Genomic DNA, 56,207 nt, shown 5'->3' on the forward strand with positions numbered 1-56,207 from the left:
CCTTGGGCGCGCATACCGGAATTGCGCCGCGAGGTGACCAAGAGCGTCGGCTAGCCCACCGTCGGTCCGTTTACCGATTCCTTGAATATTGAGAGGGTGCGCAGGTGACCCATCTCTGGATTGTCGGGACCGTGGATCGGAGGGCGTGTCTCGGAGACGGGCGTGAGATCGGGCGGCAGTTGGCCCGGCGGGGGCGAAATACCCCCGCGGCGACTCATCCCTGCGCGTGACCCTCAGAAACCCGCGGACCCGCCCAATACGAAGCGGAAGTCGGGTTGAAGGCCACGGCGGTGAATGCGGGTTCCGGGGGTGTATCGGCTGCGAGGCGGCTTGGGCATCATGGGCAGTGACCGCTGGCACGGAGTCGCGGGATCGGGGCGCTGGCAAGACATCGCGACGAGAAAGACGGCACCGGCCGGGGACCATGCCCGGTCGATACCGCGGGTCGCCGCGGGGATCGGACCCCGCGCGTAGATGGCCGACACCAGGGTCCCCGCGGCGTCCCGCGTCCCTCGTGCTGGGTTTCCTGGGCCATGCCCCCGGCGCCGCGAGGCGGGTGGGGACGTTGACGCGCGTCTGGAGGCGGAGCCCCATGGCCGGGCTCCTGGCGATGGCGGACTCTTCACGATGAGCGATCGGAAAAAGCCCGGAGATACGGGCGCAGGAGCCCGACGTCTCCTCCGAAACACAAAAAAACGGGACGGCTCGCGCCGTCCCGTCGGTGGGTGTCGTTATCGACCTAAGAAGATCGAGGCCAGTCGCTGGAGCAGGCCCCGCGGTGCGGGCGGAGGCTCACTCTGCCCAGGACCGTCCCCGATCTAATTGGCGGCGAAGGGGTGCTGGGCCGAGTTGCGCTGCTCGGTCACGGTCGCGGCCTTCGGCTCGCCGTTCACGGCGCGCTGGATCGACAGCTTGGTGGCCTCGTAGTTGTACTTCTGGATCTTGGCGTCGTCGGCCGCTTCCCAGTGGATGAACACGCCGACCAGAATGAACAGGTCGTCGGCCTCATCGGCCGGAATGATGCCTTCGGCGACGGCGTCCTGGACGGCCTTGGCGACGCCGTGCTGGGCCGGGCCGAACATCTGGACGGCCTGACGGGCGTCGTTGATGGTGACCTTGTTGAACATCAGGGTGTTGGGCTTGCACGGCAGGTTCGGCGCGATGACCGCGAGCAGGCTGGTGAAGCCGTGCTTGTTGTTCACGAGGCCATTGCAGAAAGCCGTCTCGGCGGGCGAGCCGCGCGGTCCGATGATCAGATCGATGTGAGCGACCTCGTTGCCGTCGCCGACGAGGGCTTCGCCAACCTGAACCTTGGTGATCTTCGCCATTCGGTGTCTCTCCCTGGATTCCGAAATAGGGCCGCGGCGCCGGTCGAGGCCAGCGGCCCGGAAGCCATCCTTGTTATCGGCGCCCGTCCCTCCGGCCGTGCCGGATAGGCCGAGCCGGTTGGGCCGGACAGCGCGCCGGACCCTACAGTGCGGCCCAGCGGCTCACAACCCGCGCAAGGCCCTGAAGGTGGAGAATTTCTTTGGCCGCGGACCCCGAAACCCAGGAACCAAACCGCACTTCACGCCAGGACGGCGCCGGCCGCCGTGAGCGCGTTCCAGAACAGGGTCGCCACGGTGAAATCCGCGCTGGTGCCGGGATTGAGTCCCCGCGCCTTCAGCGATGCGTCGAGGGCCAGCAACGGGTCAACCGGACGGTCGGCAAGATCGATCCCGGAGAGCGCCGTTTCAATCTCTCGACGAACGCCTTCGGCCGCTTCGGCACCCGCCTTGCGGGCGATGTGGCTGTCTGGGACGGAGCGGAGATAGGCCAGATGGATCGCGGTTGTGCACCAGGACGGATCGAGGTTTCGGGCGCGGGCCTCGGCGAGTGCCGGCAGGCCGATGGCGGTGATGTCCGAGAAGCCGGTTCCGTAGGCCCGGGCGATGCGGTCGCGCTCGGCTGCCTCCGCCATGGCGGCACGCAGGGAGCGGGGGGCCTCCGACGCGACATCGTGATTCTTGGCCCGGCCGAGCCCGCCCGGATTGGCGAGCCGGATCGCCGCGAACACGCCTTCGGAATCCGCTGCGTCGAGGTCATCCAGCACTGCGCCGACCCGCCAGCCCCGCTCGGCCGCAACGGCGAGCGGAGCGCAGAGCAGAAGGATCCCGAGATTCGTGTTCTGGGCCACCGCCGCCAGGGTCGCGGCGATTCCCGCCCGGACCCGCTCGCCGACGCCCGTTCCAGCCCGCGCCAGCTCCGGCGCCGAGACATCGGCGCTTGTAACGAAATCAGCCACCACCATGCGATGGCCGGCCGCATAGGCGTGGACGTTGCCGGGCTTTAGCGCGTCGAGTTCCGCCAGGCAGGCAGCGCGGTAGAGCGTGCCGATCAGTCCCGGGTCGAGGCCGCTCATGCCACCACGAGCCGCGGCAGGCTGGCGCCCCGGACGGCGGCCAGAAAGCCCCGCACCACGGCGGCGGCGATGTCGGTCTCGCACACGGTCTGGAGGCCCGACCAGGCCGGCATGGAGTTGACTTCGAGGATCGCGAAGCCGCCCTCTCCATCCTCGACGAGATCGACGCCGGAATAATCGACCCCGACCGCGGCGGCGGCAGCCTCCGCCATCTCGGCGGCGGCCGGCGGCATCGCCCAGGGCAGCGGCCGGCCGCCGCGATGGACGTTGGTGATCCAGCCGTCGCCCTCGCGGATCATGCCGGCGATCGCCCGGCCGTCGCAGACGAACACGCGGTAGTCGCGCCACAACCCGTCCCGACGCGGCACGTAGCGCTGAAGATAATAGACCCGGGCCACCGCCTCCTCGTCGGGCAGATCCTCGGGACGCTCGATGAGGGCCAGCCCCTCCCCCTGGGAGCCGAAGAGCGGCTTGAGCACGAGGGGCGCACCGGGGCTGCCTTCGCGCACCACGATCTCGGCGGCGGCCTCGCGCTTCGAGACCACCCAGGTCTCGGGCGTCGGCAGGCCGGCCCGGGCGATGAGCAGCGAGGTCGCGGCCTTGTCGACCGAGCGCTCGATAGCGGTGGGCGCGTTCCAGACGGTCACGCCCGCCGAGACCAGGGCGTGCAGCACGCCGAGCCGCATGGTGGTCGCCTCGAAGGTGCCGCCCGCGATGGTCCGCAGCAGTACGCCGCCGGGCAGCGCACCGGAAAAGCCCGGGACGCGCAGGGGCTCGCCGCCTCCGGTGGCCACGATCACGTCGGCGAGAGAGAACAGGATCGGCTCGACCCCCTGCGCCCGCAGGGCCGCCAGGAGCCGAGCCTTGTGCCAATTGCCGTTATCTGCGGCGAGGGCGATGCGCATGAATGGAAGACTCTCGATCGCCCTCCCGCTCCGGGGAAGGCTTCGGTCGTTATGGTTTAAAGGCTCTATCGCGGCGGCCCGGCCGCAACACGCGCCTACTCCGATGGAACTCGCCGATTTCGGGTTGCCGGGCGTGGCGCAGGTCCCCTCTCCCGTGCGGGAGGGGGACAGAGTGAGGGATGCGACCTTTCCGGAGAAAGCTGGCCCCTCACCCCAACCCTCTCCCGCTCAAGAGAGGGAGTCTATGCCTCATGTGACCGACGACGGATCGTGTCCCGGCCTCTGACCTTGATGAACCAAAGCCGGAACGTCCTATGTCTCTTACGCGAACGACGCATCCACCAGCGCCGGCTCCAGGCGGCCGCCGCGATAGGTGGCGCCGGTGCGCACCGAGGTGACTATCGCCTCGGCCGGCGAGAACAGGGCGCCGTCGATCTTGTAGAAATCGCCGTTCACCCGCGAGAAGATCTCGGCGAACGGGGCACCGTGGTCGCTCGAAGTGGTGGACGGGATCTGCTCGGCGAGCAGCTTGGCGTCGGCATCGTCGGCATCGACGAAGAGCTGGACCCGGCCACCATAGATGATGGCGTCGTTGGTCCGGCCCATCGCCTTGATGAAATCCGGGTGCGGGGGCGAGAGCGGCGCCGAGCCGATGCCGTCGACGATGGCGTGCAGGTCGAAGCCGACGGTGTGGGCCTTGTGCAGGGCGACTTCCAGCACTCGGGCGACCACCTGGGTCGAGCCGGCGAGGCTCTGGGTGGGGGCGAAGATGAAGGTCAGGTCCTCCGGGCGCAGACCGGAGGCCTCGGCGACCTTGGCGACGACGCTCTCGGGCGGGCCGCCGGCGGCTTCGAGGACCAGGGCGGTCTTGGTAGCTGAATCCCGGTAGCCGAGTTCCTGGTACAGATCCTCGACGGCCGCGACCGCGCGGCCCGGGCCCGAACCGAGGGCGAAGAAGCCGGAATCGCCGCCCTCGTCGGCGAGGCTCCAGCCGGCATACTGGCTGCCCAGGCAGGCGAGCACCGGATCAGCCGCATGGACGATCACGGAATACGGCCAGGCGGCGATCGGGCCGCTCGGCGCGATGGTCACGCTGCCGAGGCCGCCGAGGCAGATCTCGGCGATGCGCCGTCCGGCCTCGATCGAGCCCCGCGCCTGCGCGCCGGCATCGACCATCCGGGCGCCGCCGGTCGCCTGCGAGACCGACAGGCGCAGGGTCGCAGCATCGGCCACGAGCCGCTCGATCAGCGGTGCGGTCAGCGCGTTGACGCTGGGATAGGATTGGCTGGCACTCATCACAGGGCTTCCTCGGGGTGCGTTTTCTGTGCGGCCAGGGCAGCGCGCAGCCGCGCCGTCCGCGTGTTCAGACCGTCGAGCGCCGCCTGCCGGTCGGCCCCAAGGGCAAGCACCGTGCAGAGGGGCGCGTCGCGGCGGACCACCGTGCCGGGGCGCGGGCGGTCGCGCACGTGATCCGGCCAGGGAAAGTCCGGGCCGGGCGCATGCTCACGCTCCGCGTAACAGATCTGCGCGGCGGCCGCATCCGCCGGTTGCGCGCCGAGCGTCGGCATGGCGCAGAGGCTGGCCTCGATATGGGCGGCCAGCAGGGGCGTGCTCCGCCGATCCAGAATATCGAGGGTCGCGCCGGGCCGCGGATTGATCTCGGTGAGCCACCAGCCGGATTCCTCAGCCAGAAAATCGGCGCTCGCGAGCCCGCGCAGACCGGTCGCCGCAGCTATTTTTGCAACGGCTTCTGTGACCGCAGACAAGAGCGTATCGGGGAGAAGCGGGACCTCCCCGGCGCCGGTGGCCAGGGCGCCGCCGTAGCGATAGGGCCGGGTCGGCGACGGCGCGCACCATTGCTCGGTGCAGGCCAGCACTTGGATCGTGCGACCATCGGCCAAAAAATTCAGTGCGTAGGGCCGGCCGGGGGCCCGAACTTGAAAATAATGGCGCTCCGGCGCCAGGCCGAGTATGGCCGACCGGATATGGCCGCCGCCGCTGCCGCCGATCCGCTTGAGCAGCCAGCCGGACGGCTCGGGCGGCAGGTCCGTCGCAATCGCCGGATGCGGGACGCCGAGCCGGGCGCAGAGCGCTGTGAAAGCGAACGGATCCTTGAGCGCCGCGATGGCATCGGTATCGGCGCCGATCAGCCGATGCTTTTCCGCGATCCGGGCGACGAGACCGGGGGCATCCTCGAAGCCGCTGCCCAGGACGACGCCCACCGGCGATCCGGCCGCATCGGCCAGTGCGTCGATGGCCGCGAGCGTCGCGTCGACGGCAATCGGGCTGCCGAAGCGGCCCGGGAGCGGCCGGTAGGCTTCGCTCAGCGCCAGCGTGTCGGAATCGCCGAACAGGTCGGCCACGAAGGGGCGCAGACCCGCCCGCCGGGCCGCCTCGGCGAGGGCGCGCCCGGCCTGGGCGGCGATCAGGATCGCCTCGGCCATGCCGGGATGCGCCGGTGCCGGCTCAGCCGGCGATCTCGACGGCCAGGGTGTAGGCGTCGCGGAAGTCGAGGCAGAGCGGCGTGTCGGAGGCGAGCATCCGGTCGAACAGGCGGCGCTGCGTCTGGTACTTCACGTTGCCCACCGCCAGGGCGCCGATGCCGACGCCCTTGCCGGCCGGCAGGGGCACATCGACGGCGTTGACGTCGATCCCGGCGATGCCGGCCGGCGGCACCGCGTTCACGTCGGAGGCGACCAGAAGCTTGGGAGCGGATTTCAGGTCCTCGGCCGAGAGGATCGGGATGCCGGCGGGACCGGCCGACAGGATCACGTCGGCGTCGCGGATGGCGAGGCGGCGATCCTCGGGCGTGGTGCCGTCGACGGCGCCGACCTCGATGCCGAAGCGCCACTTCATCGTGAAGGCGATCTTGGAGACCCGCTCCTCGCCGTCATGGCCGACCAAGACGGTCTGCGCGCCCTGGAGTGCGCCGATCACCGCGGCCACGTAGGCGACGACGCCGGCGCCGCCGAAGATCACGATGCGCTTGCCGGTCAGGTCGGTGCCGAATTTCTGCCGGAGCGCCCGGGAGACCTGCGCCACCATGGCGGCGCCCGTAGTGAACGAGCCCGCGGGATCGGCGAAGACATGGTTCACGAAGGGCGGCACGAACGCCTTCTTGGCGCGGTCGACCATGTCGAGCGCGTCCTCGGCGTTCTTGCCGCCGATGAAGATGCCGGTGCGGGTTCCGTCGGCCGGCGCCCGTGAAAAAATCGAATCCTGGGTCAGCGAGACCACGTCGGCGAGGCTGACCTCGGTGTAGGTCACCACCGTCTCGAAGCCCGCATCGACGGCCATGTTCACGTCGAACGGGCTCATGTGCCGGAGTGGCGTCAGCATGTGGAGGATCGAGCGGGCCATGACGTTCCATCCCGTGGGGCGCGCGCCAACTTGCGCCTGCCGACCGTCCAAACCCGCTGCGCGTGCCGCGGTCAAGCCCGGGCCGGCCAGTTCAGCCTGCCGTGGTTATTGATGCCCCGGCGTTGCGTCCATGGGCGATCAGGAAGCGAAGCGGCCCGCCGCGGTTGAGGCTGGCTACGAGGGCTTGGGCCTCGGCCTCGCTCGGCATCAGCACGAAGCCGGTCGGCCCCCAGGACGACTGACCGTAGCCGGGCACACCCTGCGCGGCGGCATTGGCGAGCGCCTGCGCCACCGCTGCGCTTGCGTAGCGGCCGCCCTGGTGCGGCGCGAAGTGGTCGCCAATGAGATCCTGGATCCGGGTGATGCCGGCGCCGAAGCCCTGCGGCTCGGCGAGCGCCGCCGCCGGTAGGACCTGCATCAGCACGATCCGACAGATCTCGGCGGCCTGGGCCTCCGGGAAGCGCGGGAGTTCGCGGAACGCCTCGACTTCCCTGGTCCCGTGCACCCCGGCCATGCTCTGATCGAGGACGAGGACGATCCGCCAGGCCTCCGGATAGGCCAGGCGCGCGATCACCGGCGGCGGGCCGCCGTTGGCCCCGCGGCCGCCGTCGACGATCAGGCCGCCCTCCGTGAAGGCGCACAGGCCGACACCCGAACGGTTGCCGCGATCGAGGCTGGAGGAAAATGCCGCCGCCGAGAAAGGCGCCCGATCGAGGCGCGCCATCGCGGCCGCCACGGCCAGTGCGAGCTGAGTCCCGGATCCGAATCCGGCATGCGCCGGAATCGTCCGCTCGACCGCGATGGCGACGGAACCGGCCCCGCCGAGATGGTATGCGGCGGCGCGAGCGTAGCCCCGGACCCGCTCCGCTTCCGCGCCGGAAACGGAGAGATCCGATGACCGGCGGGCGGTCAGCGCCACGGACGGCGCGTCGATGGCGAGGCCGATGCTGCCGAAGCGTCGGCCCAGGCCGCCGTGCAGATCGAGGAATCCGAAATGCAGCCGCGCCGGCGCCTCGACGCGGACGATGCTCGGAGCGGTCGCCTCGTTCCGCTGGGGGACCTCGCCCACGCCCATTCCTTCGAAATCCACCGCCGAACCGGCGCGCTTTTCCCATGCGGCGGCCGACCGAAGCAACGGGATCTTGCCGCCGATTGGCCGAACCAGGATGCGACCCCCCTTGCCGCGGCGGGCGGATGAATGCAAACCTAGGCCAGCGACGGCGCGCCGAGTTGCCGCCCGCCCGGGCCAGTCGGGCGGGCGAGCCATTCCGATCCGGCGGGATTCTCCCTCGGGAGTGAACCCGCCTCGTCCGGTCTTACGGCCGTCGCCCGCTCCGAAGCCAAACAAGAACGTCGCGTGAGGGAGCATGGCAGCCTGGGTGAAGGGTGGCGCGACGGACGCGGGCACCGCCATCGGGGCGGCCGTATCCCTGCTCGCCAAGGCGCGCGCGCCGGTGATCGCCGGCCTCAGCGCCGACGTGGCCGCGATCCGCGCGGCCTATGATCTCGCGGGGCGCATCGGCGCCTCCATCGACACCGCCGGTGCGGTCGGCACCTATGCCGAGCTCGGCGCACTGAGCCGTGTGGGGGCTATCACCTCGACGCCGGCTGAGGCGGTCGGCCGGGCCGATGCGGTGCTCGTCATCGGCGCCGCGCCGTGGCGCACGCCACTTCTGCAGCGCCTGTCGGAGACGAAGCCCACGCGTGGGCGTACTTCCGGATCGGACCGCGCGCTCCTGGCGCTCGGCGCCGGGGCCGATAGCTCGAAGGCAACGTTCTCCCACCCCGCCGAAGACGGCTTGGCGGAGGCGGTCGCGGACTTGCGCGCCTACGGAAAGGGTCATCTCGCCGGTGACACGCCGCAGGCCAAGCTCGTGGCGCATCTCACGGCCGCGCAATACGGCGTGCTGCTGTACGATCCGGCCGAACTCGGCGAGCTCGGCGTCGAGATGCTCCAGGGCTTCGCCATGGAGCTGAACGAGACCACACGCTGCTTCACCCTGGCGATGTCGGGTGCGGATCAGGACCGCGCCGTCGTGCCGGTGGCCGCATGGCTGACCGGGCAGGCGCCGCGCAGCGGGTTCGGCCGGCGCGTGCCGGAACATGATCCGTGGCGCTTCGATGTCGCCCGGCAGGTCGCGGCCGGCGAGGTCGACGCCGTCATCTGGCTCGCCGCACTGCCGGTGGACCGGCCGGACTGGCTGGCTGCCGTGCCGTCCGTGGCGCTGGTCGCCGAGGCCAAGGCGTCCCTCGCCGATGTGGTGATCGCGGTCGGCCGCCCGGGCCGAGACCTTGGCGGCGTGTTGTGGAACGAGCAGCGCGCCGCGCTGACCTACTGGCCGGCCTCCGCGCCTACGGATCTACCGTCCGCCGCGTCGGTGCTGGGGTCCCTTCGGGATCGCTTGGCCGAAGGTCGCGCCGCGTCGAGGAGTGAGCCCGCATGCTGAGCGTGATTCGGGGCGGGCGCGTCGTCGATCCGACCGCGTCCCGCGATGCCGTCGGTGATGTCTGGATCGAGGACGGCCGCATCGTCGATCCGGTAGGCCAGGAGCCCGATCGGGTGATCGACGCTTCCGGCTGCGTCGTGATGGCCGGCGGCGTCGAGGTGCATTCGCATATCGCCGGCGGCAACGTCATCACGTCGCGCCTGCTGCTGCCCGACCTCTATGTCAGCGAGGCGTCGCCCGAGGGCCATCCCTTCGCGCATGCCGGCGGGGCCGCTGGCTGGATCGGCTCGACCTATGCGCGGATGGGCTACACCACCGCGGTCGAGCCGGCGATGCCGCCGACCCACGCGCTGGCGACCCAGCTGGAACTGGCCGACATCCCGTTGCTGGATCGCGGTGCGCTCACCGTGATGGGCAACGACGACCAGCTGCTGCAGCTGCTCCGCGAGCGCCAGGGCGGCAACGCTGTGCGCGATCTCGTGGCGCTCTCCGTCGCCACCTCGCGCGGCCTTGGGGTGAAGTGCATCAATGCCGGCGGCGCCTCGGCATTCAAGGACGGGGCTTTGCGCCTGTCGCTGGACGACGAGATTCCGGTCTACGGGCTCTCGACCCGGCAGATCATGGGCTCACTCCTCGACGCGGTCGAAGAGATCGGCGTCCCCCACCCGCTGCACGTCCATTGCAACAATCTCGGCCTGCCGGGCGCGGACGATTCGTTCGTCGAGACCCTGGAGGCGGCGGAAGGCCGGCGGATCCACTTCGCCCACGCGCAGTTCTACGCCTACGGCGTGACTGAGGGCGGCGGCTTCCGCTCAGCAGCCGAGCGGATCGCCCGGGCGATCGCCGACAATCCGAACGCGACCCTCGATATCGGGCAGGTCGTGTTCGGCCAGACCGTGACGGTGTCGCTCGACATCCTGCGCCAGTTCGCCGGCCGCAAGGGCGCCAACCCGAAGAAGTGGGTGCTCAATGCCGGCGACGCCGAGGGCGGCGGCGTCGTGCCGTTCCTGTACCGGCCGCGCGGTCCGACCAGCTCGCTGCAATGGGCCATCGGCCTCGAGATCATGCTGCTTTCCACCGATCCGGAGCGCACGATCCTGACCACCGACCACCCGAACGGCGGCCCGTTCACCCAGTATCCGCGCATCATCCACCTGCTGATGGACAAGTCCGAGCGCGACCGCGAGATCGCGACCCTGCCGGGAGTTGTCGGCGAGCGGTCCGGTCTGCCGGGCCTGGAGCGGGAATACACCCTCTCGGAGATCGCCCAGCTGACCCGGTCGGGACCGGCCAAGCTTCTGGGCCTCGCCGATCGCGGCCATCTGCGGCCGGGCGCCTGCGCCGACGTCGCAGTCTATCGCGATACGCCAGACCGCACGGCGATGTTCACCGCCGCCAAGCTGGTCCTCAAGGACGGCGTGCCTATCGTCGAGGATGGCGAGGTGGTCGAATGGCGCGCCGGCCGAACCCTGTCGCTCTCGGTCGAGTCCGATCCTGCCATGGCCAAGCGCGCCGACACTTACCTGACGGACCGGTTCGGCGCGGGGCTCGACAGCTTCGCGGTGCCGGATGCGGCCTTCGACGCGGATGCGGACACCTTCGAGGTGGTGCCATGCCGGGTTTGACGCCCGCCATCTTCCCTCCCCCCTCTGCGGGGGAGGGTACCCCGCGCAGCACGGGGGGAGAGGGGCAGCGCGACGTTGCGGGTTTCAGCGCCCAGCGCGACCTTTCCGGAGCCGTCGCTCCCCTCTCCCGACCCCTGCTGACGCAGGGGCCACCCTCCCCCGCAGAGCGGGGAGGGTTACGGCCGTCGCGGAAGTCCCAAAACAATGTCTGAGCTCAGCCTCAACGGCATCCCGATCGTCGACACCTTCGCGGAGGCGTTCGACGTGGCCGGGACCGCCATCGTCGTCACCAACGACACCGCCAAGTGGGCCATGATCGCGGCCACCACCATGACGGGCTTCGCCACGTCGGTGATCGGCTGCGGCGCCGAGGCCGGCATCGATTCCGTGCTGTCGCCCGAGGAGACTCCGGACGGACGGCCCGGCGTGCGCATCCTCCTGTTCGGCTTCGAACCGAACGGGCTCAAGGAGCAGCTGATCAAGCGGGTCGGCCAGTGCATCCTGACCTGCCCGGGCACCGCCTGCTTCGCCGGGGTCGAGGGACCGAACAAGATCAAGCTCGGCGGCGCGATCCGGTATTTCGGCGACGGCTTCGCCATCGCCAAGCGCCTGCCCGACGCCTCCGGCAAAGACCGGCGCTACTGGCGCATCCCGGTCATGGACGGCGAGTTCCTCTGTGAAGATTCGGTCCGGGCCGTGGACGGTGCGGTCGGCGGCGGCAATCTGCTGTTCCTCGGCCGGACCCATGCCGAGACGCTGATCGTCGCCGAGGCGGCCGTCGAGGCCGCCAAGGCGGTGCCCGGCGCGATCCTGCCGTTTCCGGGCGGCATCGTCCGCTCCGGCTCGAAGGTCGGCGGCCGGACCAAGGGCATGATGGCCTCGACCAACGACGCCTATTGCCCGACCCTGAAGGGGCGGGCGGGCTCGGCGCTTCCGGCCGAGTGCGGCGTCGTGCTGGAGATCGTGATCGACGCCCTGACCTCGCAGGGCGTGTCCGATTCAATGCGGGCCGGCCTGCATGCGGCCACCGAGATCGGCGGCAGACACGGGCTGATCGCCGTCACGGCCGGCAATTACGGCGGCAATCTCGGCCGCCACCATTATCATCTGCGCGACCTGCTCGCGCGCGAAGATTCCAAGACGGAGGGCTGAGCCTTGAGCACCCTCACCCTGCGCGCGGCTCCGCCCGAGCGGCTCGACTTCCTGAACATCAACCCGCTTGCGCTCAGCCGGCTCTCGCAGGCAGAAGCCGAGCGCCTAGCGGTCGGGACGACCCGCACCGGCGTGCGTCTCGGCGACTGCTTCTCGGTCGCGCTGGACGGCTCCGATACCCTGACCATCGAAGGCGGCCATGAGCGGCTCGATCGGGTCGGCGCGGCCCTGTCGGAGGGCGCGATCCGCGTCGCCGGCGATGTCGGCCAGCGCCTCGGCGCGGGCATGGCCGGCGGCAGCTTGACCGTGACGGGCCATGCCGGACCCTATGCCGGCGCGGGCGCCACCGGCGGTCTTATCACCATCGACGGCGATGCCGGTGACCATGCCGGCGGTGCAGTCTACGCGGCCAAGGCCGGTCTCGACGGCGCGACGCTGATCATCCGCGGGACGGCCGGTGCCCATCTCGGCGATCGGATGCGGCGCGGAATCCTTCTGGCTGGCCGCGCCGGAGCGTATGCCGGCTCCCGCATGATCGCCGGGACGCTGGCGGCGCTCGCGGTGGGCGACCAACCGGGCTACGGCATGCGCCGGGGCACGCTGTTGCTCGGTTCGCACGGGCGGCTGTCGCCGACCTTCGTGGAGACCGGGACGCACGATCTGGTGTTCCTGAAGCTCCTGTCGAAATCGCTGGCCGGCCTCAGTGCCGAGCATGCCGCGCTGCTCAACCGACCGCTGCGGCGCTATTCCGGCGACCTCGCGACCATCGCCAAGGGTGAGATCTGGGTCGCGTCCTGACGCCGCTCTGGGCAGCGCGGCCGCGCGCGGCATATGCTCTGTCCAAGCCGGCCCGCACGAGGCCGGCAGTCTGGGGAGACGCCCATGCTCCTGCTTCTGTCGATCTGCCTCGTCGCCCAGCCCTCGACCTGCCGCGAGGACCGGATCGAGATGTCCTACGAGGGCTCGAACCCGTTCATCTGCCTGCGCCATTCGCAGAGCGCGCTCGCGACCTGGCAGGCGTCCCATCCGGACTGGCACGTCGAGCGCTGGCGCTGCGCCGCGCGCGGCAGCCTGCCGAAGGATCTGTGAGCGCGGTCCGCGATAGCGAACGAAGGGCCTCGGCGGGGCGCAACAGATGCGCTCGCTGAAGCTTCGTTTCGCGCTGCTGCTCGGCGGCACCGCCATCGTGGTGATGCTGGCGGCCATCGCTGCGCTGGCCTCGATCGCGGCCGCCGAGCGCACCGTCGACCGCACCCTGGAGGCGCAGCGGCGCCTCGAATTGCTGGCCGAGCTGTCCGGCCGCCTGACCCAGTTCGGCTTGGCCGCGGTCGAGACCGTCGGCAATCCTGACGGGCAGCCGGAGGCCATGGCGATCGCGCGCGACAATGCCGATCGGGCGCTCACGACGGTCGATGAAGCGCTGGCCCGGAGCTTCCCGCCGAGCGACGACCCGGCCGACCGCATGCAATACGCCGCGCGGACGCGCCCGATGGCGCAGCTGCGCGCCGCCCGGGTCGTGCTCGACCGGCAGGTGGCCCGGATCAACCGGCAGGTCGAGTCCGATAAGCGCCAGGACGCGATCAAGGGTGCGCTCAACGGCTTCGGAGCGATGACCGGCCAGCCGCTGTCGTTCCTGATCGAGGCCGAGCGGCGTAGCATGGCGCTCGGGTCCGAACAGGCCCGGGCGCTGTCGGCTCGCCTGCGCGTGGCCGCGGCATCCGCGGTGGTCGCGGCCCTGGTGCTGCTGGCGGTGCTCTATCGCGGCGTCACCCGCCCGACCCTGGCCCGGATCGAGGAGGTGCGGCTCGCGGCGAGCGCCATCGGGCACGGCGCCCTCGACACGCGCCTCTCGGTGGCGACCCGGGACGAGCTCGGCCTGCTGATGACCAACGTCAACCGCATGGCCGCGCGGCTCGCCCGCCGCGAATCCCGGGTCGCCGCGGATCGGGCGGCGCTGGAGGATACGGTGGCGGCCCGCACCGCGGATCTGCGCGCCGCCAACGAACGCCTCGAAGCCGTCGACCGCTCGAGGCGACGCTTCTTTGCCGATGTGAGCCACGAATTGCGCACGCCGCTCACCGTCATCCTCGGCGAATGTGATCTGGCGCTGCGCGGCGCCTCCCGGGGCGCCGATCCGGGGCCGATCTTCAGTACGATCCGCAAGCGGGCACAGCGGCTGAAGCTGCGCGTCGAGGATCTGCTGCGCGTGGCCCGCTCGGAATCCGGCGAGATCGAATTCGACCGGCGTCCTCTGGGACTCGCCTCGGTCCTGGCCGAGGCCGTCGACAACATGGCCTCGGAGGCGGCCCGCCGCCGGGTCGGCCTGAGCCTCGAACCCGGCAGCCAGGACGTGGAATGCCTGGCCGACCGGGAATGGATTCGCCAGACCATCGAGAGCCTCGTGGACAACGCCCTGCGCCACGCCAAGGGGCTGAGCCGGGTCGAGGTCGCGCTGTCGGCCGAGCCGGGCGCGCTGGCCCGGATTACCGTGACCGATGACGGGCCGGGCTTCGGCGCCTCCGAGGCCGCGCTGTTCGAGCGCTTCCGACGCGGCGCCGGGCCGAGCCCGGACGAAACCGGATTTGGCATCGGGCTGGCCCTGGCGCGCTGGATCGTCGAGCAGCACGGCGGCACGATCCGCCTCGGTGCCGGCCCGAACGGTCGCGGGGCCCGGGTCAGCCTGGACATGCCGGCGCTCGATCCGGCATGGGAGATCGGCACGGCCGGGAACGCGGCCGGCGGCGCGCGGGTGAGGGAGTCGGCCGCATGACGCGGATCCTGATCGTCGAGGACGATATCGACATTCGGGGCCTGTTGGCCCGAGGCCTGGAAGCCGAGGGATTCGAGGTCGGCACCGCTTCCTGCGTCGACGAGGCGCTGAAGGCCGCGCACGATCCGGCACCGGGCGCAGTGCTTCTCGATATCAATCTGCCCGACGGGTCCGGCCACGATGTCTGCCGGTCGCTCCGCGAGGGCGGGTTCCCGGGGGCGATCCTGTTCCTGTCCGCCCGCGACGAGATTCGCGACCGGGCCGAGGGGCTGGCGCTCGGCGCCGACGACTACATCATCAAGCCCTTCGTGTTCGACGAGCTCGTGGCGCGCCTGCGCACCCACCTCATGCGGCGCGAGCAGGCCGAGGCGCCGCGCTCGCGCATCACCGCCGGTCGGCTGCTGCTCGATCTCGACACCCGCCAAGCGAGTTGCGGTGAGGCCAGCGCGCGGCTGACACCTCGGGAGGCCGACCTCCTTGCCATGCTGATGGAGAGCATCGGCAAGCCGGTCTCCCGGGCCGACATCTTCGACCGGCTCTGGGCGAGCCAGGGCGGCCTCTCGCTCAACGTGGTCGACGTCTATATCGGCTATCTGCGCTCCAAGATGGCCGATTTCGTCCGCTACGGCGGCCCGGGATTGGTCACCGTGCGGGGGAAAGGCTTCATGCTGGAGCTGCGCGGTCCCGACTTCCGTCAATGAGCGACTATACTTAAGTCCAATCCGGTAACATTTCTCGCGCGCATCCAAGCATTTGGGTGGAGTCTCACGAAAAATTTGGGAGGATCCGGCAAGTTAGTGCTTGAAGACCGCAGCTGAATCGCCGATATCGGGGGCGCGCCAGAAACCAGAGCGCCATCAGTGTCTTAGAGGTTTCTTAGGAACCCGTGACGCTCGGTGAGGAACCGCCAAGGAGAAACACCATGAAGTGGGCTGCCCCCGTTGTGTCCGAAATCTGCGTCGGCATGGAAGTGACGAGCTACGAGTCGGCCGAGATCGACACGTTCAACTGAGCGTTTCGCAACTGAGTTTCCAGGGGCCGGGGATCGCGGGAACCGCACCATGCGCGTCGTGATCCTCGGCTCCGCAGCGGGCGGCGGCCTTCCCCAGTGGAATTGCCGCTGCCCCATCTGCTCCCTGGCGCGGTCCGAGCCGGACCGGGTACGCCCTCGGACGCAGTCGAGCATCGCGGTCTCCGCTGACGGGACCGACTGGCTCCTGGTCAATGCTTCGCCAGACATCCGGCAACAGCTCTTCGACAATCCGCAGATGCATCCCCGCGAGGGCCTGCGCCACTCGCCGATCCGGTCCGTGCTCCTGACCAACGGCGACGTCGACCACGTGGCGGGCCTGCTGACCCTGCGCGAGGGCCAGCCCTATACCCTCTACGCCACCCGTGGGATCCTCGATTCGGTCAACGCCAACCGCGTGTTCGACGTGATGGCCGAGGGCGTCGTTACGCGGCAGGCGGTCGCCATGGACCAGCGTTTTGAGCCCCTGCCCGGCCTTTTCGTCACGCTGTTCGCTGTGCCCGGCAAGGTGCCGCTCTGGCTCGAAGACGAGACGATGGAGATCGGCGCTGAGACCGAGACCACCGTCGGTGCCCTGATCGAGGCGAGCGGCCGTCGCCTCGCCTACATCCCCGGATGCGCTCGGGTCACGGACGGGCTCCGCGACCGGATCGCCGGCGTCGACGCGCTGCTGTTCGACGGCACCGTCCTGCACGACGATGACATGATCCGCGCCGGCGTCGGCACCAAGACCGGCTGGCGCATGGGCCACGTCCCGATGCGCGGCGGGAACGGCTCGATCGACGCCCTGGCCGGCACCGCGGTCGGGCGTCGTGTCTTCGTCCATATCAACAACACCAACCCGGTCCTGGTCGAGGGCTCGCCGGAACGGGCCGATGTCGAGGCTGCGGGCTGGACCGTGGCGCATGACGGGCTACGCTTGGCCCTCTGAGACACGTTCGACCGGTGGTTGGGTGCAGACCGCGCCGGCACTATATCGACTCCGAGCCCGGACATTCGCCCCGCCGGAGCCGCGTTCCGAACGATGGTCTCCGGCTGTCGGGACGAGGCTCTCAACGAGGGCGGGATCGGAGTACAGGAAACGCGACCCGAGAACGGATCCCGGAAACGCCATGAACGCAGTCTTCCCCACCCCCGACGCGACCGAGAGCCAGCGGCTTCTCAGCCCGGACGAGCTGGAAGCGGCTTTGCGCGACATCGGCGCCCGCCGGTATCACATCCTGCATCCGTTCCACCGGCTCCTGCACGACGGCAAGCTCTCGAAGGACCAGGTTCGGGCCTGGGCGCTGAACCGCTACTATTACCAGGCGATGATCCCGGTGAAGGACGCCGCCGTCCTCGCCCGGATGACCGACGCGTCGCTGAGGCGAATCTGGCGCCAGCGCATCGTCGATCATGACGGCGACCATCCGGGCGATGGCGGCATCGAGCGCTGGCTGAAGCTGGCCGAGGGCGTCGGCTTCGATCGCGACTACGTGCTCTCGACCCGCGGCATCCTCTCGGCGACGAAGTTCTCCGTCGAGGCCTATGTCCATTTCGTCGCCGAGAAGAGCCTGCTGGAGGCGATCGCCTCGTCGCTCACCGAGATGTTCTCGCCGACCATCATCTCCGAGCGCGTCGCCGGAATGCTGAAGAACTACGATTTCATCACCAAGGACACCTTGGCCTATTTCGACAAGCGCCTGACCCAGGCGCCGCGCGACGCCGATTTCGCCCTCGACTACGTCAAGACGCACGCGACGACGCCGGAGCTGCAGCGCCAGGCGATGGCCGCGCTGACCTTCAAGTGCAACGTGCTCTGGACGCAGCTCGACGCCCTGTACTTCGCCTATGTCGCCCCCGGCCTGATCCCGCCGGATGCGTGGACGCCGGGCACCGGCCTGGTCGCGGAGGCGCCTGGCGCTCCGGCAGCCACCGGCGTCCGCAAGATGGCGGCAGAAGACAAGCCCCGGCTGCCGCGGGGCGTGCGGCTCCGTCACGACGAGACCCGCGGCAAATACGTCCTGCTCGCCCCGGAGCGGACCTTCGACCTCGACGACAACGCCGTGGCGGTGCTCAAGCTGGTGGACGGCGCCCGCAGCGTCGCGGCGATCGCGGACGAGCTGGGTCGGACCTACGCGGCCGACCCGCGTGCGATCGAGGCCGACATCCTCGTGATGCTCGACGGGCTGGCGGAGAAACGGGTCCTGGAGCGATGAACGCACTGACGCCGAACCGGCCGGACGTTCCTGCCCCGGTGGGCCTGCTCGCCGAGCTGACCCATCGCTGTCCGCTGCGCTGCCCCTATTGCTCGAACCCGCTGGAGCTCGACCGCCGGTCCGGCGAGCTCGACACCGCGACGTGGCAGCGCGTCCTCACGGAGGCGTCCGGCCTCGGAATCCTCCATGTGCACCTGTCCGGCGGCGAGCCGACGGCGCGCAACGACATCGTCGAGATCACCAAGACCTGTGCGGACCTCGGCCTCTACTCGAACCTGATCACCTCTGGGGTCGGCGGCGCCCTGGGCAAGCTCCAGGCCCTGTACGATGTCGGGCTCGACCACGTGCAGCTCTCGGTGCAGGGCGTCGACGCTCAGAATGCGGAGAAGATCGGCGGCCTGAAGAACGCGCAGCCTCAGAAATTCGCCTTCGCCGCCAAGGTGGTCGAGCTCGGCCTGCCGCTGACGCTGAATTCCGTGATCCATCGCGGCAACATCCACGAGGTCGAGGGCTTCATCGACCTCGCCGTGACGATGGGCGCCAAGCGTCTCGAAGTGGCGCACACGCAGTATTACGGCTGGGCCTACGTCAACCGCGCCGCCCTGATGCCGGACAAGGCGCAGGTCGATGCCTCGATCCGGATCGTCGAGGCGGCCCGCGAGCGCCTCAAGGGCCAGCTCGTCATCGATCTCGTCGTGCCGGACTATTACGCCAAGTACCCGAAGGCCTGCGCCGGCGGCTGGGGCCGCAAGCTCATGAACGTCACGCCCCAGGGCAAGGTTCTGCCCTGTCACGCGGCCGAGACGATCCCGGGGCTGGAATTCTGGCACGTCACCGACCATTCGCTCGGCGAGATCTGGCGGGACTCGCCGGCCTTCACGGCCTATCGCGGGACCGACTGGATGCAGGAGCCCTGCCGCTCCTGCGATCGGCGCGAGAAGGATTGGGGCGGCTGCCGCTGCCAGGCTCTGGCGCTTGCCGGGGATGCCGCGGCCACCGACCCGGCCTGCTCGCTCTCGCCGCTCCACGCCAAGGTGCGGGCGCTCGCTGTCGAAGAGGCGGCCGAGACGCCGCCGGATTACGTGTATCGGACGATCGGCAGCAACGTCCGGTCGCCGTTCCAGGAGGACGTCAACCCGTGAAGGTTCTTGTCGTGAAGGTTCTTGCCACGACGGCGGTCACGTTGGTGCTGGCCGCCATGCCGGCGCTAGCCGAGGATGCGCCCAAGCCCGCAGCGATCACCCAGGCCAATGCGGCAGCGCCGCCCTCCGCAGCCGATCTGCTGTTCGACCAGCCGCAGATGAAGAACGCGGCCCCCGGTTCGACGATCACGTACGACTATCTGCGCCGGTCTGGCATCGCAGGCGGCCCGTTCGGGCCGCCCCTGTCGGATACGGTCACGCTGAAGCTCGAACCTGGAAAGAGTCCCGAGGCGCGCGACATCAGTGTCGTGATGTTTTCCGGGATGAACCGCGTGCCGGCCGGCCCCTTCGAGGACATGAGCGGCAACCCGGTGGTCTCTCTCTTCCTGGAGAACCATCTGCGCGCGCTGGCGAAGGTGCTGGAGGCGAACCCGCGCTACCTGAAGCTCGCGATCCGCAAGGGCCTGCGCGAGCGCGCGACCGTGACGCCGACGAAGGTCACGGTGGGCGGGCGCGAAGTCGATGGCTGGCGGGTCGAGATGCAGCCCTTCGCCAACGATGCCATGGAACAGCGCATGCGCGGCATGGACAAGATGACCTACACTTTCATCTCCGCCCCGGAGGTTCCCGGCCAGATCGTTTCCATCGAGGCGTCGTCGAAGGATCCGCAAGGTGGCGAATTGCTTGAGGAGAAGCTGAGCTATGATCAGAAAGCTGGCTGAACGCGGCGCACTGGCTGCCCTCGCCCTGACCCTGTCGGGTCTGGCCGGCTGGGCGGCCGAGGAGAACGACTATCCGACCGACGCGCGGGTCGATTACGTCTTCGGCTGCATGGCGGCCAACGGCCAGACCCGGGAGAGCATGCAGCGCTGCTCCTGCTCCCTCGATCAGCTCGCCGCGATCCTGCCCTACGACAAGTACGTCCAGGCGAGCACAGTCCTGTCCATGCGCCAGGGGGTTGGCAACCGCGCGAACGAGTTCAAATCCACCAAGATCTTCGACGACAAGGTCGCGGATCTCCGGCGCGCCCAGGCCGAGGCGGAGATCCGCTGCTATCGCGGATGATGCTGGAAGCATGCTGCCGAAAAGTGAAATCCGGTTTTCCCGAATCAGCATGCTCCAGTGATGACGGCCGGCGTTGCGCCGGCCAGTGGTTTCGATCACACCGGGTCCCGAACCCCTCCTGAGAACGGGACCCGATCCGTGCCCCCCTCCCCCGGCCTGTCCGACTTGCTGCCCGACCTCGGGTCGCGCACGCTGGTCATGGGCATCCTCAACGTCACGCCGGATTCCTTCTCCGACGGCGGCCTGTTCGTCGGCGAGGCTGCGGCCGTGTCGCAGGCGGAGCGTCTGGTGGCCGAGGGGGCCGCGATCCTGGATATCGGCGGCGAATCCACCCGGCCCGGTCATGTTCCAGTCCCTGCTGAGGAGGAGCAGGCCCGCGTTCTGCCGGTGATCCGGGCGCTGGCGCCACGTCTGGCGGTTCCGATCTCCATCGACACCTACAAGGCGTCCACGGCCCGCCTGGCCCTCGAAGCCGGCGCCGGCATCGTCAACGACGTCTGGGGCCTTCAGCGCGAGCCCGACATCGCCTCGGTGGCGGCCGCGCATGGCGCCCCCGTGGTGATCATGCACAACCGCGAGACGATCGACGCGGATCTCGACATCGTCGACGACATGCAAGCCTTCTTCGAGCGCTCCCTCGACATCGCCCGCCGCGCCGGCATCCCGGAGGGCAATATCGTGCTCGATCCCGGCGTGGGCTTCGGCAAGACCTGGTCACAGCATCTGGAAGCGCTGCGGCGCCTGCCCGAGATCCGGGCGCTGGGTTTTCCAGTGCTGGTCGGCGTCTCACGCAAGTCGCTGCTCGGCCGCCTGCACGACCGTGAGACCCGGCCGGCCGATCGGCTCCATGGGTCGCTCGCGGCCCATGCCGTTGCGGCGACCCTCGGGGCCGACATCGTGCGGGTCCACGACGTCGCCGCCCATATCGACGCCCTGCGGGTGGTCGATGCCGTGATGCGGCCGGAGGCCCGATGAGCGCGGACCGGATCGGTGTGGCCCGCATCGCGGTGTTCGGGCGCCACGGCGTGCTGCCCGAGGAGGCGGTGCTTGGCCAGCGCTTCTACATCTCGCTCGACGCCCGGCTCGACCTCGCGCCCGCCGGCCGCTCCGACGATGTCGCGCATACGGTGAGCTACGCGGACCTGACCCGGATCGCCGTCGACATCGCCACCGAACGCCGGTTCAACCTGATCGAAGCCCTGGCCGAGGCGATCGCTGCCGCCATCCTGAACCGTTTCCCGCCCGTCGACGCGATCACGGTCCAGGTCGACAAGCCGAGCGCTCCGGTTCCAGCGATCCTGGACGGGGTCAGCGTCGCGATCACGCGTCAGCGGGAAGAGCGCCCGTGAGAGCCTATCTCGGGATCGGCAGCAATATCGGCGACATGACCGCGATGCTCGACCGCGCGGTTGCGGGGCTTGCCGCGACGCCCGGTATCACCGTGGTCGCCCGGTCGGCCGACTATCGCACGCCGCCCTGGGGCAAGACCGACCAGCCCTGGTTCCTCAACGGCGCGGTCGCCGTGGATACGGATCTCGATCCGCATGGGCTGCTCGATGCGTGCCTCTCCGTCGAGCACACGCTCGGGCGGATCCGCGAGGAGCGGTGGGGGCCCCGGGTCATCGACATCGACGTGCTGGCTTATGAAGGGGCGGCCGTGGACGACGACCGCTTGGTATTGCCACACCGCCACGTGCGCGAGCGCGCCTTCGTGCTGGTGCCCCTGGCCGAGATCGCGCCGGACCTCGTCATCGGCGGCGAGCGCGTGGCCGACGCATTGGCGAAGCTCGACCCGGCCGGCATCGAGCGTGTCTGAAACGGTCCGGTTTCAAAAGGTCGCCGACCTTTTGCGGCTCTAGGGCGGAGCCCTGTCGTGGGGCTTCGCCCGATGTATCAGGCCTCCGCCCCCGAACCCCGCCAAAGGGCTGAGCCCTTTGGAAACCCGTTGTTTCAGCGCTCGCTCGGTTCTGCGAGCTTGTTCTCCTCGTCGTCGAGGAGGGGCACGTCGTAGTCGCGCAGCACCGTGTCGATATCGGCCTTGCGCTTGCGCAGCACCGTGTTGAGCGAACGCTTCCAGTCGTTCTCGCCCAGCCGCACGCCCATGGCGATCCGGTAGGCCATCGGCGGACGCGCCGGCTCCTTGAGCAAGGGGATAACCGTCATCGGCGTCCCGGATTGCTTGGCGAGCCAGCCGGCGGCAGGCCCCCACAGCACGGCGGCGTCGATCTCCTTGGCGGCAAGCGCCCCGATGATCTCGGCGCCGACCGTCTGGTACTTGCGCGACGGATCGAGCTGGTAGGGCGCATAGGCCTTCATGGTCGAGACCAGACCGAGATCGCCCATCCGGTTCACCGGCGGGGTCCCCGCGATCACCCCGATGGCCTTGCCCTTGAGCCGCGGGTCGTCGAGGGCGGTGATGCCGTCGAGCTCGCCCGTGCGGGTCACCAGCACGTAGGAGGAGCGGTAATAGGGGTTCGTGGTCTGGACCAGATCGCTGCCGAAGGCCTGACCGATGATCAGGTCGCACAGGCCGGTGCCCAGCGTGTTGCGCACGAAGCCCGGGCCCTGGGTGAGCCAGTAATACCGGAGCTTGACCTTCAGCTCGTCGGCGATGATCGCCGCGATCTTGTTCTCGAAGCCGTCATCCTTACGCTCGGAAAACGGCATGTTGCCGGGATCGCCGCAGACCCGCAGCACATCGGTGGTCACCGTGTCCGGCAGATGCTGCGCGGCAGCCCCCTGCGCCAACGTCATCGACAGGGCGCAGAGGGCGAAAGTCCGGAGCAAGGGCGCCATCAGCTGCCCATGCACTCCTTCTCGGCCTTCTTGGCGGCCTCGGGCTTGTCCTCGTGCTCGGAGGGACGGACGCGGCCGACCGCGCCCGAGGCACGCGCCTTGAGGTAGGTGTAGAGGTCGTCCGAGTAGCACATGACGTTCTTGTTGTCGCCAAACGCAGGCATGACCTTCTGCTCGGACGCGCTCACGTCCTGCTTGCCACCCACCAGGATGCCGATGAACTCCTCGTACGAGAGGGTCTTCAGCGAGTCCTTCAGGGCCGGCGCGTAGGTCGAGCCCATGCCGTCGGGGCCGTGGCAGACGTGGCACTCCGCGTGATAGCGGCGGTAGCCCGAGTAGGTGTACCAGTCGAGCTTCTTGCCGTCATCGGTGACGTGGAAGGTCGGATGGCCGTTGGCATCGATATACTTGCCGTCATCGACCTTAACGGCAGCGTTCTGCTTGAGCAGTTTCGGGTCCTGCTCGGCGGTCTTGTCGTTCGCGTTCAGCGAATTGGCGAGCGCCGGATCGGCAGGCTTGGCATCCTCAGCATGTACGGCAACCGCGGACACGGTCGCTAGGGCGAGGGCGGCCAGGAACGGCCGCGTGACGATGTTGCTGAGGTTATGCAACGCGTAAGTCTCCCTGGAGCGAGGCCCTTCGTCTCGCGTCGAGCCGCAGCCTCTTACGACAGATTCTAATCACAAGGATGCCGGCGCGGAAACCCGCGCCGGCACCATTTCGACACCTAAACCCTGCGGCCGATTAGTTCGGCAGAGCGAAGACGGTCAGCTGACCGCCGAGGTTGGTGTACTGCGACAGGGCCGCATAACCACCCACCGCGCCGAGGCCGGCGTTCGGGTCGGTCAGGCCGGCCGCGAGGCCGATGCCGGCCCAGCCACCGACGCCCGACAGGACGCCCACGTACTGCTTGCCCTTGAGCTGGTAGGTCATCACGTTGCCGATGATGCCCGACGGCGTCTTGAACTTGAACAGCTCCTTGCCGGTCTTGTCGTCGACAGCCTTCAGGTAGCCTTCGAGCGTTCCGTAGAACACCACGTCGCCGGCGGTGGCGAGAGCACCGGACCACACCGAGAACTGCTCGGCGTCGGACCACTTGATCTTACCGTTGACGCCGTCCCAGGCGATGAAGTTGCCCATGCCGCCGTGCGAGTTCGGGGCCGGGTACATCGACAGGGTCGCACCGACATAGGGCTGGCCCGGGGTGTAGGTCACCCGGAACGGCTCGTAGTCCATGCAGACGTGGTTGGTGGGCACGTAGAACAGCTGCGTCTTGGGCGAGTAGGCCGCCGGCTGCTGATCCTTGGTCCCCAGCGCCGCCGGGCAGATACCCTTGGAGTTGGTATCCTCACCGTTCTGCTCGGTCGAGTACTTCGACACGACCAGCGGCCGGCCGTAGGTCTTCGAGCCCTTGTCCATGTCGACCTTGGTCGCCCAGTTGACGGCCGGATCGAACTTTTCGGCGACCAGGAGAGCGCCGGTCTCGCGGTTCAGGGTGTAGCCGAAGCCGTTACGGTCGAAGTGGGTCAGGAGCGGCTGCTCCTTGCCGTCGATCTTCTGATCCGTGAGGATCATCTCGTTGATGCCGTCGTAATCCCACTCGTCGTGCGGGGTCATCTGGTAGACCCACTTGGCGACGCCGGTATCCGGGTTACGCGCCCAGACGGTCATCGACCAGCGGTTGTCGCCCGGACGCTGCTTGGGGTTCCAGGTCGAGGGGTTGCCCGAGCCGTAATACATCAGGTCGAGCTTGGGATCGTAGGAGAACCAGCCCCAGGTGCAGCCGCCGCCGGTCTTCCACTGATCGCCTTCCCAGGTCTTCAGCGACGAATCCTTGCCGACCGGCTTGCCGAGATAGGTGGTCTTCTCGGGGTCGATCAGCATCTGATCGTCCGGGCCCTCGGAGTAGCCGCGCCACACCTTCTTGCCGGTCTTCAGGTCGTAGGCGGTGACGTGGCACTGCACGCCGAACTCGCCGCCCGAGATGCCGACGATGACCTTGTCCTTCACGGGCAGAACCGTGGCGGTGTTGGTCTCGCCCTTCTTCGGGTCGCCGTTGACCACCGACCAGTTCACCTTGCCGGTCTTGGCGTCGAGCGACACGAGGGTGGTGTCGGCCTGGTGCAGCAGGATGGCGCCGTCGGCATAGGCGAGGCCGCGGTTGACCGTGTCACAGCACATGACCGGGATCACGGACGGATCCTGCTTCGGCTCGTACTTCCAGACGATCTTGGCCTCGTGGTCGAGGTCGAGGGCGTACACGATGTTCGGGAACGGCGTGTGCACGTACATCATGTTGCCGATCACGAGCGGCGAGCCCTCGTGGCCGCGCAGCACGCCGGTCGAGAAGGTCCAGGCGACCTGGAGGTTCTTCACGTTCGACGCGTTGATCTGGTCGAGCTTGGAATAACGGGTATTGGCGTAGTCGACCGTCTGAAGCGCTTGTTCCGCCGGATTGGCGATGCTCTTCAGAACGCTTTCGTTGGCCAGGGCCGGCGCGGCGGCTACCGCGACACCTGCGCCGAGCGCGAGGAGATGTACCGCTCTCATGGGTTCCTCCAACAAGTCTTAAGAGCCATTCAGACGCGCTGAGAGAGTGGCGTCGCTCGGACTCCGACCTGACTGTTTGCGACAGGGATGGACGCTTCGGTAGCGGGCCTAGCGGACTTGAGGAGATCAAAAGATCCCGTAGCCAGGAGCCGCCATCCCTGAGGCGGCCCCCTCGAAACCGAAGCTTGCCCGGACCTTAAGAGATTTTTGAGCGCCGTCAACTCGCTGTTCTCGAGGCTTGAACACACGGTGAAAGCTTCTTTTCACATGACAAACGACACTGGAATGTCATTGCTCCGCAAAAGGAATGGTGCGGTGCACAAGCGCGGCCGGAGGTGTTTCGCGTGAACTCGTGCGAGCTCGCGGGTTTTCCATGCAAGACTTGCAAGCCCACAGAGTATCGCCGCTTCCATTATGCTTCTGCTGCGTGGATCGACCTGGGCATGTGCGAATCCGCCGCTTGATTCGACGGCTCGCGGGCGTGCGGTGCGGAATGGCTGCGCGGGCGAAAACCGGGCGTCTTTACCGGTTGTATGCTGTGCGCCCTCTCGCCGCATGGGTTGTGATCGGTCCGTGCCGGGCGATCTGTGCCGATGCCTCGCGAGGCTGTGATGACCGAATCGTCCGGGCAGCCGATGTCGTATCGACGTCGGTCCGCCGTCCTGTCTGCGACGCATGGCGCCGGCGCGATGATCAGAAATCCGAAGGATTTCGATAAATGACTCTGATCAGTCCCCGGCGCCGCAGGCGCGGCCGAGATGAGAACTTGATGGGTTGAGCATCCCTGCAAGTCTCCAGCGCTCGCGATGCAGGTCCGGAGCCTACAGGATGTCGGGCTCTTATAAGACTCCGATGGCGCCGGTGCTCTCGAATTCGGCGGTGTCGCCGACCAGGTCCGTCAGGGAGATGTCGAGGCGTCGGCCGGTCTTGAGACGGAGTTGCGCGTCCGGCTCCAGCCAGATCGGCCGCAGCCCGGCATGGCTGCCGTGGAGATCACCATAGGCGAAGAGCCCACCCTGCCGGCGCTCGACCACGACGCGGTAGCGGACGCGTACGGCGCCGCACCCTTCGGCCGTGACGAGGCCGCGTCCGGTCAGCGTCGTCAGGATCTCGTTCGGCTCGAACATACGCGGGACGCGGTGGCAGGATTAAGTGGCAATCACTCTTGCCACTTAATCCTGCCACCGCGACGTGTCACGCCTGCACGACCGTGCGGCTTCCGGATCCGTCCGCGTCGTCGGCCGCGAAACCCGCCGCCGCCGTCCCGGCGAAATGACCGATCTGGTATCCCCGGCGAGGCCTGGGGCGCGCTACTGGACTGCGTCCGGCCTGTCCGTCGCCGTCGCGGGCTCCAGGTCCCGAACCACGATGCGCCCGTTCTCCACCGAGAGCGCCAGGCGGCCCTGCTTCAGGGCCAGCGCCTTGTCGCCGAACAGGGTCCGTCGCCAGCCCTGCAGCGCCGGGACCTCGGCGGTGTCGTCATCCGCGATCGCTTCGAGGTCATCGACCGTGGCGATGATCTTGGGCGCGACGGCCTCGGATTCGCAGACCGCCTTCAGCAGCACCTTGAGCAGTTCCACGATGGCGCCGTTGCCGCCGCTCCGGCGCATCCGCTCGGGCATGCGGATGTCGCCGGTGTCCCGGATCAGGCCGCGCTCCACGGCGGCCAGGATGTCGGCGCCCGTGCGCGAGCGCTCGAACCCGGCGGGGATCGTCCGCAGCCGGCCCAGCGCCTCGGCGTTGCGCGGTGCCGCCGAGGCGACATCGATCACCGCCTCGTCCTTGAGGACGCGCCCGCGCGGGACGTTGCGGGCCTGCGCCTCGCTCTCTCGCCAGGCGGCCACCTCCATCAGCACGGCGATCTCCCGGGGCTTGCGCATCCGCCCGGACAGCCGCCGCCAGGCCTGGGCTGGCTCGGCCCGGTAGGTCTCCGGCGAGGTGAGGACCGCCATCTCCTCGTCGAGCCAGGCGCCGCGATCCGTGCGCAGCAGCTCGGCGACCAGCACCTCGTAGACCTTCACGAGATGGGTGACATCCGAGAGCGCGTAGCTGAGCTGGGCCTCCGAGAGCGGGCGCCGCGACCAGTCCGTGAAGCGCGAGGACTTGTCGATCTTGGCCTTGGCCACGTCGTTGACCAGCTGCTCGTACGACACCGAGTCGCCGTAGCCGCAGACCATGGCGGCGACCTGGGTGTCGAAGAACGGCTGCGGCAGGATCCCGCCCATCAGCCAGATGATCTCGAGGTCCTGGCGGGCGGAGTGGAACACCTTCACGGTCCGCTCGTCCGCCATCAGGTCGATGAACGGCTGCAGGTCGATCCCCGTCGCCAGGGGATCGACCAGGACACCGGTGCCGTCCGGCGCCGCGATCTGGATCAGGCACAGCTTCGGGTAATACGTCGTCTCGCGCATGAACTCCGTGTCGACGGTCACGAAGGGTTGCTCGGCGAGGCGGGCGCAGATGTCGTGCAGCGCGGCGGTGGTCGTGATCAGGTCCATGAATCCGGCTATACGCAACCACCGCGGTTATGGGGAGCCGCCGACGCGAAGGTCCCCATGTTTCACAAGGTCGGTTTCGCCCCGGGGTCGCGCGCCCGGGTCCGTCGGCGGATCCGCAGCGCGTCGGCCCGGCGCTGAGCCTCGGCGCGCTTGAGCAGGCGGTCGAGGATGCCGGTCTCGATGCGCTCGCCTGTGGCCGCGTCGGTGAGACGGCGGATCCGGTCGACCCGGAAACCGCGATAGCCGCCCCGGCGCCCGTCGATACCCCCGAGCAGCGTCCGTCCGGGCCCGAGCTTCAGTTCGCGGGCCGACAGGGAACGGTTGCTCCAAACGCCGGTCGCGTCCTCGTAGACGAGGTCGAAATGGCCATCGAGGGGCAGCGTCCGCCACGCACCGGCCGGGCTTTCGACGGGTCGGGCGGAGCCGCCCATGGAAACGGAAAACGCGTTCTGACTCATGGACATCATATGGGAATCGGCTGGTCCGGCCGGTAGATCCGCGGCCTGGCTCGGCACCGGATTCCGGCGTCTTCTGCTTGACTTGGGGGGCCTCGCGTGAATGGTGCCGGCCTTCCCAGAGAAGAAGCCCGTCATGCACCGTTACCGTTCCCACACCTGCGGGGCGCTCCGCCCGTCCGATGTCGGACAGACCGTCCGGCTCTCCGGCTGGTGCCACCGCATCCGTGATCACGGCGGCGTGCTGTTCATCGACCTGCGCGACCATTACGGGCTCACGCAATGCGTGGTCGATTCCGACTCGCCGGCCTTCAAGGCGGCGGAGGTCGCCCGTTCGGAATGGGTGGTGCGGATCGACGGCCGCGTCCGGACCCGGCCCGCCGGCACCGAGAATGCCGAGCTGCCGACCGGAGCGGTCGAGGTCTATATCGACGACCTCGAAGTGCTCGGCCCGGCCGGCGAATTGCCGCTGCCGGTCTTCGGCGACCTGGAATACCCGGAGGAGACGCGGCTGCGCTACCGCTTCCTCGACCTGCGCCGGGACAAACTCCACGCCAACATCATGAAGCGCGGGGCGATCATCGATGCGCTCCGCCGCCGGATGCGCGACGGCGGCTTCTTCGAGTTCCAGACGCCGATCCTGACCGCGTCCTCGCCGGAAGGCGCGCGCGACTATCTGGTGCCGTCGCGAGTCCATCCCGGCAAGTTCTACGCGCTCCCGCAGGCGCCGCAGCAGTTCAAGCAGCTGACGATGATCGCGGGCTTCGACCGCTACTTCCAGATCGCCCCCTGCTTCCGTGACGAGGACGCCCGGGCCGACCGGTCGCCGGGTGAGTTCTACCAGCTCGATATCGAGATGAGCTTCGTCACCCAGGAGGACGTGTTCCAGGCGGTGGAGCCGGTCCTGCGCGGGGTGTTCGAAGAGTTCGCCGAGGGCAAGCGTGTCACCTCGGCGTTCCCGCGAATTACTTTCGCGGATTCGATGCTCAAATTCGGCGTGGACAAGCCGGACCTGCGCAATCCCCTCATTATCGCCGACGTCACCGATGAATTTGCCCGGGACGACGTGGCGTTCAAGGCGTTCAAGGGCGTGATCGCGGCCGGCGGCGTGGTCCGGGCGATCCCGGCGACGGGGGCGGCCGCGCAGCCGCGCTCGTTCTTCGACAAGCTCAACGACTGGGCCCGCTCCGAGGGCGCGCCCGGGCTCGGCTACGTGGTGTTCGAGGACGATGGCGGCCAGCTCACCGGCAAGGGGCCGATCGCCAAGTTCATCCCGGCCGAAGTCCAGGCCCTGATCGCGCAGAAGACCGGCGCGAAGGCCGGCGACGCGGTATTCTTCTCCGCCGGCACCGAGGCCAAGGCGGCGGCGCTCGCCGGCAAGGCCCGGATCCGGATCGGCGACGAGCTGGGCCTGTGCGACAAGGACCAGTACGCGTTCTGCTGGATCACCGACTTCCCGATGTACGAGTGGAGCGAGGAGGAGAAGCGGGTCGATTTCTCGCACAACCCGTTCTCGATGCCGAACATCGACCGCGAGGATTTTTTGAAGTTCGACCTCGATGCGCTGGCATCCGAGGACGAGAGCGGCCCGGTCACCAAGACAATCTTGGGTATCAAGGCGTTCCAGTACGACATCGTCTGCAACGGCATCGAGCTGTCGTCGGGCGCGATCCGGAACCATCGCCCCGACGTGATGGAGAAGGCCTTCGCCATCGCGGGCTACGGCCGCGAGGTGCTGGAGCAGAAGTTCGGCGGCATGCTCAACGCCCTGCGCATGGGCGCCCCGCCGCACGGCGGCATCGCCCCGGGAGTCGACCGCATCGTCATGCTCCTGTGCAACGAGCCGAACATCCGCGAGGTGGTGCTGTTCCCGATGAACCAGCGCGCCGAGGATCTGATGATGGGCGCCCCCTCCGAGGCGACGCCCAAGCAGCTGCGCGAGCTGCATATCCGCCTGAACCTGCCCGAGAAGAAGGCGTAAGGCCCGGACGGGCCGACCCGCGATGGTCGGCCTCGTCGCGATCGTCGTCGCCCACGACAGCGCCGAGGTGCTGCCGGCCTGCCTCGCGGCATTGGCCGGCCAGCACGTACCGGCGATCGTTGTCGACAACGCAAGCCGCGATGCCTCCGTCGCTGTCGCCGAGGCAGCCGGCGCACGGGTGATCCGCAACCCCCGCAACGAGGGCTACGGACGCGCCAACAATCGCGGTGTCGCCGCGGCCGAGACGGCGGAGCGGGTCCTCATCGTCAACCCGGACGTGGTCCTGTGGCCCGGCGCCGTCGACGCCCTGCTGGCCGCCGCCCGTGCCTGGCCGGATGCGGGCCTGCTGGCGCCGCGCCTGATCGAGCCGGACGGCCGGTTCTTCTACCAGGCGCGCTCGCTGCTCGCGCCGTATCTCGCCAATCCGAGCGGCCGCCTGGCGCTGCCCGGGGGCGATGCCTGCGCACCGTTCCTGTCCGGAGCGTGCTTAATGATCGCGCGCGCCCTGTTCCTCGACCTCGGCGGCTTCGACCAAAACATCTTCCTGTTCTACGAGGACGACGACCTGTGCCGGCGCGTCGCCGAGACCGGCCGCGCCCTGGTCCATGTCCACGGCGCCGAGGTGCTGCACGGCCGCGGCCGGTCCTCGGCGCCGGAGCGGGGCCGTGTGTTCCGCACGCGCTGGCATCAGGCGTGGTCGCGGGCCTATGTCAGCCGCAAATACGGCCTGCCCGATCCGAGCCCCGCGACCCTGACGACCAACCTGCCGAAGGCGCTGCTCTCGGCCCTGGTCCTGCGCCGGGCCGGCGTCGAGCGCTACGGCGGCTCGGCGGCCGGCGCCCTCGCCTTCCTGCGCGGCCGGACCGCGCTCGCCCGCGAGGAGCTGCCCGGATGAGCGCCCCGACCATCGCCGAAGCCCTCGGCAGCGGACGCAACGGCTTCACCGGTCTGCGGCTGGCCCTGGCCGTGGCCGTGGTGGTGTCCCACGCCTTCAGCGTCGCCACCGGCGCCGCCGGGGACGAGCCCCTGGCCCGGCTGACCGGCTACACCCTCGGCGAGCACGCGGTGAACGGCTTCTTCGCCGTGTCGGGCTTCCTCGTGACCATGAGCTGCGACCGGCGCGGCATCCGCGACTACGCCATCGCCCGGACGTTGCGGATCCTGCCGGGGCTCGTGGCCGCGACCCTCGTGGTGTCCCTCGGCCTGGGCGCGGTTCTGACCCAGCTACCGGTCGCCGAGTATTGGCGCGATCCGGGCCTGTGGTCGTTCATCCGCGGGACGCTGACGACCTTCAAAAGCAACGCCGCCCTCCCCGGGGTGTTCGCGGACAACCCGTACCGGGCGCCTCTCGGCACCGTCTGGACGCTGAAATACGAGGTGCTGTGCTATCTCGGCGTCCTCGCCGCGGCCGTGTGCGGTCTGCTCCGGCGGCGCTGGTCGGCCCTGGCGATCGTCGCGGGGCTCGCACTGGCGCTTGTCATTCTGGGCGGCCTGCGGGGTTCCGACCTGCCCAAGGGCACCGAGACTGCCCTGCGCCTGCCCCTGATCTTCGCGGTGGGTGCGGGCCTCTATCTCTGGCGCGCGCACCTGCGGGTCTCGGGGGGGGCCCTCGCCTGCCTCGCCTTCGGGGCCTTTGTCCTGGCGCGGACACCGGTTTATCCGGCCCTGCTGTTCCTGGTGGAGGCCTACGGTGTGGTCTGGCTCGCCCTCGGACCCCTGGCGCGGGGGCTGTTCGATCCGCCCGCGGACCTGTCCTACGGGATCTATCTCTATGGCTGGCCGGTGCAGCAGTCCCTGCACGCCCTGTGGCCGGAATTCTCCGGGGTCGCGCTGCTCGCCCCGTCCCTCGCGTTGACCCTGCCGGTGGCGGCCCTGTCGTGGTACGGGATCGAGCGGCCGGCCCTGGCGCTGAAGGCGCGGGCGCTCGGGCGGCGGCGCCTCGGCACGATCGAGCCGGCGGGACCATGACGGATCCCGACAGGCTGCTCCCGCCAGCCGCTGCCTTAGCGTCGGCGGCAAGGCTGCTGGAGGCCCAGGGCTTCACGATCGTCGCCCGGAACGAGCGCGGCGACAGCCTCTACCTCGCGCGTCCGGGCCATGACGCGACCCTTCGCCTGTCCAACCATGCGCGCCGGCCGCGGCAGCGGCGGAGCCATCCGGAGGTCGTGACGAGCCTCGTGGTGGCGACGCCGAAGCGGCCGAGCCAACTCAAGGTAATGATCGCGGCGGCGCTGCGGGATTTTGCGGCTCGCGCGTCCAAAGCTGCGGACATGCAACCGCCGACTCAAGAATAGGAAAATGTTGACAAAGCGTGCCGCCCGGGATAGGTTTTTTGTCCGGGCGGAGGTAGGGCGGATGTCACGACTGACCAACGATCGTCATGCTCAGGACGTCGCTGCCCTCCGCGCCGAGCTCGCTGGCCTCGCCGTCGGCGTCAAGCTGATCCGGCTTGAGCGCGTTTTGAGCCGCAAGTACCGCCCCGACCAGCCGCGCGCGCCAGCCGGGCAGTCCGATGGCGGCCGCTGGGTTTCGGAGGGCACAGACGGCGCTTCCGAGGCTCAATCGCAAACAGAAGACGCTGTGCTGGAAGATGGATCACGGGTTCTTTCGATCCGGATCCGAGCCAAACCGCATACGGACTGGGACGAGCAGCACACGGTCACCGGACCGGACGGGACACGCACGGTCTTCGAGACTTCCGGTCTCACGCAGACGATCCGCGATGGCGACAGCGGCGAGATCCTGGCTCGCAGCCGACTCACCCAGGATGGGGCCGAACCGGAGGCCTTCGTCCAACTGGCCCGAAGCCGGCCGCGCCCCTTCGACGATTTGGCCCGGCGATTCGCGAGAACGCTCGAGGCCGCGGGATCGCTCTTCTCGGTTTTGTCCGGGCAGAACACTAAGAATCGCAAGGCGATATTCGTCGCCCCCGCGAGCGAGTACATCCCGGGGGATGCTTACGACAATCGAGCCATGTGGGTCGGTGCCGTGGGGCAGACCGAGCTTGATCAGCTATGTCCGCGTAATCGGGAGGTACAGGCCATTGCGGATTCGGTAGCGGCCGACGTACGCGCCTCTGGCAATTACATGGATGAGCAGGATTTCGGGAATAAAGTCCACGTCAGGATTGCAGATATAATCCGGGCCATGAAAGATCCAAATTTCGATGCTGAAATATCATACGACCCCATTACCGGCGACAAAGTGATATACGGTACTAAAGGATCACTTCGTCTGGATACGTTGGAGCATCCAAAGCCATCCACGGTTTGTGTGTATGATCATAAGACCGGTAGAGGCTACCTGAGGTCGAGGCGAGCAGTCGATTTGGTCAGCGCCGCTCAAAAGCGTTATCCTGATGCTACAAGATTCATTGCCATTGAAATCAGGGCGGGCCAATGACAAACGCCCGCCAAGTTCGCGAAATCTTCAAGCCTTTCGCCAAGCATGATGAAAACTGGAAGGAGATGCGTCTACGTTTTCTGCTGAGAATGCCCGTGCGCCACATATCGTGCGGTATCTTTATAGAAAGAATTTCGAATCCTGACAGTTTTTGGCCCAGCTTGGTTGCCAATGCGTTATTTTACTCGAATTTTCGCAACGAAATAAGAATCGGAACTTATTCCGAGCCTCTTTCGAGAACAAGCCCGTCTTCGACAGCATGTTGGCTGTGGTCTGATCCGACCGCGATTCGCGATGCGATAGAAGTAATCAGAACTTATGCGCTGCCGAAACTGAATTTGTACGGCACAATCGAGGGGTACAGCAGCTTACTCGATGGTAGTCAGCGCTTCTACAGCGAGCCCCTGGAGGACCGCATGATCGTCCACATTGCGGCCGGCAATCTCGATGCCGCCCGAACGATTTGGCACCAGCAGCAGTCGCTGCGCGCCGGAAAATTGTTCCCGCCCGGATCGCGCGCGCATCGCTGGCAGGCGCAACTCGCCGCCGTGGCGGAACCGCTCATGGCCGGCGATCGTCCGGCGCTCGCCAAGATCCTGCACGCATGGGAGGCGGCCAACGTCCGGGGAACGGAACTCGAGCCCTATTGGGAGCCCACGTCCTTCCCGCTGGAGCGATGAGCCCGCCAGAATCTCATTCCGCGTCCGCCGCGTCGCGCAGATAGGGCTCCACCGAGCCCTTCAGCTTCACCGTCATCGGGTTGCCGGCCCGGTCCAGGGTCTTGCCCGCCGAGAGGCGCACCCAGCCCTCGCTCACGCAATACTCCTCGACATTGGTCTTCTCGACGCCCTTGAAGCGGATGCCGATGCCGCGCTCCAGCAGGGCCGCGTCGTAATACGGGCTGTTCGGGTTGACCGAGAGGCGGTCGGGCAGCGCAGGGTCGGACATGGTCGGGCTCCGGGTTCGGGGCGAGGATGGGCCGCGGATTACGCAATCCCCTGCGCGCCTGCAACGCTGCCCGCGGCCGCGATCAAGCCGGCCACGTCGCCGCTCTGCAGCAGCGGCACGAGCCGCGTCACCGTCGCGTGCGGCAGGTCCCACCACGCCGCTGCCACAAGAGCCTCCACGGTCGACGGGTCGAAGCGGTGCCGCACCACCCGCGCCGGGTTGCCCGCCACCACCGCGTAGGGCGGCACGTCGCGGGTCACCACCGCCCGGGCCGCCACCACGGCCCCGTGCCCGATCGTGACGCCCGACAGGATCATGCAGCCCGATCCCAGCCAGACATCGTGCCCGATCACCACGTCGCCCCGCGACGCGTGGTAATCCTTCGGCGCACGCGCGTCCGGGAACAGCCCGCGCATCGCCGCGAATGGATAGGTCGAGGCCCAGTCGAGCCGGTGGTCGCCGCCGAGCAGGATCTCGACCTTGTCGGCGATGGAACAATAGCGGCCGATCGTCAGGCGACGGCCGCTCTCCGGGAAGCGGACTTTTGGACGCCCGTACGAATAAGAGCCTATGGAGAATCCGTAGGCTCTCGTCAGCGCGGCGAGGTGGATCCGGGTCTCGTTGTGCGGGTTGCGCCTCCCGCGCAGCCGGTGCAACAGACCCCTCACGATGGGATCCGGCGCGGTGTGCGACCGCGTCGACTCCGGGAAAGCGGGCGAGCTGGAAGGTGAGCGATGGCCGATAACATGTCCGAGGACCTCAAGGCCGGGGCGCTCGTCTACCACCGCCTGCCGCAACCCGGGAAGCTGGAGATCCAGGCGACCAAGCCGCTGGGCAACCAGCGCGACCTGGCGCTCGCCTACACGCCGGGCGTCGGCGTCGCCTGCATGGCGATTTACGACGATCCGCAGCAGGCCGCCGAGCTGACGATCCGCCAGAACCTGGTGGCGGTGCTCACCAACGGCACTGCGGTGCTGGGACTGGGCAATATCGGCCCGCTCGCCTCGAAGCCCGTGATGGAGGGCAAGGCGGTCCTGTTCAAGAAATTCGCCGGGATCGACGTGTTCGACATCGAGGTCGACCAGAATGACGTGTCCAAGCTCGTCGACGTGGTCTGCGCCCTCGAGCCGACCTTCGGCGGCATCAACCTCGAGGACATCAAGGCGCCCGAATGCTTCGAGGTCGAGGAGCAGTGCCGGGCGCGGATGAACATCCCGGTCTTCCACGACGACCAGCACGGCACCGCGATCATCGTGGCCGCCGCCGTGCTCAACGCCCTCGAACTCGCCGGCAAGACCCTCTCGGACGTCCGCATCGTCACCTCCGGGGCCGGCGCGGCGGCGCTCGCCTGCCTCAACCTGCTCGTGTCGCTGGGCGCGACCCGAGAGAACATCACGCTGACCGACATCAAAGGCGTGGTCTACAAGGGCCGCCCCGAGCTGATGGACCGCTGGAAGGACATCTACGCCCAGGAGACCGAGGCGCGCACGCTCGCCGAGGTGATCCCGGGGGCGGACGTGTTCATCGGCCTCTCGGCCGGCGGGGTGCTGAAGCCCGAGCTCCTGGAGAAGATGGCGGACAAACCGCTGATCATGGCGCTGGCCAATCCCTACCCGGAGATCATGCCGGATCTCGCCCAGGCGAAGCGCCCCGACGCGATGATCTGCACCGGGCGCTCGGACTTCCCGAACCAGGTCAACAACGTCCTGTGCTTCCCCTACATCTTCCGCGGCGCGCTCGATGTCGGCGCCACCAGCATCAACGAGGCGATGAAGCTCGCCGCCGTGAAGGCGATCGCGGCGCTGGCGCGCGAGACCCCCTCCGACGTGGTCGCCCGCGCCTATGACGGCGAGGCCCGGCCGTTCGGCCCGGAATCGCTGATCCCGAGCCCGTTCGACCCGCGCCTGATCGTGCGCATCGCCCCGGCGGTCGCCAAGGCCGCGATGGAGTCCGGCGTGGCCGGCCGGCCGCTCGCGGATTTCACCGCCTATGTCGAGAGCCTCGACCGGTTCGTGCACCGGTCCGGCCTGATCATGAAGCCGCTGTTCTCCAAGGCGAAGGCCGCCCCGAAGCGCGTGATCTACGCCGAGGGCGAGGACGAGCGGGTGCTGCGCGCCGTCCAGGCGATCGTGGAGGACAAGGTCGCGCTGCCGATCCTGGTCGGCCGGCCGCGGGTGGTCGAGTCCCGGCTCAAGCGCTTCGGCCTCTCGATCCAGCAGGGCCGCGACTTCGAGCTGATCGACCCCGAGGACGATCCCCGCTACCGCGCCTACGTCCAGACCTACCTGGACGTCGCCGGCCGGCGCGGCATTACCCCGGATGCGGCCCGCACCCTGGTGCGCACCAACAACACCGTGATCGGCGCCATCGCGGTCCGCCGCGGCGAGGCCGACGCCCTGATCTGCGGCCTGGAGGGCCGGTTCGAGACCCGGCTGCGGATCATCCGCGACGTGATCGGGCTCGCCCCCGGCATCACGCAATGCGCCGCCATGAGTTTGGTCGTGACCACCGAGGGCGCCTACTTCCTGGCCGACACCCACGTCCGCCAGAACCCCACGGCGGAAGAGATTGCCGAGGTCGCCCAGGCCTGCGCCGGCCATGTCAGCCGCTTCGGCATGACGCCCAAGATCGCGCTGCTCAGCCACTCGGATTTCGGCCAGTCGGATTCACCCTCGGCGATGAAGATGCGGGAGGCTTTGGCGCTGCTGCAGGCCCGCGATCCGGAGCTGATGGTCGATGGCGAGATGCAGGCGGATTCGGCCCTCTCCGAGCTGGTCCGCGACCGGGTGCTGCCGGGCTCGCGCCTCAAGGGCGCGGCCAACGTGCTGATCTTCCCGAATCTCGACGCGGCCAACATCGCGTTCCAGTTCGCCAAGGTGCTGGCGGATGCGCTTCCCGTGGGGCCGCTGCTGATCGGCCCGGCCAAGCCCGCGCACATCCTGACGCCCTCGGTCACCGCCCGCGGCATCGTCAACGTCACTGCCGCCGCCGTGGTCGAGGCCCAATCCGAGCCGGCGCCCCTGCCCGGTCGCGAGGCGGGCGCGGGCATGATCTCGGAGTGAGGTCATCGCGCCGATCCCGGCGGCTTTCGCTGCCGGGATCGCTTCGAGCGATCGTTCCTCAGGCCGCCCGGACGGTGTCGAGGAAGCGAGCTACCTCCGTGGTGAGGTGTTCGGACTGGCGCGACAGGTCCGTGGCTGCGCCGAGCACCTGGCCCGCGGCCTTGCCGGTCTCTTCCGCGGCGCTGGCCACACCGGTGATGTTGCTGGTCACCTCGCTGGTGCCGGCGGCCGCCTGCCCGACATTGCGGACGATCTCCTGGGTGGCGGCGCCCTGCTGCTCCACCGCCGCGGCGATGCTCGTGGCCACGCCGTTGATCTCCTGGATGCGGGCGGTGATCGAGCCGATCGCCGTCACCGCCTGACCGGTGGAGGCTTGCACCCGGGCGATCTGGCCTGAGATCTCTTCCGTCGCCTTGGCGGTCTGCTCGGCGAGCGCCTTCACCTCCGAGGCCACCACCGCGAAGCCGCGACCCGCTTCGCCGGCACGCGCCGCTTCGATGGTCGCGTTGAGCGCCAGCAGGTTGGTCTGGCCGGCGATCGACGAAATCAGCCCGACCACGTCGCCGATCCGGGCCACGGCGCTGCTCAGTTCCTGCACCAGCGCGCCGGTCTGCCCGGCCTCGGCGACCGCTCCCTGCGCGAGATTGGCGGATCCATCGACCTGCCGGCCGATCTCCTGGACGGAGGAGCCGAGCTGTTCGGAGGCGGCGGCCACGGTGTTGACGTTGCTGGCGGCTTCCTCTGCGGCAGTGGCCACCGTGGTCGATTGGCTGGCGGTCTGGGTCGCCGTGGCGGTCAGGGTCTGGGCAGTGGCCTGCAGCTCGGCGGCCGAGGATGAGACCTGGCCGATGATGCCGCCGACCGCCTGCTCGAAGGCCTCCGCCAACTGCCGCATACCGGCCTTGCGCTGCGCCTCGGCCGCCAGACGCGCCTGCGTCGCTTCGGCTTCGAGCTGCCGGTTGCGGATCAGGTTGTCCTTGAACACCTGCACGGCCGCCGCCACGGGTCCGAACTCGTTCCGATACACCCCGACCGGGGCTTCGACGGACGCGTCGCCGTCAGCCAAGATCCGCATCGTCGCCGAAATCGTCCGGATCGGCAGCAGCACCCCGCCGAAGACGACGATCAGGCCGAGGCTGACGAGCAGGATGACCGCCACCAACGCGGCGACGTTGCGGATCAGGGTGCCGCGCGCCTCCTCGGCCAGGAGTTCGGCGCGCGCGATCATCTCGTCGAGAGACCCGTAGGCGAGATCGACGATGGCCGCCTGTGCGCCGGTGTTGCGTTGCCGATACTCCTGGAACGTGACGCTCGGCGTCGTCCGCCGGCTCAGTGCATCGAACACGGCTTCGGAAATCTCCGCCGCCGAACCCTCGAAATTCTCGGTGCTCGCCTTGCGGAAGGCGGCCCGGACCTTGTCGGAGACATGGGTCGCTGCTTCGGTGGTGCCGGCCCAGGCGGTCTGCGACTTCGCACGCTCCTCTCGGCGGCGGCCACCGTCTCGGGAAGGGTCCAGGAGGCTCCTGCCGCCAGGGATGCCTGCACCCGGAGGGCGACGTTCCCGATCGCGACCCGTGTCGCCCAGGCCGCACGCTTCAGGGCCAGATAGCGTTGCAAAACCGCGTCCGAACGGGTGATGGCGCCGTCGACGGCGTCCGCCGTGGCGGTCAGCGCGTCCAGGAATTCCTGGAAGGCTGCGAGCGTCGCGGGCAGGAGCGTCGCGTCGCGCTGCGCTTTCGGGAGGCGCAGGGCCGCGTCGATGCGGGGGCGCAGCGCGGTGAGCGCGTCGTGTGCCGCGTTGAGCCGTGCGGCCGTTGCCGTGACCTCCGGGACATCCTGTTCACGCAGCAGGACTTGCACCCGGTAGAAGCTTTCGGCCATCGCCTGCCGGTTCTTCGCGATCGCCGACAGCGTGTCCGGTCCGGCCGGTTCCTGACTGCCCAGGGCCAGGGTCGAACCGCGCTCGATCCGCACCGGCAGGATCGTCTTGAGCAAGCGCCGGCTCGCATGCGCCAGGGTGACGGCTCGATCGGCTTGTCCTGCCTGCTCGCGCGCGTTGATCAGCGCGGTCGTCGTATAGGTTAGCAACATCAACGCCAATGCGCCGATCAGCAAGCACAGAAGAGTTTTGATCGAGACGCGTCCAAGCCAGCGCATGGCCAAACTCCCGTGGCCACTTGCGGCCGCTGCGAGTTTTGATACCTGAAGCTGGACTTTAACGCATCCGTTTTTATCGCAATCGGGCCAGTGATATTGCCGAGTTTCTGTAAATAAAAACTGTATTATTGATTTAACTGATAGTTGTTTATTAAGCGGCTAACTGGTTTTAGAGGTTGATCGACGATTATCTGATCTAAAAAACAGGCTTTTAATTTTAAACATGTTTACGGCGAGCGTGGTCGGGTCGAAATCGCAATGTCGCATGGAGCAACCGATCTTCGTTTCCGGCCTGATGCATGTGGCGGGTGCCCTGAGTGCGAGACCGCGCCAAGCGCCGGACTGGCGACGCAGTTCTGCGGCCCGGCGCCTGGCCTCATGCCGCACCGGGATGGGGGCGTTGCGTCGTCGGCGCCAGCGTTCCGGGAGAATGCGCGTACCCGCCTCCCGGACATGCGCGGAGCTCCGCGGACGACGCAATCTCGGATGCACGCTGACTTCGCGGGTCGACGCAGCCGGATAGCTCCGGGTCCAGTCTGGAGATGCCGAACGCTCCGGTGGCGCGATCCACGCCCCGATTGAGGCCGCGCACAGATCCGACTGACGCGCCGGTCGACCCCGGCCGCCGAAAAAGATCAGTCGGCGGCGCCGGCGATCTCGACCCGTCCGTCGAGCCCGACCACGCGGCCGAGACCGCGGACCCGGTTCAGCAGCCGATCGCTGGCGAGGGCGGCCCAATCCTGCGGCATGCGCAGGGTGACGCGGCCGTCCTCGACGACGAGGGGCGCGCGGGTGAGCGCGCCGTCCATGCCGGCCGAGATCGGGAACGCCACCCGCAGCAATGCGCCGAGGAGGCGCGCCCGCTCGAACAAGCGTGGTCCGGCGATGGTCCTCAGGATCGGGTTGGCCTTTTCGGGGGCCACGCCGCTATGGCGCAGCGACACCGACAGGGCGAGATAGGCGCGCCCGGGGTGATCCACCCCCACGAAGGCGGCGTTCTGGATCGCCGCGATGCTCTGCTCGTCGCGGTAATCGGGGTGCGCGCGCCAGCCGACATCCGAGAGGAGGCATCCCGCATGGCGTAGGCGGCGTTCGTCCGCGGTCTCCGGGCCGTCCAGCGTCGCCACGAACCGGTCCGTCCAGGCGATCAACTCCTCGCCATGGAGCGGCGCGCGCGCGCGCAGGGCGTTGAATTCGGCGGCCGATGCGAGAAGCGGATCGACAAGGCGTGTGTCGCGGTCGAGCTGCTCGAACAGCAGCCCCTCCCGCACTCCCGAGGCCGAGATGGCGACCTCCCGCGGGCGCCCGACCCGGATGATCTCTTCGAGGACCACGGCGCCGTAAGCCAGCAGCGGGCGCCGTGCCTCGGAGATCGCATCCACATCCGGGAGCTGGCCGACCTCCGTCTGCTCGACGATCTGGAGGAAGCTCATCTCGTCGGTGGGCTCGACCGCGTAGCCGTGCATCACGTGGACGGGATAGCCGCGCGCGGCCTGGTGCAGCCGTGCGAGCGCGCGCCAGGTGCCGCCGACCGCATAGAAGGTCCGGCCGCGCAGGGTCTCGAGCTGCGGCTCCGCCTTGCGCATGTGCTCGCGCACGATCTTGGCGGCCTTCTTGATCGATCCGCCGGACAGGTCCTGCAGGGCCAGCCCGCCGAGCGGCATGGTCACGCCCTGGCCGACCACGGTGCCGCGCACATCCACCAGTTCGAGGGAGCCGCCGCCCATGTCGCCGACCACGCCGTTCGGCGCGTGGAAACCCGAGATCACGCCCAAGGCGGACAGCTCCGCTTCCCGGCGACCCGAGAGGAGCTGGATCTCCTGGCCGCAGGCGGCTTCCGCGGCGCGCAGGAAATCCGGGCCGTTCTCGGCGTCCCGGGCCGCCGCGGTTGCCAGCACGAACACGCGGCCGACCCGCATCGTCTCGCACAGCACGCGAAACCGCCCCAGGGCGGTGAGCGCGCGGTTGACCGCATCCTCGTTGAGCCGGCCGGTGGTCAGGACGTTGCGGCCCAGACCGCACAGCACCTTCTCGTTGTAGAGCGGCGTCGGCGCGCGGCTCAGGCCGTCATAGGCGACGAGCCGGACCGAGTTCGAGCCGATATCGATGATCGCCACCGGCGGCCGCAGATCGCGCGAAGGTCTATCCGCGGAATGCGCGAGGGTGAGGTTGGCGCGAGGGCTGCCCAAACGTCCGAGTCCTTGATGGAGCGCAGCGAGCCGGACCGGCTGGCCGCGGGTGCAATCCAGAGCCGTGTTCGCCGATGTCGCGATCGAGACGGGCTCCACGTCAATGATGCGAAGGGCTTGCGGCCGAACCGATATCCTTGGCGGCGGTGATTGCTCTAAGCCCAATCGCACCGGCAGCGCAACGTTTCGTCTCTTCGGCCGTCCGGCCGAGCGTAGAGTCCGCGTGCAGAATTGCACAACCTGCTTGCGAAACCTGTCGAGTCTTCTGCGCATGCGTCGGGGCACTTAACCACGCTGCGCCCGGCGGCTCAGAGCACGCGGGCTCGACTTCTTCGAGGCCTTGCCGCGGCCGGAAAGACTCGGGTTCGTCATAAAGTACTTGTGCGCGTTGAACGGCTCCTCACCCTCCGAGGGTTGAATTCGCTCGCAACCACCGGAGGCGAGCAGCCGCCAGCTCTGGCGGTTGTCCAAGAGGTTGGCCAGCATGATCTGGTCGAGCACCTGCTGGTGCACCGTCGGGTTTGTGATCGGCAGCAGCGCTTCGACCCGGCGGTCGAGGTTGCGGCTCATCAGGTCGGCCGATGAGATGTAGATGGTGGCCTTCGGATGCGGCAGCCCGACGCCGTTGCCGAAGGCGTAGATCCGCCCATGCTCCAGGAAGCGCCCGACGATCGACTTGACCCGGATCGTTTCCGACAGGCCCGGGATGCCCGGGCGCAGGCAGCAGATGCCGCGCACCACGCAATCGATCTGCACTCCCGCGGAGGACGCATCGTACAGCGCGTCGATGATCTGCGCGTCGACCAGCGAGTTGCACTTGATCCAGATCGCCGCCGGCCGCCCCGCCTTGGCGTGGGCGATTTCGGCCTCGATATTCTCCAGCAGGCGGTTCTTCAGGGTCAGCGGCGAGACCGACATCCGCTCCAGCTCAGCGGGCTCGGCATAGCCGGTGATGAAGTTGAAGATCCGCGACACGTCCCGGGCGATCGCAGGGTCCGCCGTGAAGAAGGACAGGTCGGTGTAAACGCGCGCCGTGATCGGGTGGTAGTTGCCGGTGCCGACATGGCAGTAGGTGACGAGCTTGTCGCCCTCGCGCCGGACCACCAGCGACAGCTTGGCGTGAGTCTTCAGCTCGACGAAGCCGAACACCACCTGCGCGCCGGCCTTCTCCAGGTTGCGCGCCCAGCGGATATTGGCCTCCTCGTCGAACCGCGCCTTCAGCTCGACCAGGGCGGTGACCGACTTGCCGAGCTCGGCCGCCTCGGCCAGCGCCGCGACGATCGGCGAGTTCGACGAGGTGCGATAGAGCGTCTGCTTGATCGCCACGACGTTCGGGTCCCGGGCGGCTTGCGCCAGGAACTGCACCACCGAGTCGAACGACTCGTAGGGATGGTGGACGATGAAGTCCTTCTGCCGGATCGCGGCGAACACGTCGCCGCCGCTCTCGCGGATGCGCTCGGGGAAGCGCGGATTGTACGGCTTGAACTTCAGGTCCGGCCGGTCGATTCCGACGATCTGGGACAGCTCGTTGAGGGCGAGCATGCCCTCGATCAGGAAGATCGCGTCCGCGGAAATCTCCAGCTCGTCGGCCACGAAGCTGCGGAGATCCTCCGACATCCCCGATTCGACTTCGAGGCGGATCACGACGCCCCGGCGGCGCTGCTTGAGGGCGGTCTCGAAATGCAGGACGAGGTCCTCGGCTTCCTCCTCGATCTCCAGATCCGAATCGCGCACGACGCGGAACGCGCCGCTGCCCTTGACCAGGTAGCCCGGGAACAGCCGCCCGGTGAACATGCCGATCACCTGCTCGATCGAGATCAGGCGCGCGGCGTTGGCGCTCTCGCTCGCGGGCAGGCGCACGAATCGGTCGATGACGCCTGGGACGCGGATCAGGGCGCGCAGCAGCCGGCCGTCGCGCGGCCGCACCAGCGCCAGCGCGATGGTGGTGCCGAGATTGGGGATGAACGGGAACGGGTGTGCCGGATCGATCGCCAGCGGCGTCAACACCGGCGAGACGTGGTTGAGGAAATACTCCTCCAGCCAGGCGGCCTGCTCACTGGTGAGGGCGGCGGGCTCGACGATCTCGATCTCGGAGGCTTGCAGCTCCTCGCGCAGCTGGCGCCAACGGGCCTGCTGGTCGGCGGCCAGCCGAGCCACCTCGATGCCGATCCGGTTCAGCTGCTCGGACGGCGTCAGCCCGTCCTGGGACGGGAGCGTCAGCCCGGCCCGGACCTGATCGATCAGGCCGGCCACGCGGACCATGAAGAACTCGTCGAGATTGTTCGCCGAGATCGACAGGAAGCGCAGGCGCTCCAGCAGCGGATGGTTCGGGTTGGACGCCTCTTCCAAAACCCGGCGGTTGAACTGCAGCCAGGACAGCTCGCGGTTCACGAACCGCTCGGGGGAATGGCGCAGCGAGCGGCCGGCCTCGACCACGGGCTCGCGGGCGGCACCTGACGGCTGCTCTGCCGGCGCGGTCGGCACGGCGGGCCACTCGTCGGCGGTGTCGACCGGGGTCGGCGTCGTCTCCGCGACCGCGCCGGTGACGTCGGCCGTCGCGCTCGCGGCAGCCGTGCTCTTGGCAGCCGAATTCTTGAAGGCCGTATCCTTGGCGCCGGGCCTCCGGCCAGTCGCTTTCGGCGGCGTCGGGCTCTCGACGGCCGCGGTCGAGTCCTGGGCCGGGGGGCTGGCAGCAGCCGCGCGCTTGACGGGGGCACGCCGGACGGCGGGGCGGCGCGGGGCCGGATCGGTCGCGGCGGGCCGACGGGGCTCCGCGGCCTCGTCGGCAGCGTCGCGGTCCATGGGCTTCTGCGTCGATTCCATTCCGATTCCTGTCCTTGCCGGTGCCGGCGCGTCTAGCATTCTACACCCGTAGCTTTCACGACGCTTTCGTGACGGCCGCCGGTTTCGTCTTTTACGCGTCCGTCTCGCTCTCGTCGTCGAAGCCCAGGCGTCGTAGCACGGCCAGCGCCAGAGGGCGGCTGATCCGCCGTCCGCGCCCGAGCGCGTCCCGGTCCAGCTCGGCCACAAGGTCCCGGGCGCGTCCGAGGGAGCGGTCGATCCGCAGCGCCAGCGCCTCGATCACGCTGAGATCCACCACCAATTGCCGGTCGACGAACAGCTTGACCAGCACGGCGCGCATCAGCGCGTCGTCCGGCGCCTCGATGGCGATGCTGGGCGCGAGTCGCAGCCGCGAGCGCAGGTCCGGCGTCGCCAAACCCAGCGCGTCGATCCCGGCGGCGCTGGTCAGCAGGACCGGACAGGCCAGTTCGCGGGCGCGATTGAGCAGGTGGAACAGCGCTGCCTCGTCCCGGCCCGCCTCCCGGTCGATATCCTCGACGACCAGAGCCCCGTTCGACACGAGGTGCTGGACCGTGTCCGCCCCGACCTCGGCCGCCGTCACCGTCCAGGCATGGGCGCGCTCGGCCCAGATCGCCGCGAGGTGGCTCTTACCGCTGCCGGAAGGGCCGGTGAGCACGAGCACGCTGTCGGGCCAGTCGGGCCAGGCCTCGACGAGCGCGTAGGCCGCCTCGTTCGCCGGGCCGACCAGAAAATCCTCGCGGCCGTAGCGGGGATCGAGCGGCAGATCGAAGGCCAGCTGCCTCGGTGGTGCGTTCTCGCGCATGGGTTGCTCGGTTGGGGCGCTCAGGACGAATGCGCACCGTGGCGGTCAAGGCCCGGCCCGACGACGGCCCGCGCGCGCATGATGGCGCCTCCTGATGCGGCATAGCACGCCCCGTCCCGGAGGGCATCGGCTCTGCGCCGATCAAGGCGCGCGGCTGCCGACTCGCGCGGCGCGCTGGAAGCCGCTAGAGCGAACCCGATGATGACCGGGACGACGCTGGCATGACGGCCAAGGATGGACAGGGACTGACCTACGCGCAGGCGGGCGTCGATATCGACGCCGGCAACGCCATGGTCGAGACGATCAGGCCGTTGGTGCGCTCGACGCGGCGGCCGGGGGCGGATGCCGAGATCGGCGGCTTCGGCGGCCTCTTCGATCTGAAGGCCGCGGGATTCCGCGATCCGATCCTGGTCGCGGCCAACGACGGCGTCGGCACCAAGGTCAAGATCGCGATCGAGACCGGCCGGCACGACACGATCGGCATCGACCTGGTGGCGATGTGCGTCAACGACCTCGTGGTCCAGGGCGCCGAGCCGCTGTTCTTTCTGGATTATTACGCCACCGGCAAGCTGGTGCCCGGCGTCGGCGCCGACATCGTGCGCGGCATCGCCGAGGGCTGCCGGCAGGCCGGCTGCGCGCTGATCGGGGGCGAAACCGCCGAGATGCCGGGCCTCTACGACGGCTCCGATTACGACCTCGCCGGGTTCTCGGTGGGCGCGGCCGAGCGCGGCACGCTGCTGCCCAAGCCCGGCATCAGCCCTGGGGACGTGGTGCTCGGACTGCCCTCCTCCGGGGTCCATTCCAACGGCTTCTCGCTGGTCCGCCGGATCGTCGCCAAGACCGGCCTCGGCTGGGGCGCCCCGGCCCCGTTCGATCCGTCGCGCAGCCTCGGCGACGCCCTATTGGAGCCGACCCGGATCTACGTGAAGCCGCTGCTGGCCGCGCTGGAGGCCACCGATGGCATCCGCGCGCTGGCCCACATCACCGGCGGCGGCTTCCCCGACAACCTGCCCCGGGTCCTGCCGGATGATATCGGCATCGCCATCGATCTCGATGCGATCACCCCGCCTGCGGTGTTCGGCTGGCTCGCCCGCGAGGGCGGCGTCGCCGAGGCGGAGATGCTGCGCACCTTCAATTGCGGCATCGGCATGATCGTGATCGCTGCGGCGGACGTGGTCGACGACGTCGACGAGGCCCTGACCCGGGCGGGCGAGGCACCGGTGCGTCTCGGCCGGATCACCCCGCGCGGGCCCGAACCGGTGACCTTCCGCGGACGCCTCGCGCTCTGATGGCGACCCCGCGAAAGACCCGCGTCGCGGTCCTGATCTCGGGGCGCGGCTCGAACATGGTCGCGCTGATCGAGGCCGCGAAGGATCCGACTTACCCGGCCGAGATCGTCCTGGTCTTGTCGAACCGGCCCGACGCTGCCGGCCTGGCACGGGCGGCCGAGGCCGGGATACCGGCCCGGGCCATCGATCACACGACATTCACGGACCGCGCCAGCTTCGACTCCGTTCTCGACGCCGAGTTGCGGGCCGCCGACATCGACCTCGTGTGCCTCGCGGGCTTCATGCGGATTTTCACGCCGAGTTTCGTGGCCGGCTGGGCGGGGCGGATGCTCAACATCCATCCCTCGCTGCTGCCCCTGTTCAAGGGCACCCGCACGCACAAGCAGGCGCTCGACGCCGGCGTGCGGCTCCACGGCTGCACGGTCCATTTCGTGGTGCCGGAACTCGACGCCGGGCCGATCGTGGCCCAGGCCGCGATCCCGGTGCGTCAGGGCGACGATCCCGACAGCTTGGCCGATCGGGTGATCGTCCAGGAGCGCCGGCTCTACCCGGCGGTGCTGGCGCTGGTCGCCAGCGGTCGCGCCCGGCTTGAGGACGGCCGCGTCGTTATCGCCGAGTCCGCGCCGGACGGCGCGCTCCTCAGTCTGTAAGGGGATCCCGAAGGGACAAGTCCCTTCGGCAGGGTCCGGGGCGGCGCCCCGGATGTTAGACCGGCCGCTGCAGCTTGCAGCTGTCCAGCGCCGACAGCGCCTTGGCGCGGGCGGAATCGTTGAAATAGCCCGTGGCCCGGTAGGCCTCGATCTCGGATTCGTCCAGGCTGCGCAGGGTCTGCTTGGCGTAGCAACCGCAGGGGCGCTCCAGGGAGGCCTCGGGGGCACTGGTCAGGCGGGCCTGGACGATCGTGCAGGCGTGGCGCACCCGGCCTTCGAGATTGGCCTTGGTGGCGGTCTTGAGCGCCGGATCCGGCTCGTACTGCTGGAACGGGGCCGGGGATCCGCCCGCGAGGGCGGCGGTCGCGCCGATCGCGATCAGGCCGGTCGCGATCAGCAGGGGCAGGCGGCGCATCGTCATGGTCTTGGCGGTCCAGGGCTGAGGTTGAGTAACCTTGACCGTTGGTCGCCTTCGGGCTGCGATCCGTCAATGACGGGCCGGCCACACCGGGCGGCATTTGCCGTGCCGCCGGGTGCGCCGCGTCAGGATGGCGAGCCGGTGTGCCCGACCCGCCACCCCGGTTCCCGCCTCAGGCGGCGATATCGGAATCCTTGAAGAACTGCGCGATCTCGATCTTGGCGTTCTCGGCGCTGTCCGAGCCGTGCACGGTGTTCTCGCCGACCGACTCCGCGAACCGCTTGCGGATCGTGCCCTCTGCAGCCTGAGCCGGGTTGGTGGCGCCCATGACTTCACGGTACTTGGCCACCGCGTTCTCGCCCTCGAGCACCTGCACCACCACCGGGCCGGAGGTCATGAAGCTGACGAGCTCGCCGAAGAACGGCCGCTCCTTGTGGACCTCGTAGAACGTCTCGGCCTGCTCCTGGGTCAGGCGGATGCGGCGCTGGCCGACGATGCGCAGGCCCGCCTCCTCGATCACCGCGTTCACGGCGCCGGTCAGGTTGCGCCGGGTGGCATCGGGCTTGAGGATCGAGAAGGTGCGCTCGGTGGCCATGGTCTGTCCGGTCTGTCTGTGGAAAAGGCGGCGGGTGCGCCCCGGGCTGACGGGCGCATCTCAGACGCGAAAATTTCGCTTCCGCGGCAGGCTTATAGCGGGCGCCCTACCGGGCCTCAAGCGGCCTCGACGCTGGGATGGAACAAGCGTGGCCGTGGCGCTGCCGCAACACCGCCGAAAAATCGCCTGATTGCGACGGCTCTCTCGCCTCAAGCCGACTTCGTCCACCTCTCAGGCGCCCTCGGTGCCCTAAATTCGGAGACGAACCATGCGCCTCGCCCTCAGCGCCGCCCTCCTCCTCGCCGGCCTCTCGGCCGCCGCCGCCGATACCGGGAAGGATCCGTCCGGTACCTGGCTCACCGGCGACGGCCGCGCCAAGATCCGGATCGACCGCTGCGGCCCCGGTCAGAAGCTCGTCTGCGGCAAGGTCGTCTGGCTGAAGGCGCCGACCGCCGAGAACGGCGCAGCCAAGACCGACCTGAAGAACCCCGATCCGAAGAAGCGCAGCCGCCCCGTGATCGGCCTGCAGCTCATCGACGGCCTGAAGCCGGACGACGAGAAGTTCACGGGTGAACTCTACAACATCGAGGAGGGCAAGGTTTACACCGTGAGCCTCGAGCGCGAGAGCGAGGCCGAACTCAGCGTCTCGGGCTGCATGCTCAAGGTTCTGTGCGGCTCCCAGACCTGGACTCGCGTGCCGGACGTGAACCAGCAGGCGGCCAACAAGAACTGAGGCTCAGATCGCCGCGAGGCCGCGCTGCACGGCCGGCCTCGCCAGGACGGTCTCGAGCCAGCGCGACACGTTCGGCAGGGCGGCAATATCGACGCCCTGCTTGAAGTTGAGCTTGGCCCAGGTCAGCGTCGAGATGTCGGCGATGGAATAGTCGCCCGCGAGATAGTCGCGGCCCTCGAGGCGCCGTTCCAGGACGCCGTAGAGGCGATTGGCCTCGGTGGTGAAGCGCTCGATGGCGTAGGGCACCTTCTCGGGTGCGTAGATCTTGAAATGGTGGGTCTGGCCGAGCATCGGGCCGAATCCGGCCACCTGCCAGAACAGCCACTCGTCCACGGCGACCCGGGCGCGCTCGTCCGTCGGGTAGAACTGGCCGGTCTTGCGCCCGAGATATTGCAGGATGGCGCCGGACTCGAACACCGTGATCGGCTGCCCGCCCGGCCCGTCCGGGTCGACGATCGCCGGGATCTTGTTATTCGGTGAGACAACCAGGAAGTCGGGCGCGAATTGCTCGTTCTTGCCGATGTTCACCGGGACCACCCGGTACGGCAAACCGCACTCTTCGAGCATCACTGGAATCTTCCAGCCGTTCGGCGTGCTCCAGGTATGGACGTCGATCGGCCGCCCGGACACCGCTGCCATCGTGATCTGCTCCTCGACCGATCGCACGACGGCGCGGCGATCCCCGCCGATCTCGGACAATCCCGGCAGTGAAGACGATTTCCCGGCCGCGCTCAAGGGCGCCGTGCGTGCACGGCTCACGTTTCGGAGAGGGCGGCCATCACCTGTTGGCGAAAGCCGGCACGCTCTTGCCTGCCGCGTGGGTGCGCGGTGAGATCGCGGCCCGGAACCGTTGCGATTCCGGGGGGATTCTCGATGTTCGACCGTCTTGTGCGGATCGCGGTGCTCGCCGCTCCGCTTCTCGTGGCCCAGCCGCTCCTGGCCAAGGACACGCCTGCGAAAGCGCCGGCCGCGAGCGAGGCGCCAGCCGCCGCGCCGGCTGCGCCCGCCGCGAAGATTCCGAGCCCCGGGCAGAGCGCCGCGCGGGAGCGGCAGAAGACGTGCGGTGCGGAGTGGCGCGGGCTGACCGACGCACAGAAGACCGCGCAGGGACCTAAATGGCCGCAATTCTGGAGCAGCTGCAATAAGCGCTTGAAGGGCGGCGATAAAGCCTGATTTCCAGGCGAACCGCCGCGCTTCTCGTTCGTTTCCGATTTTGGAAGAGGCTTGGGCGGGAACCGGCGCGGAGATGATGGATCGGCGGGTGTCCTGGTCGTTGGCGGCTCGCGTGCGACATGGCTGAGGCTTCGGCCGCCGCGGGCTCAGCTCGGCCTGTCGCCTCGATCACCGACCGCCTGATCGGCTTCCTCGACGCTTGGGTGCCGAAGCCCGCGGCCTGGGCGTTCGCCCTGCGGATCTGGATCGCCATGATGCTGGCGCTCGCCGCCGCGTTCTGGCTGCAGCTCGACAGCGCCTCGTCGGCGGCGACCTGCGTGGCGATCCTGGCCCAGCCGAAGCGCGGGCAGGCGATCTCGAAGGCCGTCTACCGCTTGCTCGGAACGCTGATCGGCGCCGTGGTGTCGATCGTGTTCATGTCCCTGTTCGGCCAGGACCGGGTCCTGCTGCTGGTCTCGTTCACGGTCTGGATGGGCCTGTGCGTGTTCACCGCGCAGTACCTTCAGGACACCCGCGCCTACGGAGCGATGCTGTCGGGCTACACGGTGGCGATCATCGCGCTGGGCCAGATCGACCAGCCGCAGGGCACCTTCGACGCCGCGGTCTCCCGCGTGGCCGTGATCGTGCTCGGCATCCTCGTCATCACCTTCATCAACGACGCCCTCGCCTCTCCGAGCACGTGGCGGTCGCTGCTACCCCAGCTCGGCAAGGCCTGGGACGACACCCGGGCGTATGCGCGCGAGACCCTCGACAAGGGCGATCTCGGCGCCTCCCGCACCGCCGCGCTGATCCGCACCATCGCGCCGATGCGGGCCGATGCCAGCGCGATCGCCGGCGAACTCGACGACGGGCCCTGGCGGGCGGCGGGCGCGCGCAGCTGCATCGCGGCGCTCTACGTCCTGGCGGCGGCGATTCGCGCGGTCGCAGTGGCCGCTGCCTGCCTGCGAACACGCAGCGCCGCGGTCGAGGAAGCGCTCCGGATCTGCGGCCGTGTCGCGGACGATCCCGACTCGGATACCCTCGAGCGGGACGATGAACGCCTGCGCGACCTCGTCGACGCCGCGATCCGGGACGGCAAGCGGCCCCTCGACGAGGTCGTGGTGCTTCAGCGCGCCCTCGACGTGGTCTGCGCGGCGACCTTCGCGCAGGATGGGATCCGGGCCGTGGCCGATGGCCATCAACCCCTGCGCGACACATCCCTGCCGACCCAACGGGATTTCCCGGTCGCCCTGCGCGGGGCCCTGCGGGTGGCGATCGGCTTCGCCATCACGGCAGGCGCCTTCGTGGCGCTCGGCCTGCCGCAGGCGTCCTTCGCGCTGGTTCAGGTCGCCGCCACCGCGGCTCTGTCCTCGGTGACGCCGGATCCGAAAAAGTTCGCCAACGGCGTGGTGATCGGGATGACCCTGGCGGCGACCTTCGCGGGTATTGCCCGCTTCGTGTTCCTCGACGGGGTCCAAGGCTTCCCTATGCTGGCCATCGTGATGGCGCCGGTGATCTTCCTCGGCTGCTTCCTGTCGCTCAATCCGAAGACCTTCGGAATCGGCTTCATCCTGATCGTGTTCTTCCCGGTGCTGCTCGGCCCCTCCAACCCGCAGAGCTACGACGCGCAGACCTTCCTGCTGAACGCCTTCCTGGTGGTTGTCGCCGCCATCATCCTGTCGATCGTGGTGCGCCTCGTCCTACCGGTCACCCCCGCGCGGCAACGTGTCTATGCGCTCGATTCCGCTCAGCGCGCCCTGGCCGATGCGCTGGTCGGTGAAGGCGGCGACGCGACGACCCGCACCAGCCTGAACGCCGACCGCCTGTTTCAGTTTGCGGGCTACAGTTCCGGCAGCGGGGCTGTGCGCCGGGCCAGCCTCTCGCATGCCTTCGCGCTGGCCCGGCTCGAAGCCGCAGCCGCGCGCGCCCATGCCGAGTTGCGCCGGCTCTGGCCGGTCGAGCCGCTGCGGGAAGCGATCCGGCAGGGCCGGTCCGCGTTGGCCGCGGGCGATGACCGCGCCCTCGAGACCGGGGCCCGGGACTTGATCCGGGTGGCCTCGCGGCAGGACCGGATCGTGCGGCTCACCACGGCGCGGGCCGCGAGCGATCTGGTGACGGCGGCGCGAACCATCGCGCGTCATCGGCGGTTCCTTCGCCGACTCGACGTCGCGCTATTCTAACGCAGGATTTGGTTCGGGCCGGCATGTACCAGGACATCCATATCGGCGGGGTGTTGATCTCCTCCTTCGTCGCCTATGCGCTCGCCGCTTTCGTGATCCTCCTCGGACTGCGCCGGGTTTTCGCCTACATCCGCTTCAGCCGCTACGTCGCCAACGCGCCGCTCGCCGAGGCCGGAATTTACGTTTGCGTCCTCGCCCTCCTGATCGCGTTCATCTAGATGCCCGCCACCACCGCAGACGAGGACGATCCCAAGGCCGCTTCCCGCGAGGAGGCCGCCAATCGAACCGATCCGCCACCGCTGACCGCACGCCGAAGCCGCGCGGCGAAGATCTTCCGCTTGGCCGCCACCGGGGTGATCCTGCTCGTCGCCTTCGTGGCGGCGGCGTTCGTCTGGGAATTCTACGTCGCGGCGCCCTGGACCCGGGACGGCAGCGTCCGCGTCCAGGTCGCCAACATCGCCCCGCAGGTCTCCGGACAGATCGTCTCGGTGCGCGTCCAGGATAACCAGTCCGTCCACAAGGGCGATCTGCTCTACGTGATCGACCCGGTCGATTTCGAGGTTGCGGTCACCTCGGCGGATGCCGAGGTGAAGAACCGCGAGGCCGACCTTCAGGTGAAGAACGCGCAATCCGCCCGGCGGCAAGCGCTCACAACCGTATCGACCTCGGTGGAGGAAAAGCAGCAATACGCCGGAACCGCCAAGATCGCGGCGGCGGCCTTGGAGAGCGCGCAGGCGCAGCTGCGGCAGGCCCAGGTCAACCTCGAACGGACCCAGGTGAAGTCCACGGTCAACGGCCGGGTGACCAACCTGCTGATGCGGGTCGGCGACTATGCCCGCACCGGCACCTCGAACATCAGCGTCGTCGATACCGATTCGTTCTGGATCGACGGCTATTTCGAGGAGACCAAGATGGCCAACATTCATGTCGGCGACGCCGCCGACATCAAGCTGATGGGCTACGCTCCGCATCTCACCGGGTCGGTCGAGAGCATCACCCTCGGCATCTCGACAGCCAATGCCGCGGCGAGCACACAGGGCCTGCCGGACGTGAACCCAGTCTACACCTGGGTGCGGCTGGCCCAGCGCGTCCCGGTGCGCGTCCGTATCGACCACAAGCCCGACGACGTGCCGCTGGTGGCCGGCATGACCGCGACCGTGGTGGTGGGCGACGGGCGGGCGCCGATGCCGACGTGGTTCATGGATTTGCGCAACCGAGTCTCGGGGCTGACGAACAGCACCGCCGGCACGCAGGAAGCGGAGCGGCACTGAGACCGAGCCGGTCCGGGACGTTGCCGGGACTTGCCGCGTTGGCGCTGCCCGGCGCCGAGAAACGCGCCGCCGAGGAGACGGCCGTGTTCCGGACCGTATCTTGCGCAGCCGCCCCGTCCTTCGCGGACGGGCCCGTCCCTGGCGGCCCCCGAGAAGGTCTACAGCGTCGACCTGCGCGGCGACACGGACGAATCCTTCGCAATCGGCATCCGGTTTCTGGTCGAGAACAACATCGGTGCCAGCAAGTAAAGCGTGGCCGATCCGGACGCACACGATACGAATTGTTGCGACGCCGTGCGGATCGTCACAAGTCTTTGCGCCGGCGATACCGCGGTGCGGTGCTGCCGGGCGAGATCAGAGAAAAGCGAGCGTGGCCGGAATTTCCGTGTTGACGCGACTCCGAAGCCGGCGCAGTCTTCGGATGTGTTCAGCGACAGCGGACACGGACCGGATCAATACCGGGCATGTCGAAGATGTGCTGGTCCTGATCGGTCTTTCGAAGCTGGAGGAGACAGGGATGACTCCACCGCAGCGTGACGCCGCTTAGACGGTTTTGGGACAGGTTCGGCCCGGGATCCAGCGGCAGCAAACGAACAACCGGACGGAAGCGGCCCCAGGGGCGCAGAAGCGGCCACGCGATGGCCCGTCTTCGAATGCGCGAAAGGCCCCGCTTTGCACCGCTTCCGCCGCGGTTTCTTCTTTCAGGACCTGATCGACCATCACCCGCCCGGCAAGGCCGCGGCGGGCTCTCGTCGTGTTGCGATCCGAGCGCGGCTCAGGCGATCCCGAGCTTGTCCTTGAGCAGCGCGTTGACCGCTGCCGGGTTCGCCTTGCCGCCGGTCGCCTTCATGGTCTGGCCGACGAACCAGCCGAGCAGGGTCGGCTTCTCCTTGGCCTGGGCGACCTTGTCGGGGTTGGCCGCGATGATCTGGTCGATGGCAGCCTCGATGGCACCGGTATCGGTGACCTGCTTCATGCCGCGGCTCTCGACCAGGGCGCGCGGGTCGCCGCCCTCGGTCCAGACGATCTCGAACAGGTCCTTGGCGATCTTGCCGGAGATCACGCCCTCGCCGATCAGGTCGACGATCGCCCCGAGCTGGTCGGCCGAGACTGGCGTCGATTCGATCGAGAGGCCCTCCTTGTTCAGGCGGCCGAACAGCTCGTTGATCACCCAGTTGGCCGCGGCCTTGCCGTCCCGGCCCTTGGCCACCGCCTCGTAGTAATCGGCCGAGGCCCGCTCCGCCACGAGGACGCCGGCATCGTAGGGCGAGAGACCATAATCCTTGACGAACCGGGCCTTCTTGGCGTCCGGCAGCTCCGGCAGGCCGGCCGCCAGGGCGTCGACATAGGCCTGGTCGAATTCGAGCGGCAGCAGGTCGGGATCGGGGAAGTAGCGGTAATCGTGCGCCTCTTCCTTCGAGCGCATCGAGCGGGTCTCGCCCTTGCCCGGGTCGAACAGGCGCGTCTCCTGGTCGATCGAGCCGCCATCTTCCAGGATCGCGATCTGGCGGCGCGCCTCGGTCTCGATCGCCTGGCCGATGAAGCGGATCGAGTTGACGTTCTTGATCTCGCAGCGGGTGCCCAGCGGCTCGCCGGGGCGGCGCACGGAGACGTTCACGTCGGCCCGCAGCGAGCCCTTCTCCATGTCGCCGTCGCAGGTGCCGAGATAGCGCAGGATCGTGCGCAGCTTGGTGACGTAGGCCTTGGCTTCCTCCGACGAGCGCAGGTCCGGCCGGGAGACGATCTCCATCAGCGCCACGCCCGAGCGGTTGAGGTCGACGAAGCTCTTGGTCGGATCCTGGTCATGCAGCGACTTGCCGGCATCCTGCTCCAGGTGCAGGCGCTCGATGCCGACCGTGATCGACGTGCCGTCGAGCATGTCGACCAGCACCTCGCCCTCGCCGACGATCGGGTCCTTGTACTGCGAGATCTGGTAGCCCTGCGGCAGGTCCGGGTAGAAATAATTCTTCCGGTCGAACACCGAGCGCCGGTTGATCCGGGCCTTGAGGCCGAGCCCGGTCCGCACCGCCTGGGCGATGCATTCCTGGTTGATCACCGGCAGCATGCCGGGCATCGCGGCGTCGACCAGCGAGACGTGGTCGTTCGGCTCGGCCCCGAACTCGGTCGAGGCGCCGGAGAACAGCTTGGCCCGGCTGGAAAC

Annotated in this window: 52 protein-coding genes and 1 pseudogene (1 of these 53 running past the window's edge); 30 read left to right on the forward strand and 23 right to left on the reverse strand. The window is 68.6% G+C overall.

Annotation, left to right across the window (positions count from 1 at the left end):
* Positions 1-818 precede the first annotated feature (818 nt).
* From fae to MKL11_RS20025, 7 genes are all read right to left on the reverse strand, one after another.
* Positions 819-1,328: a 5,6,7,8-tetrahydromethanopterin hydro-lyase gene (gene fae / locus MKL11_RS19995; RefSeq protein ID WP_243946719.1), complete on the reverse strand. Its 510-nt coding sequence runs from the start codon at positions 1,326-1,328 to the stop codon at positions 819-821.
* A 239-nt stretch (positions 1,329-1,567) separates the two neighbouring features.
* Entirely contained in the window at positions 1,568-2,401 is an 834-nt protein-coding gene (locus tag MKL11_RS20000) for a triphosphoribosyl-dephospho-CoA synthase (RefSeq protein ID WP_243946721.1), read from the reverse strand.
* Positions 2,398-3,306, reverse strand: a complete 909-nt coding sequence (locus tag MKL11_RS20005; protein WP_243946723.1) for a RimK family alpha-L-glutamate ligase — start codon at positions 3,304-3,306, stop codon at positions 2,398-2,400. The genes MKL11_RS20000 and MKL11_RS20005 overlap by 4 nt, the downstream gene beginning before the upstream one ends.
* Positions 3,307-3,627: 321 nt before the next feature.
* The gene (gene mch, locus MKL11_RS20010) at positions 3,628-4,602 is read right to left on the reverse strand and encodes a methenyltetrahydromethanopterin cyclohydrolase (protein WP_243946725.1); all 975 of its coding nucleotides are present in this window, start codon (positions 4,600-4,602) and stop codon (positions 3,628-3,630) included.
* Positions 4,602-5,750 carry an ATP-grasp domain-containing protein gene (locus MKL11_RS20015; RefSeq protein ID WP_243946727.1) on the reverse strand — a complete coding sequence of 383 codons (1,149 nt, stop codon included), beginning with the start codon at positions 5,748-5,750 and terminating at the stop codon, positions 4,602-4,604. The genes mch and MKL11_RS20015 overlap by 1 nt, the downstream gene beginning before the upstream one ends.
* 22 nt (positions 5,751-5,772) lie before the next feature.
* Positions 5,773-6,666, reverse strand: coding sequence for an NAD(P)-dependent methylenetetrahydromethanopterin dehydrogenase (locus MKL11_RS20020; RefSeq protein WP_243946729.1), 894 nt, complete (start codon positions 6,664-6,666; stop codon positions 5,773-5,775).
* Between the two features lie 91 nt (positions 6,667-6,757).
* Complete coding sequence (locus tag MKL11_RS20025; RefSeq protein WP_409565883.1) at positions 6,758-7,735, reverse strand: beta-ribofuranosylaminobenzene 5'-phosphate synthase family protein; 978 nt, start codon at positions 7,733-7,735, stop codon at positions 6,758-6,760.
* 298 nt (positions 7,736-8,033) lie between these two features.
* On the opposite strand from MKL11_RS20025, the gene MKL11_RS20030 reads away from it, so the two are divergent.
* The 16 genes from MKL11_RS20030 to folK all read left to right on the forward strand — a co-directional run bounded on the left by MKL11_RS20030 (position 8,034) and on the right by folK (position 21,911).
* On the forward strand, positions 8,034-9,113 hold the full coding sequence (locus MKL11_RS20030; RefSeq protein WP_243946733.1) for a formyltransferase: 1,080 nt from the start codon (positions 8,034-8,036) through the stop codon (positions 9,111-9,113).
* A complete protein-coding gene (locus tag MKL11_RS20035) occupies positions 9,107-10,738 on the forward strand; it encodes a formylmethanofuran dehydrogenase subunit A (protein WP_243946735.1) in 1,632 nt (543 codons plus the stop codon). The genes MKL11_RS20030 and MKL11_RS20035 overlap by 7 nt, the downstream gene beginning before the upstream one ends.
* Before the next feature lie 204 nt (positions 10,739-10,942).
* Complete coding sequence (gene fhcD / locus MKL11_RS20040) at positions 10,943-11,890, forward strand: formylmethanofuran--tetrahydromethanopterin N-formyltransferase (RefSeq protein ID WP_243946738.1); 948 nt, start codon at positions 10,943-10,945, stop codon at positions 11,888-11,890.
* A gap of 3 nt (positions 11,891-11,893) precedes the next feature.
* Positions 11,894-12,688 carry a formylmethanofuran dehydrogenase subunit C gene (locus MKL11_RS20045; RefSeq protein WP_243946739.1) on the forward strand — a complete coding sequence of 265 codons (795 nt, stop codon included), beginning with the start codon at positions 11,894-11,896 and terminating at the stop codon, positions 12,686-12,688.
* 84 nt (positions 12,689-12,772) lie between these two features.
* Positions 12,773-12,979 (forward strand): hypothetical protein, encoded by a 207-nt coding sequence (locus tag MKL11_RS20050; RefSeq protein ID WP_243946741.1) that lies wholly within the window; start codon positions 12,773-12,775, stop codon positions 12,977-12,979.
* A gap of 46 nt (positions 12,980-13,025) precedes the next feature.
* Positions 13,026-14,660: a sensor histidine kinase gene (locus MKL11_RS20055; protein ID WP_243946743.1), complete on the forward strand. Its 1,635-nt coding sequence runs from the start codon at positions 13,026-13,028 to the stop codon at positions 14,658-14,660.
* Positions 14,657-15,361, forward strand: a complete 705-nt coding sequence (locus MKL11_RS20060; RefSeq protein ID WP_243946745.1) for a response regulator transcription factor — start codon at positions 14,657-14,659, stop codon at positions 15,359-15,361. The genes MKL11_RS20055 and MKL11_RS20060 overlap by 4 nt, the downstream gene beginning before the upstream one ends.
* A gap of 221 nt (positions 15,362-15,582) precedes the next feature.
* Positions 15,583-15,672 carry a pyrroloquinoline quinone precursor peptide PqqA gene (gene pqqA, locus MKL11_RS20065; protein ID WP_007564431.1) on the forward strand — a complete coding sequence of 30 codons (90 nt, stop codon included), beginning with the start codon at positions 15,583-15,585 and terminating at the stop codon, positions 15,670-15,672.
* A gap of 49 nt (positions 15,673-15,721) precedes the next feature.
* Positions 15,722-16,621, forward strand: coding sequence for a pyrroloquinoline quinone biosynthesis protein PqqB (pqqB, locus tag MKL11_RS20070; RefSeq protein WP_243946747.1), 900 nt, complete (start codon positions 15,722-15,724; stop codon positions 16,619-16,621).
* A 181-nt stretch (positions 16,622-16,802) separates the two neighbouring features.
* Positions 16,803-17,888, forward strand: coding sequence for a pyrroloquinoline-quinone synthase PqqC (gene pqqC, locus MKL11_RS20075; RefSeq protein ID WP_243946749.1), 1,086 nt, complete (start codon positions 16,803-16,805; stop codon positions 17,886-17,888).
* Positions 17,885-19,030, forward strand: coding sequence for a pyrroloquinoline quinone biosynthesis protein PqqE (gene pqqE, locus MKL11_RS20080; protein WP_243946751.1), 1,146 nt, complete (start codon positions 17,885-17,887; stop codon positions 19,028-19,030). Before pqqC ends, pqqE begins: the two co-directional genes overlap by 4 nt.
* Positions 19,031-19,086: 56 nt before the next feature.
* Positions 19,087-19,752, forward strand: a complete 666-nt coding sequence (locus MKL11_RS20085) for a hypothetical protein (protein ID WP_243946908.1) — start codon at positions 19,087-19,089, stop codon at positions 19,750-19,752.
* Positions 19,733-20,095 (forward strand): hypothetical protein, encoded by a 363-nt coding sequence (locus MKL11_RS20090; RefSeq protein WP_243946753.1) that lies wholly within the window; start codon positions 19,733-19,735, stop codon positions 20,093-20,095. Before MKL11_RS20085 ends, MKL11_RS20090 begins: the two co-directional genes overlap by 20 nt.
* Positions 20,096-20,233: 138 nt before the next feature.
* On the forward strand, positions 20,234-21,070 hold the full coding sequence (folP, locus tag MKL11_RS20095) for a dihydropteroate synthase (RefSeq protein ID WP_243946755.1): 837 nt from the start codon (positions 20,234-20,236) through the stop codon (positions 21,068-21,070).
* Positions 21,067-21,444, forward strand: coding sequence for a dihydroneopterin aldolase (folB, locus tag MKL11_RS20100; protein WP_243946757.1), 378 nt, complete (start codon positions 21,067-21,069; stop codon positions 21,442-21,444). The genes folP and folB overlap by 4 nt, the downstream gene beginning before the upstream one ends.
* A complete protein-coding gene (folK, locus tag MKL11_RS20105; protein ID WP_313900766.1) occupies positions 21,441-21,911 on the forward strand; it encodes a 2-amino-4-hydroxy-6-hydroxymethyldihydropteridine diphosphokinase in 471 nt (156 codons plus the stop codon). Before folB ends, folK begins: the two co-directional genes overlap by 4 nt.
* 134 nt (positions 21,912-22,045) lie before the next feature.
* Here folK and xoxJ read toward each other — a convergent pair whose 3' ends face one another.
* From xoxJ to MKL11_RS20135, 6 genes are all read right to left on the reverse strand, one after another.
* Positions 22,046-22,891, reverse strand: coding sequence for a rare earth element methanol dehydrogenase accessory protein XoxJ (xoxJ, locus tag MKL11_RS20110; protein WP_243946759.1), 846 nt, complete (start codon positions 22,889-22,891; stop codon positions 22,046-22,048).
* Positions 22,891-23,502 carry a c-type cytochrome, methanol metabolism-related gene (locus MKL11_RS20115; protein ID WP_279600607.1) on the reverse strand — a complete coding sequence of 204 codons (612 nt, stop codon included), beginning with the start codon at positions 23,500-23,502 and terminating at the stop codon, positions 22,891-22,893. Before MKL11_RS20115 ends, xoxJ begins: the two co-directional genes overlap by 1 nt.
* A 133-nt stretch (positions 23,503-23,635) precedes the next feature.
* The gene (gene xoxF1, locus MKL11_RS20120; RefSeq protein WP_243946761.1) at positions 23,636-25,441 is read right to left on the reverse strand and encodes a lanthanide-dependent methanol dehydrogenase XoxF1; all 1,806 of its coding nucleotides are present in this window, start codon (positions 25,439-25,441) and stop codon (positions 23,636-23,638) included.
* Between the two features lie 839 nt (positions 25,442-26,280).
* The gene (locus MKL11_RS20125) at positions 26,281-26,568 is read right to left on the reverse strand and encodes a hypothetical protein (protein WP_243946763.1); all 288 of its coding nucleotides are present in this window, start codon (positions 26,566-26,568) and stop codon (positions 26,281-26,283) included.
* Positions 26,569-26,751: 183 nt separating this feature from the next.
* A complete protein-coding gene (rnd, locus tag MKL11_RS20130; protein WP_243946766.1) occupies positions 26,752-27,939 on the reverse strand; it encodes a ribonuclease D in 1,188 nt (395 codons plus the stop codon).
* Positions 27,940-28,001: 62 nt separating this feature from the next.
* Positions 28,002-28,397, reverse strand: coding sequence for a hypothetical protein (locus MKL11_RS20135; protein WP_243946767.1), 396 nt, complete (start codon positions 28,395-28,397; stop codon positions 28,002-28,004).
* Positions 28,398-28,530: 133 nt separating this feature from the next.
* Here MKL11_RS20135 and aspS point away from each other — a divergent pair, with 133 nt between their 5' ends.
* From aspS to MKL11_RS20165, 6 genes are all read left to right on the forward strand, one after another.
* Complete coding sequence (gene aspS, locus MKL11_RS20140) at positions 28,531-30,375, forward strand: aspartate--tRNA ligase (RefSeq protein ID WP_243946769.1); 1,845 nt, start codon at positions 28,531-28,533, stop codon at positions 30,373-30,375.
* Between the two features lie 22 nt (positions 30,376-30,397).
* Entirely contained in the window at positions 30,398-31,270 is an 873-nt protein-coding gene (locus MKL11_RS20145) for a glycosyltransferase family 2 protein (protein WP_243946771.1), read from the forward strand.
* A complete protein-coding gene (locus MKL11_RS20150) occupies positions 31,267-32,343 on the forward strand; it encodes an acyltransferase family protein (RefSeq protein WP_243946773.1) in 1,077 nt (358 codons plus the stop codon). The genes MKL11_RS20145 and MKL11_RS20150 overlap by 4 nt, the downstream gene beginning before the upstream one ends.
* The gene (locus MKL11_RS20155; protein WP_243946775.1) at positions 32,340-32,669 is read left to right on the forward strand and encodes a hypothetical protein; all 330 of its coding nucleotides are present in this window, start codon (positions 32,340-32,342) and stop codon (positions 32,667-32,669) included. The genes MKL11_RS20150 and MKL11_RS20155 overlap by 4 nt, the downstream gene beginning before the upstream one ends.
* 61 nt (positions 32,670-32,730) lie before the next feature.
* The gene (locus MKL11_RS20160; RefSeq protein WP_243946777.1) at positions 32,731-33,777 is read left to right on the forward strand and encodes a hypothetical protein; all 1,047 of its coding nucleotides are present in this window, start codon (positions 32,731-32,733) and stop codon (positions 33,775-33,777) included.
* Positions 33,774-34,457, forward strand: a complete 684-nt coding sequence (locus tag MKL11_RS20165) for a hypothetical protein (RefSeq protein ID WP_243946778.1) — start codon at positions 33,774-33,776, stop codon at positions 34,455-34,457. The genes MKL11_RS20160 and MKL11_RS20165 overlap by 4 nt, the downstream gene beginning before the upstream one ends.
* Before the next feature lie 13 nt (positions 34,458-34,470).
* Here MKL11_RS20165 and MKL11_RS20170 read toward each other — a convergent pair whose 3' ends face one another.
* Positions 34,471-34,725, reverse strand: coding sequence for a DUF3297 family protein (locus tag MKL11_RS20170; RefSeq protein ID WP_243946780.1), 255 nt, complete (start codon positions 34,723-34,725; stop codon positions 34,471-34,473).
* Between the two features lie 38 nt (positions 34,726-34,763).
* A complete protein-coding gene (locus tag MKL11_RS20175; protein WP_279600613.1) occupies positions 34,764-35,381 on the reverse strand; it encodes a CatB-related O-acetyltransferase in 618 nt (205 codons plus the stop codon).
* A gap of 78 nt (positions 35,382-35,459) precedes the next feature.
* Between MKL11_RS20175 and MKL11_RS20180 the strand changes: the two genes are divergently transcribed.
* A complete protein-coding gene (locus MKL11_RS20180; protein ID WP_279600608.1) occupies positions 35,460-37,787 on the forward strand; it encodes an NADP-dependent malic enzyme in 2,328 nt (775 codons plus the stop codon).
* Between the two features lie 58 nt (positions 37,788-37,845).
* On the opposite strand, the pseudogene MKL11_RS20185 reads toward MKL11_RS20180, so the two are convergent.
* The 4 genes and pseudogenes from MKL11_RS20185 to MKL11_RS20200 form a co-directional block, all read right to left on the reverse strand.
* Positions 37,846-39,944, reverse strand: a pseudogene (locus MKL11_RS20185) (methyl-accepting chemotaxis protein).
* 635 nt (positions 39,945-40,579) lie between these two features.
* Complete coding sequence (ppx, locus tag MKL11_RS20190; RefSeq protein ID WP_243946783.1) at positions 40,580-42,133, reverse strand: exopolyphosphatase; 1,554 nt, start codon at positions 42,131-42,133, stop codon at positions 40,580-40,582.
* Positions 42,134-42,418: 285 nt separating this feature from the next.
* Positions 42,419-44,956, reverse strand: a complete 2,538-nt coding sequence (locus tag MKL11_RS20195; RefSeq protein ID WP_243946785.1) for an RNA degradosome polyphosphate kinase — start codon at positions 44,954-44,956, stop codon at positions 42,419-42,421.
* A gap of 91 nt (positions 44,957-45,047) precedes the next feature.
* The gene (locus tag MKL11_RS20200; RefSeq protein WP_243946787.1) at positions 45,048-45,758 is read right to left on the reverse strand and encodes a DnaA/Hda family protein; all 711 of its coding nucleotides are present in this window, start codon (positions 45,756-45,758) and stop codon (positions 45,048-45,050) included.
* Positions 45,759-45,979: 221 nt separating this feature from the next.
* Between MKL11_RS20200 and purM the strand changes: the two genes are divergently transcribed.
* Both purM and purN read left to right on the forward strand, forming a co-directional pair.
* A complete protein-coding gene (purM, locus tag MKL11_RS20205; protein ID WP_243946788.1) occupies positions 45,980-47,047 on the forward strand; it encodes a phosphoribosylformylglycinamidine cyclo-ligase in 1,068 nt (355 codons plus the stop codon).
* Positions 47,047-47,697, forward strand: a complete 651-nt coding sequence (purN, locus tag MKL11_RS20210; RefSeq protein ID WP_243946789.1) for a phosphoribosylglycinamide formyltransferase — start codon at positions 47,047-47,049, stop codon at positions 47,695-47,697. The genes purM and purN overlap by 1 nt, the downstream gene beginning before the upstream one ends.
* Before the next feature lie 55 nt (positions 47,698-47,752).
* On the opposite strand, the gene MKL11_RS20215 is transcribed toward purN, so the two are convergent.
* Together MKL11_RS20215 and ndk are read right to left on the reverse strand one after the other, a co-directional pair.
* Positions 47,753-48,118: a hypothetical protein gene (locus MKL11_RS20215; RefSeq protein WP_243946790.1), complete on the reverse strand. Its 366-nt coding sequence runs from the start codon at positions 48,116-48,118 to the stop codon at positions 47,753-47,755.
* Positions 48,119-48,287: 169 nt separating this feature from the next.
* Entirely contained in the window at positions 48,288-48,710 is a 423-nt protein-coding gene (ndk, locus tag MKL11_RS20220; protein WP_243946791.1) for a nucleoside-diphosphate kinase, read from the reverse strand.
* A gap of 268 nt (positions 48,711-48,978) precedes the next feature.
* Here ndk and MKL11_RS20225 point away from each other — a divergent pair, with 268 nt between their 5' ends.
* Positions 48,979-49,443 (forward strand): DUF2147 domain-containing protein, encoded by a 465-nt coding sequence (locus tag MKL11_RS20225; protein WP_243946792.1) that lies wholly within the window; start codon positions 48,979-48,981, stop codon positions 49,441-49,443.
* Positions 49,444-49,446: 3 nt separating this feature from the next.
* On the opposite strand, the gene MKL11_RS20230 is transcribed toward MKL11_RS20225, so the two are convergent.
* Entirely contained in the window at positions 49,447-50,082 is a 636-nt protein-coding gene (locus MKL11_RS20230; RefSeq protein WP_243946793.1) for a glutathione S-transferase N-terminal domain-containing protein, read from the reverse strand.
* Positions 50,083-50,316: 234 nt separating this feature from the next.
* On the opposite strand from MKL11_RS20230, the gene MKL11_RS20235 reads away from it, so the two are divergent.
* The 4 genes from MKL11_RS20235 (at position 50,317) to MKL11_RS20250 (ending at position 54,046) form a co-directional block, all read left to right on the forward strand.
* Positions 50,317-50,616: a hypothetical protein gene (locus tag MKL11_RS20235; protein ID WP_243946794.1), complete on the forward strand. Its 300-nt coding sequence runs from the start codon at positions 50,317-50,319 to the stop codon at positions 50,614-50,616.
* 119 nt (positions 50,617-50,735) lie between these two features.
* Positions 50,736-52,775 (forward strand): FUSC family protein, encoded by a 2,040-nt coding sequence (locus MKL11_RS20240; RefSeq protein ID WP_243946795.1) that lies wholly within the window; start codon positions 50,736-50,738, stop codon positions 52,773-52,775.
* A gap of 23 nt (positions 52,776-52,798) precedes the next feature.
* Positions 52,799-52,993, forward strand: coding sequence for a DUF1656 domain-containing protein (locus MKL11_RS20245; protein ID WP_243946796.1), 195 nt, complete (start codon positions 52,799-52,801; stop codon positions 52,991-52,993).
* Positions 52,994-54,046 (forward strand): HlyD family secretion protein, encoded by a 1,053-nt coding sequence (locus MKL11_RS20250; RefSeq protein ID WP_243946797.1) that lies wholly within the window; start codon positions 52,994-52,996, stop codon positions 54,044-54,046.
* A gap of 775 nt (positions 54,047-54,821) precedes the next feature.
* Here the strand turns inward: MKL11_RS20250 and gatB are convergent.
* A protein-coding gene (gene gatB, locus MKL11_RS20255) for an Asp-tRNA(Asn)/Glu-tRNA(Gln) amidotransferase subunit GatB (protein ID WP_243946798.1) crosses the window boundary here: on the reverse strand, positions 54,822-56,207 show its 3' portion. 87 nt of this gene lie beyond the right edge of the window; 1,386 of the gene's 1,473 nt are visible here — the last part of the coding sequence; the start codon falls outside the window, past its right edge; it ends in the stop codon at positions 54,822-54,824.

Origin of the sequence: Methylobacterium sp. J-077 (assembly GCF_022829365.1) — a bacterium.
Classification (GTDB): domain Bacteria; phylum Pseudomonadota; class Alphaproteobacteria; order Rhizobiales; family Beijerinckiaceae; genus Methylobacterium.

Bases quoted from the DNA above. Each gene is read 5' to 3' on its own strand.
- fae (WP_243946719.1), bottom strand. From the start codon at position 1,328: ATGGCGAAGATCACCAAGGTTCAGGTTGGCGAAGCCCTCGTCGGCGAC.
- MKL11_RS20000 (WP_243946721.1), bottom strand. From the start codon at position 2,401: ATGAGCGGCCTCGACCCGGGACTGATCGGCACGCTCTACCGCGCTGCC.
- MKL11_RS20005 (WP_243946723.1), bottom strand. From the start codon at position 3,306: ATGCGCATCGCCCTCGCCGCAGATAACGGCAATTGGCACAAGGCTCGG.
- mch (WP_243946725.1), bottom strand. From the start codon at position 4,602: ATGAGTGCCAGCCAATCCTATCCCAGCGTCAACGCGCTGACCGCACCG.
- MKL11_RS20015 (WP_243946727.1), bottom strand. From the start codon at position 5,750: ATGGCCGAGGCGATCCTGATCGCCGCCCAGGCCGGGCGCGCCCTCGCC.
- MKL11_RS20020 (WP_243946729.1), bottom strand. From the start codon at position 6,666: ATGGCCCGCTCGATCCTCCACATGCTGACGCCACTCCGGCACATGAGC.
- MKL11_RS20030 (WP_243946733.1), top strand. From the start codon at position 8,034: ATGGCAGCCTGGGTGAAGGGTGGCGCGACGGACGCGGGCACCGCCATC.
- MKL11_RS20035 (WP_243946735.1), top strand. From the start codon at position 9,107: ATGCTGAGCGTGATTCGGGGCGGGCGCGTCGTCGATCCGACCGCGTCC.
- fhcD (WP_243946738.1), top strand. From the start codon at position 10,943: ATGTCTGAGCTCAGCCTCAACGGCATCCCGATCGTCGACACCTTCGCG.
- MKL11_RS20050 (WP_243946741.1), top strand. From the start codon at position 12,773: ATGCTCCTGCTTCTGTCGATCTGCCTCGTCGCCCAGCCCTCGACCTGC.
- MKL11_RS20055 (WP_243946743.1), top strand. From the start codon at position 13,026: ATGCGCTCGCTGAAGCTTCGTTTCGCGCTGCTGCTCGGCGGCACCGCC.
- MKL11_RS20060 (WP_243946745.1), top strand. From the start codon at position 14,657: ATGACGCGGATCCTGATCGTCGAGGACGATATCGACATTCGGGGCCTG.
- pqqA (WP_007564431.1), top strand. From the start codon at position 15,583: ATGAAGTGGGCTGCCCCCGTTGTGTCCGAAATCTGCGTCGGCATGGAA.
- pqqB (WP_243946747.1), top strand. From the start codon at position 15,722: ATGCGCGTCGTGATCCTCGGCTCCGCAGCGGGCGGCGGCCTTCCCCAG.
- pqqC (WP_243946749.1), top strand. From the start codon at position 16,803: ATGAACGCAGTCTTCCCCACCCCCGACGCGACCGAGAGCCAGCGGCTT.
- pqqE (WP_243946751.1), top strand. From the start codon at position 17,885: ATGAACGCACTGACGCCGAACCGGCCGGACGTTCCTGCCCCGGTGGGC.
- MKL11_RS20085 (WP_243946908.1), top strand. From the start codon at position 19,087: ATGCCGGCGCTAGCCGAGGATGCGCCCAAGCCCGCAGCGATCACCCAG.
- MKL11_RS20090 (WP_243946753.1), top strand. From the start codon at position 19,733: ATGATCAGAAAGCTGGCTGAACGCGGCGCACTGGCTGCCCTCGCCCTG.
- folB (WP_243946757.1), top strand. From the start codon at position 21,067: ATGAGCGCGGACCGGATCGGTGTGGCCCGCATCGCGGTGTTCGGGCGC.
- xoxJ (WP_243946759.1), bottom strand. From the start codon at position 22,891: ATGGCGCCCTTGCTCCGGACTTTCGCCCTCTGCGCCCTGTCGATGACG.
- xoxF1 (WP_243946761.1), bottom strand. From the start codon at position 25,441: ATGAGAGCGGTACATCTCCTCGCGCTCGGCGCAGGTGTCGCGGTAGCC.
- MKL11_RS20125 (WP_243946763.1), bottom strand. From the start codon at position 26,568: ATGTTCGAGCCGAACGAGATCCTGACGACGCTGACCGGACGCGGCCTC.
- rnd (WP_243946766.1), bottom strand. From the start codon at position 27,939: ATGGACCTGATCACGACCACCGCCGCGCTGCACGACATCTGCGCCCGC.
- MKL11_RS20135 (WP_243946767.1), bottom strand. From the start codon at position 28,397: ATGAGTCAGAACGCGTTTTCCGTTTCCATGGGCGGCTCCGCCCGACCC.
- aspS (WP_243946769.1), top strand. From the start codon at position 28,531: ATGCACCGTTACCGTTCCCACACCTGCGGGGCGCTCCGCCCGTCCGAT.
- MKL11_RS20145 (WP_243946771.1), top strand. From the start codon at position 30,398: ATGGTCGGCCTCGTCGCGATCGTCGTCGCCCACGACAGCGCCGAGGTG.
- MKL11_RS20150 (WP_243946773.1), top strand. From the start codon at position 31,267: ATGAGCGCCCCGACCATCGCCGAAGCCCTCGGCAGCGGACGCAACGGC.
- MKL11_RS20155 (WP_243946775.1), top strand. From the start codon at position 32,340: ATGACGGATCCCGACAGGCTGCTCCCGCCAGCCGCTGCCTTAGCGTCG.
- MKL11_RS20160 (WP_243946777.1), top strand. From the start codon at position 32,731: ATGTCACGACTGACCAACGATCGTCATGCTCAGGACGTCGCTGCCCTC.
- MKL11_RS20165 (WP_243946778.1), top strand. From the start codon at position 33,774: ATGACAAACGCCCGCCAAGTTCGCGAAATCTTCAAGCCTTTCGCCAAG.
- MKL11_RS20170 (WP_243946780.1), bottom strand. From the start codon at position 34,725: ATGTCCGACCCTGCGCTGCCCGACCGCCTCTCGGTCAACCCGAACAGC.
- MKL11_RS20180 (WP_279600608.1), top strand. From the start codon at position 35,460: ATGGCCGATAACATGTCCGAGGACCTCAAGGCCGGGGCGCTCGTCTAC.
- MKL11_RS20195 (WP_243946785.1), bottom strand. From the start codon at position 44,956: ATGGAATCGACGCAGAAGCCCATGGACCGCGACGCTGCCGACGAGGCC.
- MKL11_RS20200 (WP_243946787.1), bottom strand. From the start codon at position 45,758: ATGCGCGAGAACGCACCACCGAGGCAGCTGGCCTTCGATCTGCCGCTC.
- purM (WP_243946788.1), top strand. From the start codon at position 45,980: ATGACGGCCAAGGATGGACAGGGACTGACCTACGCGCAGGCGGGCGTC.
- purN (WP_243946789.1), top strand. From the start codon at position 47,047: ATGGCGACCCCGCGAAAGACCCGCGTCGCGGTCCTGATCTCGGGGCGC.
- MKL11_RS20215 (WP_243946790.1), bottom strand. From the start codon at position 48,118: ATGACGATGCGCCGCCTGCCCCTGCTGATCGCGACCGGCCTGATCGCG.
- ndk (WP_243946791.1), bottom strand. From the start codon at position 48,710: ATGGCCACCGAGCGCACCTTCTCGATCCTCAAGCCCGATGCCACCCGG.
- MKL11_RS20225 (WP_243946792.1), top strand. From the start codon at position 48,979: ATGCGCCTCGCCCTCAGCGCCGCCCTCCTCCTCGCCGGCCTCTCGGCC.
- MKL11_RS20230 (WP_243946793.1), bottom strand. From the start codon at position 50,082: ATGGCAGCGGTGTCCGGGCGGCCGATCGACGTCCATACCTGGAGCACG.
- MKL11_RS20235 (WP_243946794.1), top strand. From the start codon at position 50,317: ATGTTCGACCGTCTTGTGCGGATCGCGGTGCTCGCCGCTCCGCTTCTC.
- MKL11_RS20240 (WP_243946795.1), top strand. From the start codon at position 50,736: ATGGCTGAGGCTTCGGCCGCCGCGGGCTCAGCTCGGCCTGTCGCCTCG.
- MKL11_RS20245 (WP_243946796.1), top strand. From the start codon at position 52,799: ATGTACCAGGACATCCATATCGGCGGGGTGTTGATCTCCTCCTTCGTC.
- MKL11_RS20250 (WP_243946797.1), top strand. From the start codon at position 52,994: ATGCCCGCCACCACCGCAGACGAGGACGATCCCAAGGCCGCTTCCCGC.